This is a genomic window from Phocaeicola oris (assembly GCF_021295095.1).
Classification (GTDB): Bacteria; Bacteroidota; Bacteroidia; order Bacteroidales; family Bacteroidaceae; genus Phocaeicola; species Phocaeicola oris.
Map to the genome: position 1 here is coordinate 57,672 of NZ_JAJLQX010000003.1, position 57,671 is coordinate 115,342.

47 protein-coding genes and 1 pseudogene (2 of these 48 cut by a window edge) are annotated in these 57,671 nt (G+C 38.8%); 20 read left to right on the plus strand and 28 right to left on the minus strand.

The genetic code is table 11. The annotated features are described in order from the left end of the window. From LO761_RS02790 to LO761_RS02805, 4 genes are all read left to right on the plus strand, one after another. Positions 1-1,400, plus strand: partial view of a RagB/SusD family nutrient uptake outer membrane protein gene (locus tag LO761_RS02790; protein WP_272816800.1) — the 3' portion only. 82 nt of this gene lie to the left of the window's left edge; 1,400 of the gene's 1,482 nt are visible here — the last part of the coding sequence; its start codon lies beyond the left edge, outside the window; the stop codon is at positions 1,398-1,400. Between the two features lie 17 nt (positions 1,401-1,417). After that, complete coding sequence (locus LO761_RS02795) at positions 1,418-2,980, plus strand: sulfatase (protein WP_272816801.1); 1,563 nt, start codon at positions 1,418-1,420, stop codon at positions 2,978-2,980. A gap of 297 nt (positions 2,981-3,277) precedes the next feature. Beyond that, positions 3,278-3,874 (plus strand): RNA polymerase sigma factor, encoded by a 597-nt coding sequence (locus LO761_RS02800; protein ID WP_272816802.1) that lies wholly within the window; start codon positions 3,278-3,280, stop codon positions 3,872-3,874. A gap of 149 nt (positions 3,875-4,023) precedes the next feature. After that, the gene (locus LO761_RS02805; protein WP_272816803.1) at positions 4,024-4,890 is read left to right on the plus strand and encodes a FecR family protein; all 867 of its coding nucleotides are present in this window, start codon (positions 4,024-4,026) and stop codon (positions 4,888-4,890) included. Positions 4,891-5,131: 241 nt separating this feature from the next. Here the strand turns inward: LO761_RS02805 and rplT are convergent, their stop codons facing one another. The 7 genes from rplT to ruvX form a co-directional block, all read right to left on the minus strand. After that, positions 5,132-5,482, minus strand: coding sequence for a 50S ribosomal protein L20 (gene rplT / locus LO761_RS02810; RefSeq protein ID WP_272816804.1), 351 nt, complete (start codon positions 5,480-5,482; stop codon positions 5,132-5,134). A 101-nt stretch (positions 5,483-5,583) separates the two neighbouring features. Continuing rightward, a complete protein-coding gene (gene rpmI / locus LO761_RS02815; protein WP_272816805.1) occupies positions 5,584-5,781 on the minus strand; it encodes a 50S ribosomal protein L35 in 198 nt (65 codons plus the stop codon). Between the two features lie 67 nt (positions 5,782-5,848). Beyond that, on the minus strand, positions 5,849-6,526 hold the full coding sequence (gene infC, locus LO761_RS02820) for a translation initiation factor IF-3 (protein WP_272816806.1): 678 nt from the start codon (positions 6,524-6,526) through the stop codon (positions 5,849-5,851). A gap of 103 nt (positions 6,527-6,629) precedes the next feature. Beyond that, positions 6,630-8,576 carry a threonine--tRNA ligase gene (thrS, locus tag LO761_RS02825; protein ID WP_272816807.1) on the minus strand — a complete coding sequence of 649 codons (1,947 nt, stop codon included), beginning with the start codon at positions 8,574-8,576 and terminating at the stop codon, positions 6,630-6,632. Positions 8,577-8,677: 101 nt separating this feature from the next. Then, positions 8,678-10,696 (minus strand): tetratricopeptide repeat protein, encoded by a 2,019-nt coding sequence (locus tag LO761_RS02830; RefSeq protein ID WP_272816808.1) that lies wholly within the window; start codon positions 10,694-10,696, stop codon positions 8,678-8,680. Between the two features lie 22 nt (positions 10,697-10,718). Beyond that, the gene (gene def, locus LO761_RS02835; protein WP_272816809.1) at positions 10,719-11,276 is read right to left on the minus strand and encodes a peptide deformylase; all 558 of its coding nucleotides are present in this window, start codon (positions 11,274-11,276) and stop codon (positions 10,719-10,721) included. Then, positions 11,273-11,704 (minus strand): Holliday junction resolvase RuvX, encoded by a 432-nt coding sequence (ruvX, locus tag LO761_RS02840; protein WP_272816810.1) that lies wholly within the window; start codon positions 11,702-11,704, stop codon positions 11,273-11,275. Before ruvX ends, def begins: the two co-directional genes overlap by 4 nt. Before the next feature lie 214 nt (positions 11,705-11,918). Between ruvX and LO761_RS02845 the strand changes: the two genes are divergently transcribed. From LO761_RS02845 to LO761_RS02860, 4 genes are all read left to right on the plus strand, one after another. Next, positions 11,919-13,133, plus strand: coding sequence for a hypothetical protein (locus tag LO761_RS02845; protein ID WP_272816811.1), 1,215 nt, complete (start codon positions 11,919-11,921; stop codon positions 13,131-13,133). A 23-nt stretch (positions 13,134-13,156) separates the two neighbouring features. After that, positions 13,157-14,140, plus strand: a complete 984-nt coding sequence (locus LO761_RS02850) for a DUF3869 domain-containing protein (protein ID WP_272816812.1) — start codon at positions 13,157-13,159, stop codon at positions 14,138-14,140. Positions 14,141-14,191: 51 nt separating this feature from the next. Beyond that, positions 14,192-15,286 (plus strand): OmpA family protein, encoded by a 1,095-nt coding sequence (locus tag LO761_RS02855; protein ID WP_272816813.1) that lies wholly within the window; start codon positions 14,192-14,194, stop codon positions 15,284-15,286. Between the two features lie 62 nt (positions 15,287-15,348). Continuing rightward, on the plus strand, positions 15,349-15,522 hold the full coding sequence (locus LO761_RS02860; RefSeq protein ID WP_272816814.1) for a dehydrogenase: 174 nt from the start codon (positions 15,349-15,351) through the stop codon (positions 15,520-15,522). Between the two features lie 186 nt (positions 15,523-15,708). On the opposite strand, the gene LO761_RS02865 is transcribed toward LO761_RS02860, so the two are convergent. Next, positions 15,709-16,407 carry a hypothetical protein gene (locus tag LO761_RS02865; protein ID WP_272816815.1) on the minus strand — a complete coding sequence of 233 codons (699 nt, stop codon included), beginning with the start codon at positions 16,405-16,407 and terminating at the stop codon, positions 15,709-15,711. A gap of 122 nt (positions 16,408-16,529) precedes the next feature. On the opposite strand from LO761_RS02865, the gene LO761_RS02870 reads away from it, so the two are divergent. From LO761_RS02870 to LO761_RS02880, 3 genes are read left to right on the plus strand one after another with little or no spacing between them, the layout of a single operon-like run. Beyond that, the gene (locus LO761_RS02870) at positions 16,530-18,917 is read left to right on the plus strand and encodes an SLBB domain-containing protein (RefSeq protein ID WP_272816816.1); all 2,388 of its coding nucleotides are present in this window, start codon (positions 16,530-16,532) and stop codon (positions 18,915-18,917) included. A 5-nt stretch (positions 18,918-18,922) separates the two neighbouring features. After that, complete coding sequence (locus tag LO761_RS02875; RefSeq protein WP_272816817.1) at positions 18,923-20,044, plus strand: Wzz/FepE/Etk N-terminal domain-containing protein; 1,122 nt, start codon at positions 18,923-18,925, stop codon at positions 20,042-20,044. A 7-nt stretch (positions 20,045-20,051) separates the two neighbouring features. Then, positions 20,052-20,516, plus strand: a complete 465-nt coding sequence (locus tag LO761_RS02880; RefSeq protein WP_272816818.1) for a MaoC family dehydratase — start codon at positions 20,052-20,054, stop codon at positions 20,514-20,516. A gap of 46 nt (positions 20,517-20,562) precedes the next feature. Here the strand turns inward: LO761_RS02880 and LO761_RS02885 are convergent, their stop codons facing one another. Then, entirely contained in the window at positions 20,563-21,921 is a 1,359-nt protein-coding gene (locus LO761_RS02885; protein ID WP_272816819.1) for an MATE family efflux transporter, read from the minus strand. Positions 21,922-21,938: 17 nt separating this feature from the next. Then, positions 21,939-23,090 (minus strand): MraY family glycosyltransferase, encoded by a 1,152-nt coding sequence (locus LO761_RS02890; protein WP_272816820.1) that lies wholly within the window; start codon positions 23,088-23,090, stop codon positions 21,939-21,941. Positions 23,091-23,304: 214 nt separating this feature from the next. On the opposite strand from LO761_RS02890, the gene LO761_RS02895 reads away from it, so the two are divergent. After that, positions 23,305-23,826 carry a UpxY family transcription antiterminator gene (locus LO761_RS02895; RefSeq protein ID WP_272816821.1) on the plus strand — a complete coding sequence of 174 codons (522 nt, stop codon included), beginning with the start codon at positions 23,305-23,307 and terminating at the stop codon, positions 23,824-23,826. 268 nt (positions 23,827-24,094) lie between these two features. On the opposite strand, the gene LO761_RS02900 is transcribed toward LO761_RS02895, so the two are convergent. The 3 genes from LO761_RS02900 to LO761_RS02910 are packed head-to-tail and all read right to left on the minus strand — an operon-like array spanning position 24,095 to position 26,926. Beyond that, complete coding sequence (locus LO761_RS02900) at positions 24,095-25,666, minus strand: peptide chain release factor 3 (RefSeq protein WP_272816822.1); 1,572 nt, start codon at positions 25,664-25,666, stop codon at positions 24,095-24,097. 10 nt (positions 25,667-25,676) lie between these two features. Further along, the gene (locus LO761_RS02905; RefSeq protein WP_272816823.1) at positions 25,677-26,222 is read right to left on the minus strand and encodes a DUF4924 family protein; all 546 of its coding nucleotides are present in this window, start codon (positions 26,220-26,222) and stop codon (positions 25,677-25,679) included. Between the two features lie 38 nt (positions 26,223-26,260). Then, on the minus strand, positions 26,261-26,926 hold the full coding sequence (locus LO761_RS02910) for a LysE family translocator (RefSeq protein ID WP_272816824.1): 666 nt from the start codon (positions 26,924-26,926) through the stop codon (positions 26,261-26,263). 124 nt (positions 26,927-27,050) lie between these two features. On the opposite strand from LO761_RS02910, the gene purL reads away from it, so the two are divergent. The 4 genes from purL to LO761_RS02930 are packed head-to-tail and all read left to right on the plus strand — an operon-like array spanning position 27,051 to position 32,364. After that, a complete protein-coding gene (purL, locus tag LO761_RS02915; protein WP_272816825.1) occupies positions 27,051-30,749 on the plus strand; it encodes a phosphoribosylformylglycinamidine synthase in 3,699 nt (1,232 codons plus the stop codon). Between the two features lie 17 nt (positions 30,750-30,766). Further along, the gene (locus LO761_RS02920; protein WP_272816826.1) at positions 30,767-31,315 is read left to right on the plus strand and encodes a chromate transporter; all 549 of its coding nucleotides are present in this window, start codon (positions 30,767-30,769) and stop codon (positions 31,313-31,315) included. Next, positions 31,312-31,917 carry a chromate transporter gene (locus LO761_RS02925; protein WP_272816827.1) on the plus strand — a complete coding sequence of 202 codons (606 nt, stop codon included), beginning with the start codon at positions 31,312-31,314 and terminating at the stop codon, positions 31,915-31,917. Before LO761_RS02920 ends, LO761_RS02925 begins: the two co-directional genes overlap by 4 nt. 48 nt (positions 31,918-31,965) lie before the next feature. Then, on the plus strand, positions 31,966-32,364 hold the full coding sequence (locus LO761_RS02930; RefSeq protein WP_272816828.1) for a WbuC family cupin fold metalloprotein: 399 nt from the start codon (positions 31,966-31,968) through the stop codon (positions 32,362-32,364). 555 nt (positions 32,365-32,919) lie between these two features. On the opposite strand, the gene LO761_RS02935 is transcribed toward LO761_RS02930, so the two are convergent. The 6 genes and pseudogenes from LO761_RS02935 to nusB all read right to left on the minus strand — a co-directional run bounded on the left by LO761_RS02935 (position 32,920) and on the right by nusB (position 38,048). Next, on the minus strand, positions 32,920-34,122 hold the full coding sequence (locus LO761_RS02935) for a pyridoxal phosphate-dependent aminotransferase (RefSeq protein ID WP_272816829.1): 1,203 nt from the start codon (positions 34,120-34,122) through the stop codon (positions 32,920-32,922). A 505-nt stretch (positions 34,123-34,627) separates the two neighbouring features. Further along, positions 34,628-35,059 (minus strand): annotated as a pseudogene (locus LO761_RS02940) (DUF5606 family protein); the annotation flags it as partial. Between the two features lie 67 nt (positions 35,060-35,126). Continuing rightward, a complete protein-coding gene (gene coaE / locus LO761_RS02945; RefSeq protein ID WP_272816830.1) occupies positions 35,127-35,732 on the minus strand; it encodes a dephospho-CoA kinase in 606 nt (201 codons plus the stop codon). A 12-nt stretch (positions 35,733-35,744) separates the two neighbouring features. Then, positions 35,745-36,761, minus strand: a complete 1,017-nt coding sequence (locus LO761_RS02950) for a YbbR-like domain-containing protein (RefSeq protein ID WP_272816831.1) — start codon at positions 36,759-36,761, stop codon at positions 35,745-35,747. 11 nt (positions 36,762-36,772) lie between these two features. Then, on the minus strand, positions 36,773-37,096 hold the full coding sequence (yajC, locus tag LO761_RS02955; protein WP_272816832.1) for a preprotein translocase subunit YajC: 324 nt from the start codon (positions 37,094-37,096) through the stop codon (positions 36,773-36,775). A gap of 25 nt (positions 37,097-37,121) precedes the next feature. Beyond that, a complete protein-coding gene (nusB, locus tag LO761_RS02960; protein WP_272816833.1) occupies positions 37,122-38,048 on the minus strand; it encodes a transcription antitermination factor NusB in 927 nt (308 codons plus the stop codon). Between the two features lie 182 nt (positions 38,049-38,230). On the opposite strand from nusB, the gene cmk reads away from it, so the two are divergent. After that, positions 38,231-38,920, plus strand: a complete 690-nt coding sequence (gene cmk / locus LO761_RS02965) for a (d)CMP kinase (protein WP_272816834.1) — start codon at positions 38,231-38,233, stop codon at positions 38,918-38,920. After that, positions 38,917-39,786 (plus strand): 4-hydroxy-3-methylbut-2-enyl diphosphate reductase, encoded by an 870-nt coding sequence (locus tag LO761_RS02970; RefSeq protein WP_272816835.1) that lies wholly within the window; start codon positions 38,917-38,919, stop codon positions 39,784-39,786. Before cmk ends, LO761_RS02970 begins: the two co-directional genes overlap by 4 nt. Positions 39,787-39,873: 87 nt before the next feature. On the opposite strand, the gene meaB is transcribed toward LO761_RS02970, so the two are convergent. Both meaB and LO761_RS02980 read right to left on the minus strand, forming a co-directional pair. Further along, positions 39,874-40,971 (minus strand): methylmalonyl Co-A mutase-associated GTPase MeaB, encoded by a 1,098-nt coding sequence (gene meaB / locus LO761_RS02975; protein ID WP_272816836.1) that lies wholly within the window; start codon positions 40,969-40,971, stop codon positions 39,874-39,876. 3 nt (positions 40,972-40,974) lie between these two features. Continuing rightward, positions 40,975-42,057 carry a DUF1573 domain-containing protein gene (locus tag LO761_RS02980; RefSeq protein WP_272816837.1) on the minus strand — a complete coding sequence of 361 codons (1,083 nt, stop codon included), beginning with the start codon at positions 42,055-42,057 and terminating at the stop codon, positions 40,975-40,977. Positions 42,058-42,679: 622 nt separating this feature from the next. On the opposite strand from LO761_RS02980, the gene LO761_RS02985 reads away from it, so the two are divergent. After that, positions 42,680-48,349 (plus strand): alpha-2-macroglobulin family protein, encoded by a 5,670-nt coding sequence (locus LO761_RS02985; RefSeq protein ID WP_272816838.1) that lies wholly within the window; start codon positions 42,680-42,682, stop codon positions 48,347-48,349. Positions 48,350-48,357: 8 nt separating this feature from the next. Next, positions 48,358-48,918 carry an NUDIX hydrolase gene (locus LO761_RS02990; RefSeq protein ID WP_272816839.1) on the plus strand — a complete coding sequence of 187 codons (561 nt, stop codon included), beginning with the start codon at positions 48,358-48,360 and terminating at the stop codon, positions 48,916-48,918. On the opposite strand, the gene LO761_RS02995 is transcribed toward LO761_RS02990, so the two are convergent. The 7 genes from LO761_RS02995 to LO761_RS03025 form a co-directional block, all read right to left on the minus strand. Further along, positions 48,912-49,688: a cytochrome c biogenesis protein gene (locus LO761_RS02995; protein ID WP_272816840.1), complete on the minus strand. Its 777-nt coding sequence runs from the start codon at positions 49,686-49,688 to the stop codon at positions 48,912-48,914. The two genes, LO761_RS02990 and LO761_RS02995, sit on opposite strands and share 7 nt — an antisense overlap. Beyond that, positions 49,685-50,884 carry a cytochrome c biogenesis protein ResB gene (locus LO761_RS03000; RefSeq protein WP_272816841.1) on the minus strand — a complete coding sequence of 400 codons (1,200 nt, stop codon included), beginning with the start codon at positions 50,882-50,884 and terminating at the stop codon, positions 49,685-49,687. The genes LO761_RS02995 and LO761_RS03000 overlap by 4 nt, the downstream gene beginning before the upstream one ends. An 11-nt stretch (positions 50,885-50,895) precedes the next feature. Further along, positions 50,896-51,822, minus strand: coding sequence for a sugar phosphate isomerase/epimerase family protein (locus LO761_RS03005; RefSeq protein ID WP_272816842.1), 927 nt, complete (start codon positions 51,820-51,822; stop codon positions 50,896-50,898). A gap of 21 nt (positions 51,823-51,843) precedes the next feature. Then, on the minus strand, positions 51,844-53,220 hold the full coding sequence (locus tag LO761_RS03010; RefSeq protein ID WP_272816894.1) for a Gfo/Idh/MocA family protein: 1,377 nt from the start codon (positions 53,218-53,220) through the stop codon (positions 51,844-51,846). A gap of 29 nt (positions 53,221-53,249) precedes the next feature. Beyond that, on the minus strand, positions 53,250-54,782 hold the full coding sequence (locus LO761_RS03015) for an SUMF1/EgtB/PvdO family nonheme iron enzyme (RefSeq protein WP_272816843.1): 1,533 nt from the start codon (positions 54,780-54,782) through the stop codon (positions 53,250-53,252). A 96-nt stretch (positions 54,783-54,878) separates the two neighbouring features. Beyond that, positions 54,879-56,051: a Gfo/Idh/MocA family protein gene (locus LO761_RS03020; protein WP_272816844.1), complete on the minus strand. Its 1,173-nt coding sequence runs from the start codon at positions 56,049-56,051 to the stop codon at positions 54,879-54,881. 524 nt (positions 56,052-56,575) lie between these two features. Next, on the minus strand, positions 56,576-57,671 hold the 3' portion of the coding sequence (locus LO761_RS03025) for a UDP-N-acetylmuramoyl-tripeptide--D-alanyl-D-alanine ligase (RefSeq protein WP_272816845.1). It continues 203 nt past the right edge of the window; 1,096 of the gene's 1,299 nt are visible here — the last part of the coding sequence; the start codon falls outside the window, past its right edge — the gene reads right to left on this strand; its stop codon occupies positions 56,576-56,578.

Sequence of the window (57,671 nt, forward strand, 5' to 3'; positions counted from 1 at the left end):
AAGTGTACACAGAATATTCTCCGAAAGCTTTGCTTTCAACTCAAGAGGGTATAGATGCCTTGTTAGCCGGAGCTTATTCTCGCTCCAGAATTGTTCAATACGATAGTAGGAATTACACCTATCTCTTCAATGAGTTCCCTACGGACATTGCTTTTGAAAGTGGTGGAGGGCTTGAGAGGAATGCCGCTCCTTTCATTAATTTCACATGGTCTATTGATGACCAACTCCTCAACAGTTTTTGGGAAAAGATGTACACTGCTATTTCCAGTGCAAATTCGGTCATAAATGTTGTGGAAAATATTCCGAATATGTCAGAGCAAAAGATAAATTCAGCCCTTGGAGAGGCACGATTCATAAGAGCCTCATCCTATTATTTCCTATATAATCTTTTCGGAACCGTTCCGATCATAGAAATATCAAAGGATGCCAGTCCTGATGAAATAGAAGAAATCGGTTCATCTACACCGCGAGCTACAAAAGAACAAATGATCAAATATATAGTAGATGACCTCGTCTTCGCGTCAGAAAATCTGCCGGAGAAGGAGGATCCAATTGGAAAGGCCACAAAAGGGGCTGCTCTTGCCGTCTTGACCAAATTGTATATGCATGAGAGGGATTGGAACAATGTTGCACAGACTGCTAAAGAAATAATAGACCTAAATGTGTACACTCTCTATGGCGACTATGTGAAGATGTTTTCCATAGAAGGGGAGGACAACAAAGAGTTCATCTACCGCGCCCCATGCATAGCGCAGCCGGGGTATGCCAATAACTACATGGCTCATGCCTTTCCTCCTAATTACCCCATACAGAGCAATTGGTTGAACTTCGGAGCACAGTTTAGAACCTATACTGCCTTCTATGACACATTCGCAGAGAACGATATCAGGAGGAAATGCTTTGTCACTCATTATGTGGATCAATCCGGAACCGAAGTGGAATTGCTTCGTTCCAACGGAGTGGCACTCAACAATGCAAGAAGCTTCAAATATGTACCGGATCCGAATGCAGTTGGCGAAAAAATGGGTAATGACATTGTATATATAAGATATACCGACATTCTTCTATGCAGGGCGGAAGCTCTTAACGAGCTAAATGGTCCGAACGCAGAAAGTGCTCAACTAATAAATCAAATCAGAAACAGAGCGGGAATAGAAGCCATAAACTTATCGGACTACCCAACAAAGGAAGGTCTGCGCGATCTTATCTTGGAAGAGAGGGGACGAGAGTTCTTTTCTGAAGGATTGAGACGTGAAGACTTAATCCGCCATCATAAATTTATTTCGAATGCAATCGCCCGTGGAAAGAAAGCTCAGGACTATCAGGAACTTTACCCTATTCCGCTAAGGCAGTTGGAAGCCAACCATAACTTGAAACAAAATCCGGGCTATTCTAATTAACTAAAACAAATACGATCATGACATTCTCAAGACCAAACAACTTTTTGCTTTTATCCTGCGGATTGATCCTCCATGGATCGATAGCATCGGCCGGCAACACAGCATCAGGAAAGGACGTACGCCCCAACATTGTTCTTTTCATGGTGGATGACATGGGGTGGCAGGACACCTCTGTCCCGTTTTGGACGCAGCGTACGCGTCTTAACGACATATACGAAACGCCAAACATGGAACGGTTGGCCGCACAAGGAATGATGTTTACTCAAGCTTACGCCTGTCCTATCAGCTCACCAACCCGATGTAGCTTGATGACAGGTTCCAACGCGGCACGTCATCGAGTAACGAATTGGACGTTAGAAAAAGGTGTGTCAACCGACGATCCGGATAAGGACTGCCTCACACCGGACTGGAACTACAATGGGATCAGCCAAGTGGCGGGTACGGACCACACCTATGTTGGCAAATCATTCGTAGATCTGTTCCGTGAGAATGGCTATCACACCATCCATTGTGGAAAGGCTCATTGGGGAGCGATCGGCACACCGGGGGAGAACCCGACACACTTTGGGTTTGAAGTAAACATCGCTGGACATGCGGGTGGCGCGCCTGCCACATACCTCAGCGAACGTAACTTTGGCAATGTCACAGACGGAAAGCCATCGTCCAAGTTTGCTGTCCCCGGATTAGAGAAGTACTGGGGAAGCGGTGTGTTCCTGACCGACGCCCTGACACAGGAGGCGATTTCCGCGCTACGAAAAGCTAAGGAATATCATCAGCCTTTCTACCTCTATATGTCGCAATATGCTATACACATCCCAATTGACCGAGATATGCGTTTCTTCAATAAATACATCCTCAAAGGTCTGTCAGAGAAGGAAGCGGCCTATGCGTCGCTAATCGAGGGAATGGACTGCAGTCTTGGCAAGATTATGGACTGGCTGGATGAAAACGGCGAGACGGAAAACACTATCTTCATCTTTATGAGTGACAACGGTGGATATGCTACCGGAACACAATGGCGCGACGAACCATTGTTCACGCAAAATGCACCGTTGAAGTGCGGTAAGGGATCGCTCTATGAGGGTGGAATACGCGAGCCGATGATCGTGAGATGGCCGGGGAAAGTCGTGGCAGGAAGCAGATGCGACCATTACCTGATGATAGAGGACTTCTATCCTACACTATTGGAAATGGCAGGTATTCATAATTACAAAGTGCCGCAGACCATCGATGGGCGCAGTTTCATGCCTATGCTACTCGGAACGGGCGACACATCGAAAGAGCGAATGTTGATTTGGAACTACCCCAACGTATGGGGGAATGATGGGCCGGGCATCAGCCTGAACTGTGCCATAAGAAAGGACGACTGGAAATTAATATATGACTACAAAACAGGGCAGAAAGAACTCTACAATATCCCAAAAGACATAGGCGAACAAATTAACCTTGCTCCAAGCCATCCAGAAATAGTCCGAAATCTGTCCAGCGAATTAGGTCGGTCACTAAGGAGTATGCATGCTCAACGGCCGACGTTTAAGGAAACTGGACTAAAATGCCCTTGGCCAGACGAAGTGAAATAAACATGTTTTATTGATTTTCATTTATGATAAGTTCAAGTGATTTCGATGATATTAATAAGTCTTATTGTGTGTAATCAATATCCTTTCTACGCTAATATGAGTACACATAAATTATAAAACACGACATCGTGTTTTAAACACAATGCAATTAACGTTCTTTTGTGGAACTCTTGTACTACTATTGAAGTACACGATGAGGAACATAAAAGTTATTGTGAAGACATTAAAATTTATTTTTTATCGAAATCACTTGAAATAATACTATCTTTATCTCATGAAGTTTGATTTATATGATATATGGTAGAAGAAAGTAAGCTTATAGTCGCTTTAAAAAGTGGTTCTACGCAGGCATTAAGTAAGATTTACCAACTCTATGCCAAGCGGCTTTATTCTTTTTGTCTACAATATTCCAAATCGAGTCAGGATGCGGAAGAAATCGTTGAAGATGTCTTCATACGACTATGGAATATCCGTTCTTCTATTCGTCAAGAAGAAACATTATGCAAACTGCTCTTTATAATGTCTCGTAGATTACTTATTAATGCCTATCGTCGTAGGGTAAATGAGCCAATCTATGCAGACTATGTGGAGGCATACAATATTGTTGACGAAGCTCATAACGAAAGATGGATAGAATTCGAAGAATTTAAAAAGCGATTAGATATAACAATAAGAAAACTACCAAAAACTCAACAACAAGTTATCAAATTATCTCGGCTTCAAGGAATGTCAATCCGTGAAATAGCAGTTTACATGCGACTGAGTGAACAGACTGTAAAAAATCAGTTGTCACAAGGATTGCATACATTACGCACAAGGCTTATAGGTCTGTATGGATTATCGGGAGTATTTTATTTTTGTATAAAAACATCACTACTAACTTTCTTATACTGATAAGTATAAAATGTTATCTGAATAAATTACATCAAAGAAAGATGGATATTTTAGAATCTAAATTTAAAAAAGAGCGATTAACTCCATCAGAGTTAGAAGCTCTACGTCAGCACGTAAACAAACAGACAGATCTCGACATAGAACATACCATGTATCAAGCATGGATGGAATATGACTTCAATATCACAGATGTAGATGACGAATGCATATCATCAATATGGCAACGCATCTTATCACGAATCGCTCATCCAAACATAACTACTGCAATGAAATGTATAGTTGGATTAGCTGCCGCATCAATAATATTACTTATTGGATTTTCCATTTACTATCACTCGGAACTTCAACGCATAAAAAAGGAACAGATAATAGCTTACACACGAATGGGTGAGAGAGCAACTACCATATTGCCAGACGGAACAGAAGTAACATTATATAATAATTCCAAACTAATCCATACAATTGGAGATTACAATGAGTCTGAGCGACACATTGAGTTTTCTGGTATTGGTTACTTTGCCGTGACCAAGGACAACCATCGCCCTTTTCTAATAGACACTTATGGATTAAAGGTAAAAGTCACCGGAACCAAATTTATGCTAAAGTCATGCAAGAATCGGGAATATGGTGAGTTGCTATTAACGCAGGGAAGCGTAGAATTAGAATCTGCTCTAACGCATCAGAAAGTGAAAGTGAAGCCAGGACAGCGTGCATTATTAGAATACCGTACAGGTCTTTTTCAAGTAATGAGTGACGCAGACACTGAAAATATAGATTCTTGGCAAAGTGGAATGCTTTCCTTTACTCAAAAAACTTTATCTACCGTTTTAAGCACTACAGAAGATTATTATGGTGTAAAAATTATACTGGAAGACAGTTCATTACTCAGTGATCGTTTCACAGGTACACTCCCTACCAATGACTTGAGCCAATCGCTACGTATCATTAGCGAGGCCTACGGACTACGTTTCGTAATAAACGGTCAAAATGTAACATTACAGAAAAAACATAAGTAACACTTACGTGTTTTGTTTGAATTCGCTATATCTTGAACATTTCTGTTAGTCCGAATTCGGTTAAAGTAAAAAACTTGGAAAAGCAGGATCTTTATCAGCAAGATAAGATGGTAAAATAATTTAAGCCTTCATTTATTATTCTGATAAATTTATCAAAGCTACGAACAACATTAATATAAGAAAGAGCCGGTTAATTTTAACCGACTCTTTCTTATATTGCTTAAAAATCAAATCTCTATATTTAAGCAGCCTTAGCTTTTTCAACGATAGCTTTGAAAGCTTCCGGATGATTAACTGCTAAGTCAGCCAATACCTTACGGTTGATTTCAATACCTGCTTTATGCAAGCAACCCATTAGCTTACTGTAAGAGAAGCCTTCGAGACGAGCAGCTGCATTGATACGTTGAATCCATAAAGCACGGAAATTACGCTTCTTTGTTTTACGGTCACGGTAAGCATAAGTCAAACCTTTTTCCCATGTATTCTTGGCTACAGTCCATACATTCTTTCTCGCGCCAAAGTAACCTCTGGTAAGACTTAAAATTTTCTTTCTTCTTGCTCTTGAAGCAACATTGTTTACTGATCTTGGCATAGTTTTAAAAATCTTTTTTGAATGTTAGCGTCACTATTCGTGAACTTGAGGCTATACACTCGGTTAATACTCTAATTTTTTAAGTTTACGCTCTCCTTAAATTAACGCAAGCAAAGTAACTCTTTAACCTGCTGATTGTTGGTTCTGTCAACAATAGCAAAGTGCTGGAGATTTCTTTTTTGCTTTTTAGTCTTCTTCGTCAGAATATGACTATGATAAGCGTGCTTTCTCTTGATTTTACCCGTTCCGGTAAGAATAAATCTTTTTTTGGCACCGGAGTTAGTTTTGATCTTTGGCATCTTTTTAAATTTTAAATTATTAGTATTTAAATGATAACGTACTATACCTGCACGTCACTCACTCTTTTTATATCTCCTCTTCGGTCTGTCCTTGCAACTTTATAGCATCTTCCGGTTTCAGTGCATCAGCTAATGTTGTCCCTTTATGTTGCATAACAGAAGAGACAACTTCCTTTCCCTTTGATTGTTGTTGTGGTTTTGTTACCACTTTCTTCTTTGTAACTCCAGGTTTAGGAGCCAGCTGAATGGTCATTCGTTTACCTTCGAGCACAGGCATCTGTTCAACCTTTGCATAGTCTTCCAAATCATTCGCAAAACGAAGCAATAAGACTTCGCCTTGTTCTTTGAAAAGAATGGACCGACCACGGAAGAACACATAAGCCTTAACCTTATTCCCATCTTCAAGGAATTCAATAGCATGCTTCAACTTAAAGTTATAATCGTTATCACCTGTTTGAGGTCCAAAACGAATTTCCTTCACTTCTACTTTCACCTGCTTGGCTTTCTGTTCCTTCTGACGTTTCTTCAACTGATAAAGGAATTTAGAATAATCTATTAATCGACAAACCGGCGGAGTGGCATTCGGTGAAATCTCAACCAAATCAACTTCCTTTTCCTGAGCCATCTGAATGGCTTTATAGGTAGGGACCACTATTGATTCTATATCATCACCTACTATACGGACTTCACGGACATGTATCTGCTCATTAACACGATATTGCCCCTTAACACTATCATTCTTCATGAATTTTCTTACCTGTTTGTTTCTTATTTTTTTAATTCCTCTATTATTTAATACGTTAGAAGGACCTCCACATAGAGCCCTTATACAAAATTCGGTTGCAAAGTTACCACTTATTTATCATTTCTGAAACTTCTTCAGCAATTTTTTTACCAAAATCTTCAACTTTCATGGCTCCCTTATCACCTTCTCCCTGCTTACGAACAGAAACTTCGCCATTGGCAACTTCCTTTTCTCCGACAATCAACATGAATGGAATGCGTTTCATTTCATTGTCACGAATCTTTCGGCCAATCTTTTCGTTACGGTCATCAACCACAGCGCGAACATCATACTTAGCCAAAATATTCTTCACTTCATTGGCATAGTCATTAAACTTCTCACTAATAGGAAGAATAGCACATTGATCAGGAGTAAGCCACAAAGGGAACTTACCTTCAGTATGCTCTATCAATACAGCTACAAAACGTTCCATAGAGCCAAAAGGTGCACGGTGAACCATAACCGGACGATGCTTCTGATTATCAGCACCGGTATATTCCAACTGAAAACGCTCTGGCAAATTATAATCTACCTGAATAGTTCCCAACTGCCAACGTCGGCCAATAGCATCTTTTACCATGAAATCTAATTTTGGACCATAAAAAGCAGCCTCACCGTATTCTATTTTAGCTTTCAAACCTTTCTCTTGACAAGCTTCAATAATAGCTGCCTCTGCCTTATCCCATATTTCATCACTGCCCATATATTTCTCATGATCGTTAGGGTCGCGTAAAGAAATCTGAGCTTCAAACTCCGTAAAATTCATAGCACGAAAAACAATGGAAATAATATCCATCACACGAAGAAACTCATCCTTTACCTGATCGGGACGGCAAAATATATGTGCATCATCTTGAGTAAAACTACGCACCCGAGTCAGGCCATGAAGCTCCCCACTCTGCTCGTAACGGCAAACCGTTCCGAACTCAGCAATACGCAAAGGCAAATCCTTATATGAACGCGGAGTATTCTTATAGATCATGCAATGATGAGGACAGTTCATTGGTTTCAAGAAATACTCCTCGCCTTCTTCCGGAGTATGTATTGGTTGGAATGAGTCCTTTCCGTAATGCGCATAATGACCTGAAGTAACATACAAAAGTTTGTTACCTATTGGCGGACAAATAACCTCTTTATAGTCGTAACGAGACTGAATACGACGCAAAAATTCTTGCAGACGCAAACGAAGCCCCGCACCTTTCGGTAACCAGATAGGAAGTCCCTTACCAACTACATCACTAAACATGAAGAGTTCCATTTCCTTCCCTATCTTCCGATGATCACGCTTCTTAGCCTCTTCAAGCATAACAAGGTAATCATCTAACAATTTCTTCTTCGGGAATGTGATACCGTATATTCGAGTCATCTGTTCGCGAGCAGCATCACCACGCCAAAAAGCAGCCGATACACTTGTCAACTTGATAGCTTTAATAATTCCTGTATTTAAAAGATGAGGTCCTCTACACAAATCTGTAAAGTTACCTTGTGTATAGGTAGAAATGGTTCCATCCTCCAAATCTTGATCTATATGTTCACACTTATAGGTTTGTCCGGCTGCATTAAATTCCTTCAATGCATCTGTTTTAGAAACATTACGACGAACCAGCGGTTCCTTTTTAGCGGCCAACTCCTGCATTTTCTTTTCAATAACAGGAAGATCTCCTTCTTTGATTACCTCACCATTGACAGGCATCACATCGTAGAAAAAACCATTTTCAATAGCCGGTCCAAAACCAAATTGAATACCAGGATATAAATCTTGCAATGCCTCAGCAAGTAAGTGAGCACTTGTATGCCAGAATGTGTGCTTACCTTCTTCATCGTCCCATTTATACAAAACAAACTTCGCGTCTGTTGTTATAGGGTAATTAAGATCTACCGTTTCACCATTCACACCACAAGATAAAACTTCTTTGGCTAATTGCGGACTCAGACTTTCTGCAATCTGCAGGCCAGTTACTCCTTCGTTATACTCACGAATGGAGCCATCAGGAAATGTAATTTTTATCATAACTATATATACTTTTACGAACTATCATACAACAATAGTTCCTACATAAGCCGCAAATTTAGATATTTCTTTTAAAATCTTAACTAAATTATCCGGAAAATCTACTCTTTCACATCAGTAAAACGTTTAATGATATTATAAGCAGAATATAAGCCTAACTCACCAGCTTTACTTAAATCCTCAATTCCCTGCCGATTATTACCTAAATAGATATTTGTCAGTCCACGATTAAAATAGGCATCTGCAAACTTTGAATCTAATTCCAAACACTGATCATAATCCACCAAAGCAGCATGATAATCTTTCATCATACTTTCCACATTCCCTCTATTATAATAGGCATAAACAAAATCAGGAGCCAATTCTATAACTTTATCCAAATCTTTCTTTACGCTATCATAATCTATTGCCTTGACTGCAAGCTTCTCCACTCCATCATCTCCACTCATGCGCTGATATTCCAATTGTTTATAACGAATCAAAGAACGCATAAAATAGGCTGGAAAGAAGTCTGACGATTGTTCTATCACATTATTTAAATCCTTTAATGCATTATCAAAATCTTGAACCAGATAGAAATCCATAGCTCGGGCAAATTTCTTATTTACATCATCGGGATGTGCCACAATCTGAGCAGACATCTCATCAATAGACGTAAAATGTTTTTTAGCCTCCTCTTCTGTTAAGGCAGCCTCATTATTGGTAATCAGCAACCGGTCTGGGAGAACTTTAGAGTTATTCATCTGCTCGATAAACTTATAATAATTAACTTGCGACTTTACATCACTCGACTTCTCATAATAAGTAAGAGCATACATCGGTTCCGGCTTGATGGCTACATTCTTATCCTGCACTCGTCCACGATAATCATTCTTATATTTTGTTGTCTCCTCATCACTATCTGCCACCACCAACTTATGGTAATTATTCATATTTTTATCCGAACGTTTGCGGGTTTGTTCCCTATCATCTTCTTCATTCTCATCGGCAGTATCGTTAACCATACTCTTACGAAGGCCATTCTGCCTATCAAGTTGAGCACGAAGTACTTTCAACTCATCCTGTTCTGCTCCTTTCAAATCACCGATTTTTCTCCGAGCTGCAGCACGCTGCTGATAACCAACTAAAAAGTTCGGATATTTATTAATAACAGTAGTATAATCCCGAATAGCACCCTTATAATCCCCTGTTTGATCTAAGAGTAAACCACGATTAAAGGTAGCCATCATATCTGCAGGATCAATGTTTAGCACAAAATTAAAATCCTCAATTGCTCGATTATCATCTCCAACTTGAGCACGGAGCAATCCTCTATTGTAATGACCAATAAAGTTATTCGGATCAACACGTAATCCCAAATCGTAATCATCCATAGCTCCTCGAAGATTCTTCTGGTGAAAACGTGCAAGTGCTCGATTTATATATGGAGTGGCATCTTTAGTAGATAAATGTATAGCCTGATCCAAATCACCTTCAGCTTCTTGCCATTTTTCTTGTCGCAAGTGCAACAAAGCTAACGTATTCCATGCATCCGGATCATACTTATCCAAATCGAGAGAACGTCTAATATCTTTCTCTGCGGTAATTGTGTCTTTCTGCTGTAAATCAATCTCACTGCGAATCAAGTATGCCTTCGTATATTTTGGAGAAATTGTCAGTAAAGTATCTAAATCTGCCTTTGCCCCTTCATAATCATTCAAACGCAACCGACACAAAGCCATATTATGCCAAAGAACTATATTCTCCGGATCAAGCTTCAATGCAGTCTGATAATCCATGACAGCACCTTTATAATTATCCTGACGAATACGAGACAGTCCACGCACCTGATAGGCACTTACAACAAACGGATTCCTATCAATGGCCTCCGAGCAATCCTTCTCAGCCCCTTGATAATCATCCAAGTTAAACTTAGCCAATCCACGGAAAAAGAATGGGTCAGCCAAATATGGTTTTGCGTTTATTACTTGATTAAAATACTGTATAGACAGTACATAGTCCTCAAAATACAAAGCATTACGAGCGATTGACATCACACGCTCCGTATTTATCTGAGCTTTTCCGAGACTCGGAATAAATAAAACTATATATATAATAAGGTATAGGAAACGCTTAACCATAATATATAAGGTATAAACTCCTTTATTTTTTCACTTGTTTCATCTTATACGAGCTTCTGGCTTTTCCATTAAGCATCACATTCAATTTTCCACGAATAAGCTGCTTCCGGAAAGGAGACAAGTGATCAATGAACATTTTTCCATCCAAATGATCAAATTCATGTTGCATTACTCTGGCAACATATCCTTCAGTCCACTCATCATGTTCCTGAAAATTCTCATCCAGATATCTAACATGGACTCTTGCGGCTCGTTTCACATTCTCGTGAATACCAGGCAAGCTCAAACATCCCTCCTCCATATCTACCATCTCTCCTCCCGTTTCTATAATATGAGGATTTATAAATGTATGGATATATCCTTTCAGTTCAGGCATATCATCACTAATAATATCAAGATTAATAATCACGACCCGAATATTAAGTCCAATCTGAGGAGCTGCTAACCCTACACCATCTGCTCTTGCCAATGTTTCATACATATTGACAATCAAACTTTTCAACTCAGGATAATCAGGTGTAATATCTTCGGCAACTTCACGCAAAACCGGTTGCCCATATACATAAATAGGTAATATCATCTTTTTATATCTTTATTTCGTTTACTTTCCATGTACGACTGTAGAATAATAGTTGCGCTAATCTCATCTACCAATGCCTTGTTCTGACGATCTTTCTTTTTTAAGCCTCCATCAATCATAGCCTGATGAGCCAATACAGATGTGAATCGCTCATCATAAAGTTCAACAGGAATCGATGGCAATACTTTTTTTAATCTGTTCATAAAAGGAATTATTCGCCTCATATTCTCACTATCCTCGTTATTCATCTGTTTGGGATATCCAAGAACAATCCGTTCAACATCTTCACTTTGCACATATTGTTGTACATAAGTCATCAAATCTGAAGTAGCCACCGTCCCTATTCCATTAGCGATTAATTGTAATGGATCTGTCACGGCAACACCGGTTCTCTTTTTTCCATAATCTAATGCTAAGATTCTGCTCATATTTGGAACAAAAATACAACATTTATCTTTCTTAAGCCTACTTTTTATGAACTAATTGTTGTTTTTCTGCTTTTTTTTAATAAAATCTTCAGTTTTAAATAAAATTTATTTGGATATAAAAAAAATAGTATCTACATTTGTAACGTAATTTAGCGTGGCGTAATGTCTATGCTAAGTTGCAAAATCGGAAGGTTAAAAACATTGCTTTAGAGGCATGCAGACAAGACATTGGGTAGTTATATTAAGTGCTTGGGTATTTTTATTATGTCCTCATGGAGTAAAGGGACAAACTTCCGGTAATGCGATCGTTGACAAACTTGTTATAATGGGTTATGAGAATGTTCGGTGGATTGAAACTCCGGCTGAACGTATCTACACAATTGAAAGCACTGAGGAAAAACGCATCGGAAAAGGTATTGCAACTGCTTTGAAAGCTATTCAAAATGGAGGATTACCTTCTGATAAGTTATGTAGAGTCATTGTAACGGATAATAATATTCCACAAGTCGAACTGACGTATTACTCTAAAAGCGAGAACGATACTACAAACATTCGACCTGGGGATTGGGACGTTTCCTATGATGTAACAGACAGTTGGAACAAAGTAAAACATGTAAAGAAGAAAAATAGTTCCCTATTTAAAGTTGATGTAGTTATTTATCCGCAGCTTTCATATATGAACATGATTATTACTCAAATCTATCAATGGCTTTTCGATTTAAGCCCGGCTGTAGAAGTTTCACTTTGGCCGGGGGGCAAACTGACAGGCATGTTGAAGATTCCGGTATATAATGACGGATATGGAATATTGGAGGATAAAGTTCATCCGGGACATTTGACTATTTCCCAACGATTTTGCTTACCATATAATATAAAAGGAAAAGTAACTGTTGGCTATTTCAACAACGATCGTTGGGGAGGAGATTTACAGCTTTTCTATCCATTTCCTGATCAACGATTCTCCGCTACGGCAAGAATCAGTTATGTTGGTATAGGATATTGGTATGGTTTTAGGTTACATTACGATAATAAAATGACGACGACTTGGTCGATAGGTGGCAACTTTTATTGGCCGAAGTATAATACGCAATTCAGCTTAAGAGCCCAACAATTCTTTCTGAAAGAGAAAGGCGTAGTATTTGAAATGATTCGCCATTTCCGTTATGCATCGGTTGGCTTTTACGCAGAAAAAGCAGAACATGCAAAAATGAATGGTGGATTCCGCTTTCAGATTTTGTTACCCGCTTACAAAATGAAAAGACGTGGCTACATTCCGAGAGTGAATATTTCGAATAATATGGGACTTATTTATAATGCAAACAACGAACGAAAGTATTATAAAGAGTTTAAAGCTGAGGTTAGTGATAATATAATGGAACGCAATCGCTATAACCCCTATTTTATTAAATCAGAGTTAGAAAATTATTAAATTATTAATTATTATTTTACAAAATGATGAAAAACAAGCTTTTTAGCAGTTTAAGTATTAAATTGGTACTTGCTGCAGTAGCGTTAACAACATTAACGTTTACATCTTGTTCAAAAGAAGACTTTGACACTAAAGTCATCTACAATCCTGCTCAGGTTATTATAACCCCACAGGTGATGGCCATTGATATGGCTAATGGAACGGTATCAGATGTTACAAAAGATGCTACTTTTACATGGGAGGGAATTACTGCATCTGGTAATACTGCTACAATTGCCGGAACAACAGACAATCCGTCAATTTCTGCTGCAACTGTTACGATTAAAGCCGCATACAAAGAAAAAACCGGTTCTGTAACAATACAAACACCTGCTTTATTAACAGGTATCGTTACTATGAACCCGACTATCTTTGTCATCGAAAAAGGACCGGTAAATCCGGAATGTAACTGTTACAACTCATTTGAACTGAGAAAACAATCAGATCCAATGCTCGGTAACAAAATTTACATGACTCCAACTACTCATGCATATACTCACAATGGCAAACAATACATTGAAAACCCAAGTGAGTACTTCATGACAGTGACAGTTAAGGCTCCTATCAATAAGAAACGTACTCTCATCGGTACTCCGGTTATCCTTGATTTGGAACATGAGGCAGAATTAAAAGCCATCATCGACAATCTTGCAAAAGGTATGACTTATGATAACACTGAGATGAAAGAGTACACCTTTAAATCAAGTGCTTATAGCTTATTCACAGCTTATGTTCAACCAACAGTTGTAACATACACATACGCAGTTGTAAGAATATGTAAAGATGGTACTAAGACAGATGTTGCTACATTCGATATGCAAGACCAGTCTTATCATACAGTTGTTCCTGAAGAAATAGGACATCCTTCACACGCTGGTCACTACCATGCAGGACACGGACATGACGCAGGTCATGGACACGGACACGGAAGCGGTAACGCTGGTGGTGGTATTATCAATGCAGACTAATCTGTATAGTATTGAATAAGTTAACATTAAAATTGATAAATACGTAAGATTATGAAATTTAAAACAATAGCTCTTTCATTGCTTTTTGCAAGCGCATGCGTTACTATAAACGCACAGAGCACAAAGGAAAATTACTATACTCCAAAATGGAGCGATAATATTTTCATCAGCGTTGGTGGCGGCGTATATTCTATTTACAATAATGGTTTTGTAAAAGGAAACCCTCATTTCAACCTGTCTTTAGGTAAATATATTACTCCTACTTGGGGTGTTCGCGCACAAGTTAATGGTATTTGGACAAGTCTTTGTCAAGACAATCTCCATGACCATGCTCACAAATACTTTGGCGGTAACATTGATGGTTTATTGAACTTGTCAACATTGTTCGCAGGTGTTAATACCGATCGTGTATTCGAGGTATTTGCTTTCTTAGGTCCACAGATCAACCTCTCTAAGTCAACTAATGGTACGTTGGTTATCGACAACCAAAAGAATACTCATTATTTCTTGGCTGAAGGTGGTAAAGAAAAAAGTCATGCACGTATCGGAGCTTCTGCCGGTTTGGGGTTGAAATTCAACTTAAACAAATCATTTGCTTTAGATGTTGAAGCTCGTGGCGCAATCGCTCCATCTAACTTCGGAAATAAGAGCGAATATCGTAAGAGCGAAGGTACTGGTGCTGTAACAGTTGGCTTTACTTACATCTTCGGCGGTAAGAAATTCAATAAGGTTTCCGACCGTGTTGTTGAGAAAGAAGTTATTAAGGAAGTTGTTAGAGAAGTTCCAAAAGAAGTTATCAAGGAAGTCGTTAAGAATACAAGTGAAGGCGCTATTGCCAGTGCAGTATTCTTCAAGATTAACCGTGCTAATTTGAGTGATCAGGCTAAGGTTAACATCAAATTGATTGCTGAAGCTATGAAAGAAATGCCGGATGCTTCATTCACTATCAATGGTTATGCTGATAAGGCTACAGGTACTCCTGATATCAACCAGCGTTTGTCTGAGAAACGTGCTCAAGCTGTTTACGACGCATTGGTTGCTGAAGGTGTAAATCCTAACCAGTTGACTAAGATTGCTAATGGTGGAACAGAGAACATGTTCGGTAAGAACTTCTTGAACCGTGTAGTTATCATGAGAAATAAATAATAGAAAATAACTTATTACAAAAAGGATGCATCATGTTGGTGCATCCTTTTTTATTTAAAACTATGGCAGACAATTTTTTAGAACAAAAAAGAGAAGAGTACGAAAAGCGTAAAGCAGCATGGCTTAAAAGCAAGAAATTTAAGAAATACACTCACAGTGTAAAAACTGATATCAAAGAAGAAGCTGATGATTTTGAAAACCAAACTTCGAATCAGGAAAATGAAGATGACAGTTAGAAACTGCTCAGCTATTAACGTCATAAGGAATTCTAACGAAATCATCAAAAGATTTTGTTAACTCATGCGTATCACTTAGACAACTCATCAGCATCAATTAGACAACTCATCAGCATCAATTGAACAACTCATCAGCATCATTTGAGCATTTGATGCCCAACACTTTATTCAATTATACGCATGAGTTCATAAACTGTTAACCAACAAATTAATAAGAGAAAAATACACTTGTTCGTTTGATAAATGATATGCCCTATCATCGTCACCACAAAGATCAACACCAAGAAATGGTCGATGAATTTCAAGAAGATAAGACAAATCAGAATAAAGTTGATCGAACGAAAACGTACCTTGGTCCCAATTGGATATAAAATATTTTTTATCCAGAATATCCAAATCAACAGAAATATAAATAGGAAAATCAAGCGGAATGAGAGATAAATCTTTCACAAGAACTATTCTATCCTTATATTCATTTAAAAAACTTAATTTTCCAGACGACGGCCCCACCATATAAACCTTCTGTAAATAAGGATGAGATCCTAACATGTGCCTAACCCAACTGCCACACGAAAGCATTGATGGAATTCGAGACTTTTGAGTATCCGGATGATGATCAAAAAGCAACAGACTAAATTTTTCAGAAATACTCCTACACCATAAATCTGTCAAATAATGATAATTACCATTATCCAGAAGATGAACCGCTCTTCTCGGTAATGATTTAATCCGTTCGATAATATTTTTTTGTGCTCTGCCACTACAATAACCATCTACTTCCATTATATCGGTCAAATTGAGCCATATAAAATCCGAAGCATGAAGAAACTCGTAATCCTCATACATGTGACTTATATTCATAACAATAACAGATATTTGACTCATAGTTCTACATTTTCAATATTTCCAGCACTTTTTTAATAAACAGGACTGATTAATTCCAAATTATAATTAACTTTGCACATGCTATACACTATCACCAAACAAATTTAAATAAAAAATAGTTTATGCGTAAATTCTTAACTCTATTAATCCTATTAGTGACATTATCAGGAACTGCTGCATACGCGCAGCAAATGTCAGATAAAGAAGTAATAGAATATTTAAAGCAAGCACAAGCTGCAGGTAAAACTCAACGGCAAATGACAACAGAATTGATGCGTCGTGGTGTTACCCGTCAACAAGTTGAACGAATTCGAGATCAATATTTAAAGGAACAAGCAGATAAACAAAATCAAACCATATCTGCTCCAAACGATACAATAAGGAGGACTCGTACCGATGTTCAAGAGACAGGAGAAGTTATTAACGAGCGTACTACACCCATGCCCGTAGCAACTCCGACAATTCCGATTTTCGGACATAATCTGTTTACAAATGCCAATCTCTCATTCGAGCCTAACGCAAATTTAGCAACTCCTACAAATTATGTTTTAGGTCCGGGAGATGAAGTAATCATAGATGTGTGGGGAGCTTCAGAAAATACCATTCGCCAGACCATCTCTCCCGACGGCAATATACAAATCAGTGGCTTGGGTCCTATTTCCTTAAGCGGAATGACCATACAGGCGGCCGATCGTTTTTTACGCAATGAACTTTCAAAAATATATTCAGGTCCGGATACACAAGTCAAACTGACCTTAGGAAACATTCGCTCTATACAAATTAATATTATGGGCGAAGTTACTGTTCCGGGAACATATACTTTATCTGCTTTTTCATCAGTCTTTCACGCATTATATAGAGCCGGAGGTGTAAACGACATCGGTAGTTTGCGTAGTATTAAAGTTGTCCGCAACGGGCGAACGATCGCTGATTTAGATGTTTACAGTTTTATAATGAAAGGTAAGATGAATGATGACGTTCGCCTTTTAGAAGGTGATGTAATCATTGTTGAGCCTTATAAATCGTTGGTATCTATAGAAGGAAAGGTTAAACGACCAATGTATTATGAGCTGAAATCGGATGAAACTTTTAAAACATTACTTGATTATGCCGGTGGTTTTACCGGAGACGCATATAAACAATCGGTAAGATTAATCCGTAAAACAGGACGCGAGCACCAGATATTCAATATTGACGAAGTTGATTACTCCGTATTCCGCATGGAAGATGGTGATGAAATTTCTGTAGACTCTGTCCTCAATCGCTACGAAAACCGAATAGAAATTCGAGGAGCCGTTTTCCGCGAAGGCATATATCAACTGGATGGCCAAACAAATACCGTTAAAGCATTAATAAAAAAAGCAGACGGCTTAAGAGAAAACGCATTCTTAAATCGTGCGATACTTACACGTGAAAAGGATAATTTGGATCATGAAATAATTTCAATTGATTTGAATGCTCTCTTAAATGGTTCCGTGCCGGATATCCCTTTAAAAAAGAACGATGTTTTGTACATCCCAAGTATTCAAGGGCTAAAGGAAATGGAGACAGTAACCATCCACGGAGAGGTTAATATTCCCGGCACATACGCATACGCAGAAAATATGACGGTAGAAGATTTGATTATAGTTTCAGGCGGATTGTTAGAGGATGCTTCTACCGTGAAGGTCGATATTACCCGCAGAATAAAAGACCCAAGCAGTACATTATACTCTAAGGAAGTTGGCAAGACATATACTATTGACATAACAGATAACTTTAAGGTTGGTGATGAAACTTTCCATTTGGAACCATACGATGAAGTATATATCAGAAAGAGTCCCGCATACAGAGCACAGCAGAATGTAACTATCGGAGGTGAAGTTTTATTCGGAGGCAACTATGCGCTTCAGAGTAAGAATGAACGTATTTCATCTTTAATTCAAAGATCCGGCGGATTAACTCCGGAAGCATATATCAAAGGTGCCCGATTAATCAGGACAAGAACCGAAGAAGAGAAGATGAGAGAGATGGATATGCTCAAAATGGCAAGAAGAGCTACCGGTAATGATTCTATTGACGTTAGTATATTAAATGTTTCCAACACATATCCTGTAGGAATAGATTTGGAACAAGCTTTGAGAAATCCAAATTCAGACTATGACTTAGTACTACGCGATGGTGACGTCGTATATATCCCGGAATATATCAATACGATAAAAATCAGTGGGGCTGTGATGTATCCAAATACTGTTTTATATCAAAAAGATGAAAATTTAAAGTATTACATCAATCAAGCAGGAGGTTTTGGAAGCAATGCTCGGAAACATAAAGTTTACGTAGTTAATTTAAATGGTAAGGCTTCGAAACTGAGATTACATAGCAGAAAACAAATTGAACCCGGAAGTGAAATCATCGTTCCGGAAAAAGATAAGAGTAATAGAGCAAGTTTACCCGAGATGATAAGTATTGGAACAATGACAGCATCTATGGCAGCAGTTATAGCATCCATTATCCGTCTCTTTAAATAATGATTATGATTGACGAAAAGAAACAAAATACGGAAGAAGTCGATCTGGTTAATGAACAAGAGATTGACTTGATGGAAATAGCAAGAAAAATCTGGAGTAAACGAAAGTTTATATATAAGGTATGTGGCATCGCTTTACTTGCGGGTTTAGTGGTTGCCTTTAGCATTCCAAAGGAATACACTACCGCCGTAAAACTCTCCTCCGAAAGAACAAACAGTCGATCAGGCGGAAATCTAAGTTCCTTGGCAGCTATGGCAGGAATTAATCTTAGCTCATCCAACTCAGATGCGCTGTCCGACCAAATTTATCCGGATGTCATGGCTTCTACTCCTTTCTTAAAAGAACTTTTTAAAGTTCAAGTAAAAAATAAGAAAGGCAACACAACCTTATATAATTATCTCCTAAATGATTATAGATTACCTTGGTGGAGTTCAATCTTTAAAGGTGTGTTCTCTATACCATCTAAAATAATCGGCTTATTTAAAAACAAAGAAAAGGATAGCAATGAAATCGATCCCGAGTATCTGTCTAAAGATGACAGAAGAGTCATTAGTGCGCTATCAGAGAATTTAAATTTATCTGTAGACCAAAAAACCGGTGTAATGGATTTGGCTGTCACTATGCAAGACCCGAATATCTGCGCACAAGTAACTGATACAGTAATAGCTAATTTACAGAAGTATATTACAACTTATAGAACTAATAAAGCTCGTAAAGACTTGGCATACTCTCAGAAATTATATGAAGAGGCAAAATCTGCTTACACTAAAGCTCAGAACGAGTACGCAAACTTTACAGACGCAAATCAGAATCTGATATTACATAGTTACAGAGCAGAACAGGAACGGTTGCAAAACGAGATGAATTTAGCATATCAAACTTATTCCCAAACATCTCAACAATTACAAGCAGCTAAGGCAAAAGTACAAGAAAACACTCCGGCATTTGCTGTTATTCAGCCTTCAATAGTGCCAATGCGTGCATCCAAACCAAGAAAAATGATTATCCTTATTGGATTTCTATTCTTAGGATTTGTTGGAGCATGTGCATGGGTTTACTTTGAAGACCAAATAAAGGAATGGAAAAAGCAAATTACTGATCAGGAAACAATAGTTGAACAAAAATAAAAGCATAATGGAAAAATGTATTGTAAATAACTACGACGAATTTGCTTCATGGTTAGGCAAAGTAATCGGTGTTTCAGATTATATCCAGATTACTCAAGACAGAATAAATAAGTTTGCTGACGCAACAAATGATCATCAATGGATACATGTCGATATAGACCGTGCAAAAACAGAATCACCTTATAAAAGTACAATCGCACATGGTTATCTGACTTTATCCATGCTTCCACACCTATGGAATCAAATTATTGAAGTTCATAACTTAAAGATGATGGTAAACTATGGTATGGATAAGATGAAATTTGGCCAGCCTGTGCTCTCCGGACAAAGCATTCGTCTTACCGCTTCTCTCCAAGATATTCAGAATCTTCGAGGTATAACTAAAGCAGAAATAAAATTCACACTTGATATCAAGGAACAAAATAAGAAAGCATTAGAAGGTGTCGCAACTTTCTTATACTATTTTAGTTAAATCTATCATGAAAGAGAAGGTGTGTTGAAAAGCACACCTTCCTTTTTTATACAATAACCATTCTGTTATTAACAACCTTAATCCTTTTATAAACCCATATAAAGGCAGGAACCAAAAACGCGACGGCAAACACCCAAGCCGTAGGATCACCGAAACAAACAGCCATATATCCGAAAGAAGGAACAGCAAACAAACTGACTAATACACGAGCTATCATCTCAGACACTCCGGACAACATGGATAATCCGGTATAACCCACTCCCTGAATCGTATAGCGTAAGATACATAGTGTACCTAAAACAGGATAGAAAGATACTGATATATGTAAGAATAAAGCTGTATCTCTAATGATTTCTGTTTCCGAGGAATCAATAAACATGAGTGCGAAGAATTCTGAACCAATCCAAAGAACAATTCCTATTACAATACTATACATAATCATCATCAACCAAGCAGACTTTACACCTTGCCAAACTCTTTTCGGCTTCCCTGCTCCATAATTCTGCCCGGCGAAAGTGGCCATTGCAATACCTAAGGTTTCAAGCGGGCACATACAAAACATTTTAATGCGCATAGCCGCGGTAAAGGCAGCAACACAAGCAGTGCCTAACGCGTTATTAGCACTCTGAAGCATTATACTTCCGATAGCAGTTATACTAAACTGCAACCCCATAGGAACTCCTATATATAATAAGGTATTAGCATATCTTTGTTTATACTTCCTTTCATCAGCCGTACTCCGTAATATATAGAAATGTCTCTGCATATAGAAGAAACAAAGAATGGCAGAAACACCTTGCGCAATCAAGGTAGCTATTGCAGCTCCCGCTACTCCCCAGCCCATTATCAGTATACAAAATAAATCTAATACAATATTTAATATCGTACTGAATAAAAGGAACCAAAATGGAGTCTTACTATCTCCCAATGCTCTAATGATACTCGAAAGCAAATTATATAAGAAAGTACAAGGAATGCCGATAAAAGTGATTAACAAATAAATATAAGCACCATCGAAAATCATTTCAGGAGTTCGCATCCACTGTAGAATACTCTCGCATAATAAAGCAGTGGCTATCATTAGTGCTATACTCATCCCCATCGATAATTTGATTCCTGTCCAAATCATTCTACGCATCGTTGAGTAATCTCTGGCACCGAATTTCTGAGCAACAGGAATGCCAAATCCTCCACAACATCCATTGCAAAATCCTAAGATAAGAAAAATAACGGAAGAACTTGCTCCAACAGAAGCTAAAGCATTTATACCTAAAAACTTACCAACTATAGCCGCGTCAACCAACGAATAAGTCTGCTGCAGTAAATTTCCACCCAATAAAGGTAGAGCAAAATGGAAAATCTGAGGAAGAGTAGCTCCCTCTGTCATCTCATTGGTAGTACTCATTAAAAAGGTTTATTGAATTATTCTTCGGACTGTGTTTTCTTTAGAACATTGTACTCATGAATCCTCTTATTCAAATACTTGATAAAAAGCAACCATGCTATCATATTCAAAATAAGCAATAAAGTCACTTGAATAAAACAAGAAAGGATCATATTAGCAATTATCAAGAAGAAAGAAATACACAAAATAGAAATCATAGCTTTACGCTGCTTCATCCCCATTGCTAACAGTTTATGATGCAAATGATTCTTGTCCGGTAAAAAAGGACTACATCCACGACGAATGCGATGAAAAAACACTCTGACAACATCAAAACATGGAACAATCAACGGAGCAAAAGCTAATACAAAATAATTATATGACACCAACGTCTCATTTGGCGTATGAAAATTTAATTCAATACTAAGATAACTTAAAATCAAGCCCAAAGTTAAAGATCCGGTATCTCCCATGAATATTTTCCTTCCATGCTCGACGCTACCAAACACATTATAATAATAGAACGGAATAATTGTTCCCAAAGCCGCAAATGAAATCAACGCATAGATGAACTTTTCATCCAACATAAAAATCACCCCATAATATATAAAAGCAACGCCACTTAATCCGGAAGCAAGTCCATCAATACCATCCATTAAATTAATAGCATTAGTTATAAAAACTATCACCAATATTGTTAACAAATAGCCTAAATACCAAGGAAGTTGATGAATACCAAATAATCCATGCAAATCGTTAATCCAAACATTCCCCAAAATAAGAAGAATGGAACAAAGGATTTGAATATAAAACTTATTCCGATAACGAACGCCAACCAAATCATCCATTGTACCAATAAGAAAGATAAGCATCATGGCACAAGTAGCAAATGTCAAAGTCCGAGACTCTGCGACTAAATGAATTATCAATTCATCTTTCGAGAATATTAAAGCTATGCCAATAGCAAACGCAACTGTAAACAAAATACATGGAGCAAAGGCAAAACCTCCTAAACGAGGTATATGAGCATTATGAATCTTTCTTTTATCAGGTTCATCAAATAATCTTTTTCTAAACGATATCAATAATATCTTTGGTGTTATAAGTCCATTGAAAAACGAACTTAACATAACCACAAAAAACATTATACACCACCAAAATAATATATCTGATGAGAATAAATCGAACATACGAAGTTCTTTTAGTAAACAGCTAATTATTATCCTATAAAATAAATTCAAAAAATGAGTTTACTTTATTAAGTAACAAAGGTATAGTAAAAATTAAAATAACAAAATTTTTAGCAACATTATTTTTCCTAATACATATTCTTAATTCTTACTTTATAAGCCATATCTATTCCTAACAATTTTATATCTTTGCTTTTACGAACAAAAGAATATTATGATTGATGAACATAAACGATATTGGTATGTAGCATACACACTTTCCAGACATGAGAAGAAAGTGGCAGAGAAGCTGAAACTAATGGGAATAGATTGTTACCTCCCTATTCAGGAGGAAATACAACAATATCAGAACCGAAAAAAGAAAATACAACGGGTCGTACTCCCTATGACCATATTTATTCATGGAACGAGCAAAGAACGGCTCGAAGCCTTGCAACTGCCGTCTATTACACATTACTTGATGGAGATAGGCAAACATAAAGCAGCCACAGTACCCGATGATCAGATGGAAAGATTTCGCTTTATGCTCGATTATTCAGATGCTACTGTTGAAATAGAAAATGCTTCTTTACAACCCGGAATGCAGGTTAGGGTCATAAAAGGTCCCCTGACCGGATTAGAAGGTGAGTTAATCAACATAAACAAAACTTCGAAAGTAATTGTAAGAATTGATTTATTAGGAGCCATAAGTACGGAGATTCCGATAAGCTTTGTTGAGTCTATTCATAATATATAATATCAAAAAGGTCGTACAGCATATTCAAACAACCTTTTTACTTTTTCGTCAAACTTACTAAATTTATCTCATAAAGAGATTACAAAAACTGATGCGGATGAGTTGTTCAATTGATGCGGATGAGTTGAACGATTCATGCGGATGAGTTGTCCAATTGATGCGGATGAGTTGATCGGTTCATGCGGATGAGTTGGACGATTCATGCGTATGAGTTTGGCAACTCATACGTATCACTTCAGACATTTGTTTGGACGCGTTCTCTCAATGATCAAAATTCACTACTGAAATGGAACTTTACATGCTTAAAATCATTTTGAGCCATTTGCAATACATAATTGCTGTCAGCTAAAAAGACATCACGTCCTTCACGGTCTTTAGCCATAAACTGATACTTTCTTTTCTTAAAACTATCTAATTCCTCTGCATCATCGCTCTCTATCCAACAAGCCTTATATAAGCTTACAGGTTCCCAACGACACTTTGCCCCGTATTCATTTTCTAATCTGTATTGAATAACTTCAAACTGCAATTGGCCGACTGTTCCTATTAATTTCCTACCATTAAACTGATTAACAAACAACTGAGCCACACCTTCATCCATCAATTGATCAATGCCTTTTCCCAACTGTTTTTGCTTCATCGGATCAGCATTTTCTATATACTTGAACATCAACGGAGAAAAACTCGGCAAGCCTTTGAAATGCAACTCCTCTCCTTCTGTCAACGTATCTCCGATTTTAAATGTACCGTTATCAGGTAAACCAACGATGTCTCCTGCCCAAGCCTCGTCAACTGTTTGCTTTCTTTGAGCCATAAACTGCGCCGGAGAAGAGAAACGCATCGTTTTTTTACTTCTTACATGATAATAAGGCGCATTACGCACAAATTTTCCGGAACAGACCTTACAAAAAGCAATACACGAACGATGATTAGGGTCTATATTCGCGGTAATTTTAAAAATAAAACCGGTAAATTTAAGCTCTTCCGGTTGCACTACCCGTTCCTCCGCTTTCATGGCACGAGGACTTGGAGCAATCTCAACAAAACAATCAAGTAATTCTTGAACGCCAAAGTTATTCAATGCAGATCCAAAGAATACAGGAGCCAAATCGCCTTTTAAATATTCGTTGACATCAAATGCCGGATAAACCCCATCTATCAATTCCAAATCAGAACGAAGCTTCTGTGCTAAAGGTTTTCCGATATGCTTATCCAAATCATCAGAATGAATATCAACAGCCACCCTCTCTGTTACAACTTGTTTCGATGGTTGAAATAAATTCAAGCTATCTCCATATATATTATATACCCCTTTAAACCGTGGTCCGGACTCTATCGGCCACGTTAACGGACGGACAAAAATAAGTAATTGTTCTTCCAATTCATCCAACAAATCAAACGGATCCTTTCCTTCACGATCCATTTTATTCACAAAGATAATAACAGGAGTCTTCCTCATTCGGCAGACTTCCATAAGCTTGAGTGTCTGAGTCTCAACACCTTTCGCTGCGTCAATGACTATAATAACACTATCAACTGCAGTAAGTGTACGATAAGTATCTTCTGCGAAGTCTTGATGCCCCGGAGTATCCAATATATTAATTTTATAATCTCTATAATCAAACTCCATTACAGAAGTAGTAACAGAAATGCCACGCTGCTTTTCTATATCCATCCAATCGGAAGTAGCTGTCTTCCGTATTTTATGACTCTTTACCGCGCCGGCAACCTGAATTTGTCCACCGAACAATAGAAATTTCTCTGTAAGAGATGTTTTACCTGCATCAGGATGCGCCACAATCGCAAAAGTCCTTCTTCTTTCAATTTCTTGATTTAACATAGTTGTTTTATTAATCAAAATCCAATTCGCCAGCTTTATCCTTATTATAATAGTCGGACAACATAGCTAACATATTACTAATCGCTTCTTGTGCCTTTTTCGTCTCCTCACTGATTTCCTTTTTTTGCAATTTCAGCATCAGTATTCCATATAACGCGTCAAAACAAGTTTCTAACTCAGGTTCATCACGATGAGCCCCTTTTGTTCGTAACTCCACGATAAAAGGCAATACCTTATAATAGGCAGCATCATAATAAGGAAATTTCGGGGAATGCAAAAGACGTAAATGTAAGTCCGTCAATAGGGTTATCACATTTTTATTAATCTGTAAATGTCCAACTTCAGTCACTCCTTCCCTACGCATCATCTCTATCAGCTCTTCATATCGCTTAGCAAGTTCCTTTTTTTTATCTTCATCCGCCGGATAAAGATTGACTATATTTTTTTTAATGTTATCTATATCACATTTATTGGCACGTATCAAGTCCTCTACTTGCCACATGTACAACAGATATTCTGCTATATTCTTTTCTTTTAATTGCTGAGAAATAAACATATATAAAAGTATTGAGAATCAGAAATAAGATAATACCGTCAGTAAATGGTTGCTCCAACAAATGTCAATACCATTCCGACAACAGCAATAACAATGACTACTGTACCAATAATTTGGTTCATTATCCAGATACCTCGCAAATTAAACTGCGAACGGATTTTATTTACTCCGGTCGTCAATCCTAACCACCAAAGCAATGCGCCCGATACAATGGCAAGATAGCCTATCAGCTGTATATACCAAGGTATATCAGGATTAACAAATGAGAATCGGGCAAACAAACCGATAAACAAGAAAATAATTAAAGGATTTGACAGAGTGACTAAGAAAGCTGTGAAGAAGTTATGAAAATAAGTTCCTTTAGGATGCTTTTTTGTAGGATCGTAACGACGGATATTTTTTACGGGATTGCTCCGAAAGGTATAAACACCAAAGACTAAAAGCATCGCACTGCCTAATAGCTGTAATAAGAACTGATTTTTAGTTATGAATTCATCCATGAAACTCATGCCATAGCCGGTTAGCAAGGCATAACATATATCACTTAATGCCGCTCCCAAACCTGTAACAAAACCGAACCATCGTCCTTTATTAAGTGTACGCTGAAGGCACAAAACTCCTACCGGCCCCATCGGAGCAGATGCCACAATACCGATTACAAGTCCTTTAATTAATTCTAATATGACAAGTCCTATCAGATTCATGTTTGCAAAGATAGCTACTTTTTTGCTAATGCGCTTATATTTGCTTTCGTTTTTCTTTTAAAGATTAGTGCTTTTATATAACTTTGCGAAGAAATAAGAATATAAAAATATAACATATAGCGCTATGATTCAATTTTTCAAAACACCTTCCAAAAGTGTTATAGCAACGGAAATAAATCATATTCCGTCTGCTGAGGAAATTCAAAAGTTATGCTGGCTTTATGGAGATGCCTCTGTTGAGACAGAAGATGACTTAAAAAGCTACTTCATCGGTCCACGTCGTGAAATGATTACTCCATGGAGTACGAATGCTGTGGAGATTACTCAGAATATGGGAATGAAAGGAATTTGCCGTATCGAGGAATATTTTCCTGTTAAAGACGAAAACGCTGACTATGACGTAATGCTGCAACGTATGTATAAAGGTCTGGATCAACAGATTTTCACTACTGACAGAAAGCCGGAACCTATTATATATATAGACAATTTGGAAGAATATAATGAAAAAGAAGGATTAGCACTCTCAGATGACGAAATTCAATATCTCCATAAAGTGTCTAACGACTTGGGACGTAAACTGACTGACTCTGAAGTATTCGGTTTTGCCCAAATCAACTCAGAACACTGCCGCCATAAAATCTTCGGTGGAATATTTATCATTGATGGAGAAGAAAAAGAATCTTCATTATTCCAACTGATTAAGAAAACCACAAAAGAGAATCCAAACAGCATTATTTCTGCCTACAAAGATAATGTTGCATTTGCTGAAGGACCGGTTGTTGAACAATTCGCTCCGGCCGACCAAAGCACTTCCGATTATTTTATTATCAGAAATATAAAGACAGTCATTTCTTTAAAAGCCGAAACACACAACTTCCCTACCACAGTAGAGCCGTTCAACGGTGCATCTACCGGCACCGGAGGTGAAATTCGTGACCGTATGGGCGGTGGTAAAGGCTCATGGCCTATTGCAGGTACGGCTGTTTATATGACTTCTTATCCGCGCACAGATGAAGGTCGCGAATGGGAAAAGATTCTTCCAGTCCGCAAATGGTTATACCAAACTCCGGAACAAATTCTTATCAAAGCATCCAATGGTGCTTCCGATTTTGGAAATAAGTTCGGCCAGCCATTGATCTGCGGTTCGCTACTTACCTTCGAACATGAAGAAAATGGAGAGAAATATGGTTACGATAAAGTAATCATGGAAGCGGGAGGCGTTGGATATGGTACTGAACGAGACTGTATAAAAGGTTCTCCTGAAAAAGGAAATAAAATTATTGTAATGGGCGGTGATAATTACCGCATTGGTTTAGGCGGTGGATCTGTTTCGTCTGTTGATACCGGCCGTTACACATCCGGCGTAGAACTTAACGCAGTACAACGTGCCAACGCAGAAATGCAGAAACGCGTATATAATGTCGTTCGTGCATTGGTTGAGGAAGAAAATAACCCGATCATCTCTATTCATGACCATGGCGCTGCCGGACATGTCAACTGCCTTTCAGAATTGGTTGAAGACTGCGGTGGTTATGTTAAAATGGATCAGTTACCTATTGGAGATAAAACACTTTCGGACAAAGAAATCATTGCAAACGAATCCCAAGAACGTATGGGGTTACTTATTAATGAGGGACAGATTGATCACGTTAAGAAAATAGCCGACCGTGAACGTGCGCCAATGTACGAAGTTGGTGAAGCAACCGGCGATGCCAGATTCGCGTTTGTCAAACCGGATGGTACTCGTCCGTTCGATCTATCTGTCAGTCAAATGTTCGGATCTTCCCCTAAAACATATATGATTGACAAAACCAAAGAACGTCATTATGAGAATGTAAAATACGATACCGCAAAACTTGATGAATATATCAATAAAGTATTGCAATTAGAAGCTGTAGCATGTAAGGATTGGTTGACAAATAAGGTGGATCGTTCTGTAACCGGAAAAGTAGCCCGTCAACAATGCGTAGGCGAACTTCAGTTACCTTTAAGCGACTGCGGTGTTGTCGCGCTCGACTATCGTGGCGTTAAGGGTATAGCTACATCTCTTGGCCACGCGCCACAGGCAGGATTAGCTAATCCTTCCGCAGGATCTGTTCTTTCTGTTGCCGAGGCTTTGACGAATATTGTTTGGGCTCCAATGTCCAACGGATTAAAAACAATTTCTTTATCTGCCAATTGGATGTGGCCGTGCCGTGCTCAAGAAGGCGAGGACGCTCGTCTTTATCAGGCTGTTCAAGCTTTATCCGATTTCTGTTGTGCTTTACATATCAATGTTCCTACCGGTAAGGATTCGCTTTCTATGACGGAGAAATATCCTGATGGCGAAAAGATTCTAAGCCCGGGTACAGTCATCGTTACTGCAGGAGGTGAAGTTTCCGATGTTAAAAAAGTCATTTCCCCTGTCATGGTCAACAATCCGCATACCACATTCTATCATATCGACTTCAGTTTTGATAAGTTACGTTTAGGAGGTTCCGCTTTTGCTCAATCGTTAAATAGAATTGGTGATGATGTTCCTACTGTCACTGATCCTGAATACTTTGCTAATACATTCAATGCTGTTCAAAATTTGGTTGACAAGGAGTTGATTCTTGCCGGACATGATATTTCTGCCGGTGGCTTAATCACCACTCTCCTTGAAATGTGTTTTGCAAATGTCAATGGTGGAATGGAAATCAATCTGGATAAATTTAAGGAAGATGACATGATTAAGCTGTTATTTGCTGAGAATCCAGGTATTGTAATTCAGATTGATGATAAACATAAAGCTCAGGTTAAGAAAATATTAGAGGATGCCGGAGTAGGTTACGTTAAGATTGGCGTTCCAACTGAAGAGCGTCATATTCTTGTTACTAAAAACGATATTACTCATCAGTTCGGAATTGATTATTTACGCGACGTATGGTACTCTTCTTCTTATTTGCTTGACAACAAACAAAGCATGAGCGGATGTGCTAAACTCCGCTTCGAGAATTATAAAAAGCAACCAATAGAATACACCATCAATCCGACATTCTCAGGTAAACTTGCGCAGTTCGGACTTAATCCTGATCGCCGTACCAAGAGTGGCATCCATGCTGCCATTATTCGTGAGAAAGGAACGAATGGTGAGCGTGAAATGGCGTACATGCTCTGGCTGGCAGGATTTGACGTGAAAGATGTAACGATGACCGACTTGATTTCGGGTCGTGAAACATTAGACGACATCAACTTCATTGTTTATTGCGGTGGATTCTCCAACTCCGATGTCCTTGGTTCTGCCAAGGGTTGGGCCGGAGCTTTCCTCTACAATCCTAAAGCAAAAGCCGCATTGGATAAGTTCTATGCACGAAAGGATACGCTTTCTTTAGGCGTCTGCAACGGTTGTCAGCTGATGATTGAACTTAATCTTATCAATCCGGAATTAAAAAAGCGTGCTAAAATGCTCCATAACACATCTCATAAATTTGAGTCAGGTTTCCTCGGAGTTACCATCCCAACCAATCGCAGTGTACTGTTTGGGTCATTAAGCGGAAACAGATTAGGCATCTGGGTAGCTCATGGTGAAGGCAAGTTCTCCTTACCTTATCCGGAAGACAAATATAATGTAGTTCTAAAATATTCATACGATACTTATCCGGCTAATCCAAACGATTCAGACTACAGTGTAGCCGGAATAGCCAGTGCCGACGGACGTCATTTAGCCATGATGCCTCACTTGGAGCGTGCTTACTTCCCATGGCAGTGTGCTTATTATCCGACCGACCGTTTAAAAGATGAAATCACTCCGTGGATGGAAGCATTTGTTAATGCTCGAAAATGGGTAGAAAAGAATAAATAATAATTGGGATACATTGTATGTCATTTTATCTTCAAGCATTCATAACCTTCTTCAAGATTGGTTTGTTCACCATAGGAGGAGGTTATGCTATGATTCCGCTCATCCAATCGGAAATTGTTGAGAAGAAAAAGTGGATATCTCAGAATGATTTCATTGATCTCATGGCTATTTCACAATCCATTCCGGGAATATTTGCCGTCAACATAGCTATATTTATCGGATATAAGCTGCGTAAGTTAAAGGGAGCTCTTGCCATGGCTACCGGCACTATCTTACCATCGTTTATCATCATTCTGACTATTGCTTTATTCTTTCAGCAATTTAAAGATTATGAAGTGGTACAACGAATATTTAAAGGCATCCGCCCGGGAGTTGTTGCTTTAATTGCAGTTCCTACATTCAATATGGCTAAAAGCGCAAAAATTAATAAATACAATGTTTGGATACCGGTCGTATCTGCTCTATTGATTTGGCTGTTAGGTTTCTCTCCGGTATATGTCATTATCATTGCCGGTATGGGAGGTTTCCTCTATGGTAAATATAAACATAAAAATAGCGCGTCATGATATATCTTCTGTTATTCTATACTTTCTTTAAGATAGGGCTGTTCGGATTTGGAGGAGGATACGCGATGCTTTCTTTAATTCAAGGTGAAGTAGTGACAAAATATCACTGGCTGAGTCCGAGTGAGTTCACGGATATTGTAGCCATCAGCCAGATGACTCCCGGACCAATAGGTATCAACTCTGCTACCTATGTAGGATACACATCATTAATTAACGCAGGATACGGACATATACTTGGCATACTTGGCTCTATTACCTCAACCATAGCAGTAGTGCTACCTTCGTTTATTCTGATGTTGATAATTAGTAAGTTTTTCATAAAATATCAAAAGCATCCATATATTGAAGCTGTATTCAGTGGACTCCGTCCTGCCGTAGTAGGACTGATTGCCGCGGCTGCCTTGGTATTAATGGACGCAGAGAACTTCGGACATTTTACGAATGCTTTCCCTAACGGTCTCGCCAACTTCTATCAAACAAATTATCAATTTATTTGGAGTGTCCTCATTTTCATTGCTGCTTTTATAGGTACGCGTTGGTTGAAAGTCAATCCAATTCTGATGATGGTACTATGTGGTGTCGCGGGATTCATCCTCTATTAGTTTAAAGTAGATGGAATAGTATAAGAATAACCCTCTTGTCTTTTTATTATGACTAAAATTATAGATAATACATTACTGGATAAAGTATCGGCAGAGGCAAAAGAAAGTCCCCGCTTACGAATGAATTACAATTTTCATACCTCACTCGACGCGAAAGCACAATGCTTGCTAAACGCTGTGGAGCCGGGGACAAAAGTTGTCATTCATCGACACATGCATACCGATGAAACATTTGTGATACTGCGTGGCCGACTGAACGCATTTATCTACAATAACGATAAATCGATTCAAATTAAAAAAGAAATCAATCCTCTAAAAGGAGTGTATGGTTATAATATCCCGAAAGGTGTATGGCATACCATTGAAGTTTTAGAACCCAACACCGTTCTGATGGAAGTGAAAGACGGACCATACACACCTATCACACCCGATGACATATTAATGTGAGTTCAACGAATCTAAAATAATACGAACTGCGCCTGATTCTTTTTAAACAGACACACCAATCTTTTTAAAAATCAATAGTATACAACTACTACTCCGATACGTAGGAACAAAAAAATTGAACCATATAAGTTGCCGTATTCATCAGAAGATTTTTTTCGTTTCACTTATGTGATACTTTCGTTTCACTGCAGTGAGACAATTGTTTCACCTATGTGAGTCACTTGTTTCACCTATGTGAAACAAGTAGATTATACGTATGAGTTGATTGATTCATACAGTTCTTTTTGCTAATCTCTTTATGACAATTTTAAAGAACCTGACAAAAAGAGAAAAACATCGTTTTAAACATACTATAAGGTCGTATTCCATCTTTGTAGGTTTCTACATGGGCATCCTGTTATTTCATCGAATTATATTAGAAGAAATATAGATTGAATTTTATTCATATACGATAAAAGGTATTTTTATCCTTGTGTAAAAAACAGAAGGCCTAAAGTGCAATCACTCTAAGCCTCCATCATTTATTAGTTTTTCAACTTAAACGCTCAACTATTTCTAATCATTTACCCTGCAGGGATAAGCTTCAAGCGCTTTCTTCAAAATAAAGAGCGCACGTTCCAAATCTTCTTTTTTCAAAACATAAGCCAAACGAACTTCATTATATCCTATCCCCTGAGTGGTATAAAATCCTGAAGCCGGAGCCATCATCACCGTCTCCCCCTCATAATTAAACTCTTCCAAACACCAACGACAAAACTTCTCGCTATCATCAACAGGCAATTTTGCCACGGTATAGAATGCCCCCATCGGGATAGGAGAATAAACGCCCGGAATAAGGTTCAAGCCGTCAATCAAACATTTACGACGTTCCACATACTCATCGTATACATTTCGATAGTACTCCTCCGGAGCATCCAAAGACGCTTCGGCAATAATCTGCCCAATCAACGGAGGAGACAAACGAGCCTGACAGAACTTCATCACGGCTTTGCGAACTTCTTCATTCTTTGTAATCAACGCGCCAACCCGGATGCCACACTCACTATAACGTTTTGAAACGGAATCAATTAGAATTACGTTCTGCTGGATACCTTCTAAATGGCAGGCGCTGATATAAGGAGAACCGGTGTAAATATATTCACGGTAAACCTCATCGGAGAAGAGATACAAATCATACTTCTTAACCAAGTCCCGAATTTGATTCATCTCCCTACGGGTATATAAATAGCCCGTTGGATTATTCGGATTACAAATCATAATCGCTCTGGTACGGTCGTTAATCAGCTCTTCAAACTTTTCTACTTTAGGTAAACAAAATCCTTCGTCAATAGTCGTAGTGATGGTACGAATCTGCGCTCCGGCAGAAATAGCAAACGCCATATAATTAGCATAAGCCGGTTCCGGAACAATAATCTCATCCCCCGGATTCAAACAAGAAAGGAAAGCAAAAAGCACTGCTTCACTACCTCCTGAGGTAATGATAATATCGTCCGCGTCAACGTTAATATTATACTTTTTATAATAACCGACAAGTTTCTCACGATAATTGCGATAACCTTGTGAAGGAGAATATTCAAGGATAGTACGATCGACATGCTTCAAAGCATCCAACCCCACCTGAGGAGTAGGCAAATCGGGCTGACCAATATTGAGGTGATAGACTTTAATACCTCGTTCCGTTGCAGCGGACGCTAAAGGCGCGAGCTTCCGAATTGGAGACTCCGGCATTTCAATTCCGCGTTCTGATATTTTAGGCATTTGTTCTAAAGTAAATTGCTTGCAAATTTACATTTAATATTTAATATCAAAGAACAAATGCAAAGAATTTTAATAATTAAATAGAATTTGTATTACAAAATACCATATTTGAAATTCTTTTGTAAAAAACAAAAATACCGTACCCATCATCAAGCAAAGTGGTATGTATCACTTTCTCCATTGATATAGATCAAATATACTGTTCAACTTATCATTCACAGTCTTTATCTTTTTAACTTTCATCTGTCATCCATATATGTACACATCCGTATATAAAAAAACACCTGTGGAAGTTGATTTCCACAGGTGTTTACAATATATAAAATCATTATTATTTTGCTTTTCTCTGAACAGCCGTATTACGAGTCGCTTTCGCCGGTTTTGCAGCTTCTTTCGCAACCTTCTTAGCCGAATTCTTCACTGCATTCTTCTCCAGAGCTTTCTGTGTAGTAGATTTCTTAGCAGACACTTCTTTTTCTACTTTCTTATCTTCCTCCACTTTTTCCTCAACAACTGCTTCTTCTGCTTTTTCCTCCTCCGATTCTTCTTTAAACTCGGTGATACCATTGTTGATCAAAATGTTATACCAAGTGATCAATTTTTTAATATCATTTGCGTGAACACGATCCTGATCATAATTAGGAAGTATCTGCGCAAAGTAATCAAACAATTCATTAGTAGAAGCTTTCTTTAGGTCAATCGGACAAACAGCTCCTTTTTCCTTAGTCTTCATAGACTCAAAAATATCAGGTAATGGAACATCTTCTGAATCGGTAAACATAGCAATATCTGCCAAAGAAGTGATACGGTCGTGTGCATAAGCCGGCATTCTTTTCTTCGCTGCATCAACCGACTCAACTATCAACATATTCTTGCCAGAAGAAATCAGTTTATATAATCCGGATTTCCCTGAGATGGATAAAATAGTCTTTAACATGATAATTTCATATTTAATTATAAATTCAAGAGACAAATGTACAACTCATGAACGAAACGCACAAATTTTACACTTGCTTTTTAAGACGAATTAAATGGTCAACTAATTGTTCCAGTTGCTCCATCAATGGAGAAGACTCGTCGTTCATAATAACATAATCTGATTTGCCTAACTTTTCTTCATCACTCATCTGCTGACTCATTCGCGCCTCAACTTGTTCTTTAGTTACATGATCGCGTTCCATAGCTCGTTTCAGCCGAAGTTCTTTCGGAGCGTAAACCATCACAACAACATCGACTGTATCTTCAAATTTCGCTTCAAATAAAATAGCCGACTCAAGACCGACAATCACCTTTCCTGCTTCCAATTGTTCTTTAGCCCAATACATAAAGTCTTCACGCACTCGTGGATGAACTATTTCATTTATCTGCTTTACATGCTCAGGCGAAGAGAACAAATAGTTTGCCAAAAAAGGTTTATTTAACGAGCCATCAGTATTATAAACATCCATACCAATGAGTTCTGTCAAATCTTGATGAATTCTTTCACAAGAAATCATCAATCGTTTGGCTTCATCATCAGCATTATAAACAGGAATCCCTAATGTTATCAGCTTATTACAGACATACGACTTCCCACTGCCAATGCCACCGGTAATAGCTACTTTTATCATAAGACAAATTGATTAATCCTCATCCGCAGTAGTTTGTTGCTCAATAATATAGTCAACTTCCAAAGGAGAAATTCTCGGATGGTTCACTATACTTGGACTTGCTTTCAAATGTGGCATGCATTTTGAGTTCTTACTATTCAAAAGTTCCTCATAAGAGACCGCGATAAAGAAATCATCCGAAGTAACAGTCTTGAAATGACTTAAACCCACTTGGAAAGTAACCTTCACTTTTGATGGGAAAGTGCGGAGCACCTTATCAGGTGGAAAATTCATACCATGAACCGGCACTTCTAACGTCTTTTCCGAGTAGACATCAACCATAATTGTCACATCATTATAATCCGGAACGAACTTCGCGCCCCTTACCTCCTGTAACGGAATACGTTGAGCAGTAGTGTCTTTCAGTTCATCAAACTTTGTCAACTGTGAATAAGCAGCAGTAATAGTATCAAGAATTTCTATCGGCGCATATACCATAACGGAATCCGGTTCACAGTTTAAGCCGGAAATATAATATTTCGGATCCACCTGAATACTCCCTTGAAACTTCACAGGAACTTTTTTACCTTCTCCACGCGTATATATGAAAAAGATAGAATCGGGGTGCAAAGAAATCATCTGAGTAGATTGACTCAGCTGGTTTCTTATTTTCTGTACGACCGTCGATTTGGGAACCGTCACTTCAGTCCCCAATTCTACATAGTCGTTAAAATCGAGTGTTATGGGAATGGAAGCATGCCTCATCCAGTATTTTGCCAACACAGTGCCCCGGTCTTTCAATCGAATTCTCATATCGGTCGGCAGTTCTGCTGTCATAACCACATTATCCGGCACATTCCTCATATTCAGTTTAATATTAAAATCACTTTCATAATCATCATTCAGAACAGTCATCAGCCAAAAGCAGAAAGAGATAAAAACAAAAAACAAAAAAATCAGGAACTCCTTTGTTGAAGCACTCAACAGGAAGCTTCTGATCTTTTTGATCACCTTCTTATATTGTTCGCTAACACTCACTTTGTCGAACATATAAAAACCGGTTATTTCGTTAGCTGCTGCTCATTTGAGGAAGCCGCATTAGCATAAATAGAATTACGATCTATTTTGATACGAACAGCAGATGCTATCTCAAGGATAACATAGTTATCATTCAATTCTTTTATCTTTCCATAGATACCACCGGAAGTAATCACTTCCTGTCCTACTTCTAAATTCTTGCGAAAATTAGCAATTTCCTTTTGCTTCTTATTCTGCGGACGAATCATGAAGAAATACATGATGGCAAAGATAGCCAGCATCATGATAAGGAACGACATATCCATTCCACCGCCGGCAGCTTGTAATGTTACATATAACAAATTCATACATTATTAAATTAAGAGGTTATTATTAATTCTTTAGCAACTTTTTTTGCGATCGAAGCATCTTAACAATACCGTCGAGTGTACCATTAATGAATCCGCCACTCTTTGGTGTGCTATAAGCCTTTGCCAGATCAACATATTCATTCAATGAAACGTTCACCGGAATATTCGGGAATGTCAGAATCTCAGCCAAAGCAATCTGCATGATGAGCGTGTCAATCAATGCTACACGTTTCAGTTCCCAATTACGTGTACCTTCACTAATCAGATGACGATAATAGTCACCATTCAAAATAGAACGACGAAATAGCAAACTTGCATATTCTTTATCCTCATCATCTTTAAACTCCGGAAGAAGTTCCTGCTTAGCACCATTCTTCTCGTCAAAAAACTTGATAGTCTTCAAAACGAATGTATCAACAATCTCTTTATCACCATTCCAATAAAGACTCTGATCCTCAAGCACATTATCCAGATCTAAATCGGTCATAATAATCGTTTTGTAAATCTTACGCCAAAATTCACGATCGTCAGCATAAGTAGAAGTCTCCTGCTCCATATAAGCCTTATATATATCAGAACTCACAATCTTCTGAAACAATCCTTTAATATACTCCGGCTCGTTATCCCAAGTTTTTTTCTGATTCCCCTTAAAATAAAGAAGTTGTTCATTTACCTCAAGCTGGGCAATAAATCTATTATCAACAAACTTCGTATTCGGATTCTCATCTTCCGGAGACGGTGCCAATTTGCGTTTTGACTTGGTTAACTTGTTAGCCGCGTAATTTGTCACTTCAACCATCAACATTAATAGATAGTTATATAAGTCATACGCCTTGGAGATACTAAAAAACAACTCTTTCTCTGCTGTCTCCAGATTTTTGCCGCCGTTCTGATAAAACGCATAAATTATCTGAACAATTTTAATACGGATAAGAACTCTATTAATCATAAAATCACATTAATCATTGTTGTGGAGGTGCAAAATTAAGTATTTTTCTTGATATACGCCAAAAGAAATATTATTTTTTATCTAAATTTGAAAGTATCTGATAAAGTTATTTTTTCCTCCTCTATCCTTTTCATAGTTAAGTTTTATTTATCTTTGTCTTCTATTATATACTCATTATTTATATGAAAAAAATAATTATTGCTATCGATGGCTACTCTTCATGTGGTAAAAGCACTATGGCAAAAGAATTAGCTCGTCAAATCGGATATATCTACATTGACAGTGGAGCTATGTACCGTTCCGTTACTCTCTTTTGTTTGGAAAATAATTTATGCAATGGAAAAGAGATTAACACTACAGCATTACAGCAAGCACTTCCTTCTTTGGAAATTTCATTCAAACTTGATCCAGAAACACAGAAGCCTGTTACCTATTTAAATGGTACAAATGTAGAAAACAAAATTCGCTCACTTGAAGTTTCAAATCATGTGAGTCCTGTGGCAGCTTTACCTTTTGTTCGCGAAGCTTTGGTTAAACAGCAACAAGCTATGGGAAAAAGCAAGGGAATAGTTATGGATGGACGGGATATTCAGACTGTTGTATTTCCAAATGCAGAATTAAAAATATTTGTTACAGCTTCCGCTGAAGTTCGTGCCGAACGCCGTTTTAAAGAACTTCAAGAAAAAGGACAGCCTGCTACTTACGAAACGGTATTGAAGAATGTAAAAGACCGCGATTATATTGATGAGCACCGCAAGGTGAGTCCGCTACGTAAAGCTGATGACGCTATTATATTAGATAACAGCAATCTGACCATAGATGAGCAAAACGCATGGCTGCTGGAACAATATCATAAAATTGTTGACGAATGATTCATGTGGAAATTGATGAATGCTCAGGCTTCTGCTTTGGAGTAACAAGGGCTATCAAGTTGGCCGAAGAAGAATTGGCCAAAGGTACTACGCTTTATTGTTTGGGCGACATCGTTCATAACGGATTGGAATGTGAACGTTTGGAAAAGCTCGGACTCATCACTATCAATCATGAAGAACTGGCTAAGTTGCATAATGCCAAAGTATTATTCCGTGCTCATGGGGAGCCTCCCGAAACCTATCAAATAGCAAAACAAAACGGCATTCAATTGATTGATGCCACTTGTCCTGTTGTTTTACAACTCCAGAAAAGAATTAAATCAGAATACGACAAATCTGTTCCCACAGACAAACAGATAGTTATCTATGGGAAAAACGGACATGCCGAAGTATTAGGGCTGGTTGGGCAAACTCAAGGAAAAGCCATCGTGTTGGAACATCCCGAAGAAGTTACACAACTCAACTTTAATAAAGATATTCGACTCTATTCCCAAACGACTAAGTCGTTGGAAGATTATTGGGAAATCATCCGATATATAGAAAAACATATTTCCCCCAACGCCACCTTTGAATACCATGACACTATTTGTCGTCAGGTAGCAAACCGGATGCCGCATCTGCAAAAATTCGCAAAAGAGCATGAACTGATTATCTTTGTCAGTGGTAAAAAAAGCTCAAACGGACGTATCCTTTTCGAAGAGTGTCATAAGGTAAACCCGAATACCTACCTTATCTCCGAACCGGAAGAAATCTATTCTGAATTGCTCGACGGGGTTCAAACTGTAGGGATATGTGGTGCCACTTCCACCCCCACATGGTTAATGGAGAACTGTAAGCGTCGTATTCTTGAACTCTATCATCAATAACAGATTATGTCATGCGAATGATCAAGATAAATCATCAGTATGACATAACAAACTAATCGGTATAAAGACATTCTCCTACAAGATAGGTTAGACTTTCATACTATTAAAGTACTCATCAAGCAACTTCTGCGCGGCTACAAAAGAAGTAACTTTTCCACTCTGAACACCCTTTTCCGCATTTTCCAACATACTTATTATATGTTCATCCTGATAGAAACTATTCTTGAGATGTTCATTAATGGTTTCATACATCCAATACTTTGCCTGCTCGTTTCGACGGTACTCAAAATACCCATTCTCCTTAACAAAAGCAATATACTGGTCAATCATATCCCATATTTCTTTGATTCCCAAGCCATAAAAACCGGAATAGGTCAAGACCTTTGGAGCCCAACCTGAATCGGGGAGCGGAAAGAAATGCAAAGCATTACGGAAATTAGTAGCTGCCATTTTAGCCTTATCTACATTGCTGCCATCGCATTTATTAATAACAATACCATCGGCCATCTCCATGATGCCTCGTTTGATTCCCTGCAGTTCATCACCGGTACCGGCCAATTGAATCAGCAGGAAGAAATCGACCATACTATGGCATGCCGTTTCGCTTTGCCCGACGCCTACTGTCTCAACAAAAATTTTGTTGAAACCGGCTGCCTCACAAAGTATAATTGTCTCACGAGTTTTCCGCGCAACACCTCCCAAAGAGCCTGCTGATGGGCTGGGACGAATAAAAGCCTTCGGATGTTGAGCAAGATGCTCCATACGAGTTTTATCTCCCAAGATACTACCATGCGAACGTTCACTGCTTGGATCTATAGCCAGAACAGCCAACTTTCCTCCTTTATTTAATTCATGAATTCCAAACACATCGATTGAAGTACTTTTCCCGGCTCCCGGCACACCGCTAATCCCCACACGAACTGAATTGCCCGAATAAGGAAGGCATTTCTCTATCACCTCTTGAGCGATAACCTGATGTTCCGGACGTAAGCTCTCAACCAATGTAACAGCCTGACTCAGAATAGTTACATTACCCTTCAAAATTCCATCTACATAATCACCGGGCGTCAACTTACGACGAGCTCTGCGGAAGTTTTTCAAATAGGGACTTACAATATCCGGCTGTTTGACACCATCGTTTACTTTTAATCCTTTGAATTGTGCATCGTTTTCAGGGTGTTTCATTTCTTATTTATTTAATGAGACTTTTACTTTTATAACTATCTTCGGTTGTTTCGGATCATTGGTAATCATCAGCACACGGGGAACATTTTTAATTCTACGCAAATGATTACCATACACCGTGATTTTCAGTTTCTGACGCTTTCCCGGCGCAATAACACGCTTCTTCAACTGTACACCAAGAGCAGAATTAAATACCTGCAGATACTGTATTTCAAGTTTTGACTTACCCGTATTGGTAATAATCACTTCTCCTTTTTTCGTTTCATCAACATGGATAGTTCCGAAGTCAAGTTCCTTTTTCGAAAGAGAAATAACAGGTGGATTCTGCTGCTCTTCCATACTGATATGAGAAAAGTCCGGCAAATTAACTACCGAAACAGGAATCTCATTTTCCTCACTGACCACATCACCAGGGAAACGGGATAGGTAAACATTGGCTGTCGTTAAGCCCAACTTAGGCAACTCATCAGAATTCAGCGTGACCAGAATTTCCCCTACATGATTCTTATCTATTCTCTCCGGAACAACAACAGCTGAAAGATACGGAGGAAGATGCATTAACACCGGTGTATAAGTATCATCAGAACCATTCATCACTTTGATTTTTACAGTTGGTTTATCCCCCTTATTCACATCATCAAATTCAATGGAAGTATGATCAAGACGAAGAAATCCAATCTGGTTCTCAAAATTCGAAGTATCTTCTATCAACTCTGTCGAGACTTGCCCTCGAAAAGACAGATAAAGAGGATCTTCATCGGCATTAGTATAAAGCGCAACCGATTTATCAAAATGCCCGAGCATCTTCGCGTCATAAGTCACTCGTATATCCGTAAACTTTTTCGGATCTATAGGATTCTTTGACCATTCTGCCACCGTACACGCGCAAGATGCTTTTACCTTATTAATAACCAACGGTTTATTACCTGTATTTGTAATCCTATAAGAGACAACCGTAGGAGTTTTCCAAAGGATTACTCCCAAAACCTGATCCGGAGAGTCTACCTTAACTGCCGGTTGCGCAAAAGTTGGAATAGTCAAAACGGCTGATAATATCAATAAATATATAATATGCTTCTCTCTCATGGCGAATACTGTTCATCTGGCAGAATTAATTTGTTATGCAAAGATAAGTAAAAAACAACCCAATCCTTATTATTTTCCGACTTATTTATTTTTCGTTTTGATTCTATAGAAGATATTATAATGTGAATTCGAGGAAATAACAAAGAGGCTACGCAGAAACCAACGAAAGCAAAATATGGTCTAATAGCATATTGGTGAGGTGTTTTTTCCTTTTTATTTGGTTTTTTAATATTATCATAAAGAGATTAGTAAAAGAGAACCGTATGAATCACTCAACTCATGCATATAATCTACTTGTTTCACATAGGTGAAACGAATGTATCACATCTGTGAAACGAAAAATTCTTTTAATGAATACGACAACTTATATGGCTCAAATTCTTTGTTCCTACGTATTGGGATAGTAGCCGCGTACCATTGATTTCTTCAAAGATTTGCGTGCCTGTTTAAGAAGAAGCAAAGATACACGGCTTACATTATTTTGAATTCGTCGAACTCGCGTTATTATGATAAAAAAGTCCTCACGATAGTCCTTCTCATTTCATGCACTTTCTACAATTTTAACTAATTGCCGCGCAGTTTTCCCAAAATATTTCGTTTCTTTATAAAAAATATATCAGAAATGAGAAAACAGACAGCATCTATTATCATTATACTTATGAGTTTATTGAGTTTAAGTATGCATGCGCAAACTTACGATACAATGTGGAAAAGAGTGGAAGCTCTGCAAAAGAAAGATTTACCGGAATCGGTTATCAGAGAAACACAAAAAATCTACAACAAAGCAGAGAAAGAACAGAATGTTCCCCAAATGATGAAAGCATTCCTTACTGCTGCACAAAGCCGTGCTGAAATATCGGAAGACAGTCTGAAAGTAGATAAGAAAAAACTATTAAACTGGGCAGAAAAAAACACCAATATAGCCGACCGATCAGTTCTTTATATTATCTGGAGCGAACTATCTATGAATGAAAACATAAAAGATTCATTCGATAAGCTGATGTTTCCGTTAAAGCACAAAGACGAACTAAAGCAAATAAATGCAGCAACATATAAACCGTTAGAAGAAGATGGCAAGACAAGTGCTTATTTTTTCGGGAATAATTTATATGATTTATTGGCCCGTCAAGCAATCGGTCTTTTAAAAGATGCTCAATGGCAATCTGTCAATGGAGGAAATCAAACAGAACAATTACCCAAGAATATCCATTCTGTCAAAGACTTCATGTCAACAGATATACCAATGCAAAGCGATGGTGATGTAAAAGCCGGAATACTTCATATATATCAGTCATTGCTCAACTTATATAATAATGAGAACGACCGGTCGGCTTGGTTACTCACTGCTTTGGAAACGCAAGAGTATCTATGCAGTGAATATTCCTCCTTTATGACTAAAGAGCAGATTTACGCGCAGTATAAAGATTGGATTAAAGAGTATAGCTCCATTGCAACGGTTCCCGAAGTTTATATTGCCTATTGCTCTAATAGACAATTTCGAGAAGAATCGCCGGTAGCATGTCTGGCTTTAGCCAGAGAAGGCATACAAAAGTATCCGGATTATATGAATATCAATCAATTGAAGAACGTAGAAAAAGATATTCTAAACCCGAATCTTTCAATTCATGTAGACGTACCTTATCCCGAAGAGATTCAGAAATTAAATATCGAATATAAGAATCTGACCGGCGCGACCATGCTAACTTACCGGATTAATCTAATGCCGGACTCTCCTATTCTATGGAAACAAGAGAAAGAGATACTGCGTTTTGCCAAGTTGGAAAAGAAAGAGCATATCACTTTAGAGTCCACCAATGACTATAAGCCACATACTGCAACCTTCGACTATCAGATGCCGAAGTGTGGCATTTACTACCTGAAAGTTATTCCGGATGGAAATAAAAAGATGGAAATAGATGGTACATTGATCTACGTCAGCAGCCTTCGAATTATTTTCCGTCCATTGCCTGACAAGGAGGAAGAACTGGTTGTGGTTGATGCCAAGTCGGGCCATCCGGTTAAAGATGCCATCATTTCAACTTACAAGCATCAATACGAAGAAGGATTCATTCATATAAAAGATTATCAAACAGATATAAACGGATCAGCTCGTATCTCCGGATTTGACAACCGGCTTCTTTTCTATGCACATCGAAAGAATGACGAATGGATGAAAATCAATTCCGAGTGGATCGGCCGATTTAATCTGCCGGAAACCAATGCTCGCAGAAACGCTCTGCAACTTTTCATTGATCGTTCTCTTTATCGTCCGGGACAAACAGTCTACGTGTCGGGAGTGTTTTATACGCAGTTGAAAGATGAGACTTCAGTCTTGCCCGACGAGACTATCACCTTGACATTACGCGACGCAAATTACAAAGAGATTGGAAAGAAGGAAGTCAAGACAAATGAATTTGGCAGCTTCAATCATCAGTTTGTATTGCCCGAAGGCGGACTCAATGGACATTTCTCTATTCAGGCAACAACGGATAATGCTAAGGGATCCGTTTCGTTCAATGTAGAAGAGTACAAACGTCCGACATTTGAAGTGACTTTTGAAAAAATTCAATCACAGTTTCAAGCAAATGATTCCATTCTGATAAACGGCTTAGCGAAAACATATACCGGAGTACCTGTGACTCACGCAAAAGTTCATTATAAAATAGAACGCAGGAAACCATATTTCCGATTCTGGAACTCTTACGGAGAAACAGCTTCCTGGGAAGGAAATACCGACACCGACGACAATGGCCAATTTTCCATCCCCGTAAAACTTCAAGTCAGTGATAGCAAAACAAATTATTTTTATGATGACTTCCATATCATCGCTGATGTAACCTCGAACGGAGGAGAAACTCAGCAGGGGAATACGCATATCCCTGTCGGGAGTACTTCAATGGTAATTGACATCGACGGTATAAAAGAAGAAATGTACAAAGAAAAGCTTCCGAAGAACATGGCTTTCTCAGCAAAAAATCTGATGGATGAACAAGTGGACGCGAACATTCATTATAAATTGATTCAATTAGAGAAGCAAGAAAATAAGAAAGAGCCTTACAAAGAAGTAAAAGTGATTCTTCAGGGAGAATATGCTGCCAACAAACCTTTCGACTTAGAAAATTTGCCATCAATCTCCAGTGGTATGTACCGCGTCAGCATTTTTGCCAAGGATGATAAAAACAGAGATTGTAAAGCGGAAAAAGACTTCCTGATATTGTCTTTGAAGGATAAAAAGTTACCGATAGAACGGACTGATTGGTTCTATATAGATGGCAAAGAGTTTGGCACACCGAATCCTACGGTATATATAGGAACTACCGAAAAGGATGTCTACTTGCTATATGATGTCTTTTCCAGAAACAAACATTTAGAGTCCAAACGAATAAATATTTCTGATGAGATCATTCAATTCACCTACCCATATAGTGAAGAGTATGGTGATGGCATATTGGTTTCTTGGGCTTTTGTCAAGAATGACAGATTATACAACCATCAGTCAGCCATTGTCCGTCCGAGACCGGATAAGGAGCTTCATTTGAAGTGGACTTCTTTTCGCGATAAACTTACTCCGGGACAAAAAGAAGAGTGGCGTTTAACAATTGTCAGACCAAATGGTAAAGCCGCTAATGCAGAGCTGTTAGCTATGATGTATGACGCGTCATTAGATCAGATGAAATCATATAATCTTAGCTTCTATCCGGGATTCAACAGACCGATTCCACAGACTTCCTGGCAACTGAAGAATACGGAAGGAGGCTCTATGTATGTTTCATTCCCATATACTACATTAAACTATCCGGGACTGGATTACTCGCGCCTGAATATATTTATGCACATGTACTTCGAGCCATACAATTTAATCGACAGACTGAACAAACCTATGACCCATAGGGCGGATGTCGTTTTTCTTACCGGAGCATCCATGAAGACAGCGGCTTCAAGAGCTGTTGAAGAATCGGAAGAAGCCGTACAGACTAATGATGAAGCTGCAGGAGAACAGAATTCACCGGTTCAAGTCCGTGAGAACTTCCAAGAGACAGCATTCTTTTATCCGCAACTCAGAACCAATGAAAAAGGAGAGGTAAGCATTGTCTTCATATTACCTGAAAGCCTAACGAAATGGAATTTTGTGGGATTTGCCCATACAAAGGAGGTGGATTACGGATTCCTTCGCTCATCGGTTACAGCAAATAAGGACTTTATGATTCAGGCAAATATGCCTCGGTTCGTCAGAAGTGGAGATGAAGTGCATGTAGTGTCTCAATTGATCAATCTGACTAACGAGGTCGTGAAAGGTGATGTAAAAATGGAACTCTTCAATCCGCAAACAGATAAAGTATTCTATTCCGATCATCAATCGTTTAGTGTGGACGGTAACAAAAACGCTCCGATAGACTTCTCTTTTAAAGTCACAGACGAATATCCTATAATGGCTATCCGTTTTATTGCCGATGGTGGAAAGTTCAGTGATGGTGAACAACATTACCTTCCGGTTCTTACCGATAAAGAATGGGTAACAGAAACCGTTCCTTTATATATCAATGGCGCAGGAAAAAAGACTTTCTCACTCGATACCCTGTTCAATCGGCACAGCAACACGGCTACGGGAAAGAAGTTAACGGTGGAACTGACAGCCAATCCTGCTTGGTATGCCGTTCAAGCATTGCCGGCATTAAGTAATCCGGAGAACGAGAGCGTTATTTCTTGGGCTGTGACTTACTATTCAAATGCTATCGCAAAATATATTTCCGATACACATCCTCGCATTCGACAAGTGATAGAAAGTTGGAAAGCACAAGGTGGAAACAAGGAGAGCTTTATGAGCCAATTACAAAAGAATCAAGAACTGAAAAATATGATGCTTGAAGAGACTCCTTGGATAATGGAAGCGGAAAGTGAAGCCGAACAACGAAACCGAATCGCTACTTTGTTTGACATAAATACCATGAGCAACCGACTCTTAACAGGTGAACAAAAACTACAACAATTGCAAAAGCCGGATGGAGGATGGAGCTGGTTTGAAGGAATGGCGGGTAACAGGTACATTACAACGGAAGTAATGAAAATACTCATGCGGTTACAAGATATGACCCATACTACCTATACCGGTTCGATGAAGCTGGTTACTGATAAGGCAATGAAGTATTTGAAAGAGCAAGCAACAAAAGAATACCAAGAGATGTTAACATGGGATAAAAAGCATCCGAAGTCGGACAACATGCCTTCCGAATCGGTCATCAGCTATTTATATATCCAGCGTTTATATGATAAAACAGCTCACGCTACTTCGGATAAAATGACAAAGTATTTCTTAGACAAGATAGCATCCCATCCGACTATGTTCACTATTTACGGTAAAGCAATCGGATCGGTAGTACTGTACGACTACGGGCGGACAGATAAGGCAAAGGAATTTCTACAATCGTTGATGGAATATTCCGTCTCTACCGACGAGATGGGACGATACTATGATGCCCGAAAAGCCGATTATTCTTGGTACAGTTATCGCATCCCTACCGAGGTGGCAGCGATTGAGGCTGTCAATCGGATAACTAAAGACCAACACGTAATAGACGATATGCAGCGTTGGTTACTCAAACAGAAACAAACCCAATATTGGGCAACACCTCTTGCATCGGCCGATGCCATCTATGCCTTATTGAATATCGGTGAACATGATTTATTGGCTCATCCGGAAGGTGTAAAGATAAAAATAGGGGAATCCATCATTCAAGCACCCAAAGAAAATGTACTGGGTTATGTTAAGGAAAGGATTCCGGAAAAAGATAAGGGCGCAACGTCTGTTACGATAGAAAAAGAATCGGATGGAACTTCTTGGGGAGCGGTTTACGCACAGTATTTTGAAGATATGGATAAGGTGCAATCGCAAGGGAATGCACTGACTATTCGACGAGAACTGCTGAAAGGTAAGGATATCATCCATTCAAATGAGCTACTTCATGTAAGAGATAAAGTAACTATCCGCCTGACGGTATCAGCTGATAGGGACATGGATTTTGTACAGATAAAAGACCAGCGCGCAGCTTGCATGGAGCCTTTGGATGTTATATCGGGGTATCGTTGGAATAATGGCTTAGGAGTTTATCAAAGTACAAAAGATTCATCGACCATGTTCTATGCCGATAAGATGAGAAAAGGAACCTATCAATTGGAATATCAAGTCTATATTACTCGTACGGGTAAATATCTGTCAGGCATTGCTACCGTTCAGTCGGCTTATGCTCCGGAATTTGCCGGTCACGGAACGGGTATGACGTTAATAATAAAATAAACGAAAAGATGAGCAAACGGGACATGAAATGGGAAACGCTGGAAAGCAAATACCTGATTAAACGGCCTTGGCTGACGGCACGCAGAGACAAGGTGAAGTTGCCGACAGGAGCTGTCAACAATGAATATTATGTATTAGAATATCCCGATTGGGTCAATGTGATTGCCATAACCAAAGAAGGGAAGTTCGTCTTTGTCCGCCAATACCGATACGCGCTTGACTGTACCTCGTATGAGATATGTGCCGGTGTAATGGAAAAAGATGAGCAACCACTTGAAGCTATTCAACGAGAGTTACAAGAAGAAACCGGATATGCAGGAGGCGAATGGAAAGAATGGATGAATATTTCTGCCAATGCCAGTGCAAATACTAACTTGACGCACTGCTTCTTAGCTATCGGCGTGGAGAAAATATCCGGTCAGCATCTGGATGCGACAGAAGATATAGAGGTCTGTCTGTTTTCTAAGGAAGAAGTACTACAGATGTTAAAGAACGATGAAATAAAACAAGCTCTGATGGCTGCTCCGCTATGGAGATATTTTGCTGAGAATAAGCATTTCCATCAATAGGTATGAATACTGGAACCTTGTGCAGAAGGAAGATAATTGATTCCGTACCAGCACATTTGCAATAAGATAAAAGAAAACAGAATCAACGCGAAAGCATAATCGTTATGTACCCGAGGACGCAGATGGAGATACAACAAGTAACTGAACCATGTAGCCGCAGCCCATGTCTCCTTTGGATCCCACGACCAGTAATCCCCCCAAGCTTGCTTAGCCCAAAGTGCCCCCATCACTATACCCAGTGTAAGGAATGCCCATCCGATACGGACAAGATTATCGCAAATGCTCATTTCTTTTGTCGTAACAACCTGCCTTGACGGACGTAACCACAGATAAAGCGCAAAAACGGCAACAGCACCTAACAGTGCGTACGCCATCATATAGACAATAACATGCGGAACAAACCAGGCACTTTGCAAGGCAGGTATTAAACTCTGATCGTGTATCTCGGGCTTAAATATATTAATACACATAAAAACGACAGCCAGAACCGTGCTAAATGTCAACATCCATGGATACTTCCAACGGGCATAGACCAATATTCCTGCCATAGAGAGGAACAACGAGTACCATAAACGAGTTTCACCTAACGTTCTCATCGGCGGACGTTGTAAAGAAATCCACATGCCGATGATATATATAAGGAATACAGCCGATCCCATACACGAGATGATCAAAGCTGCCGTCCGCCTCTGTTTGAAAGCGAATATTGATCCGATTGTCCAACTAATGGCAGCAATCAACGCATAGTATATTAAGTGTTCCCAATTCATAACTTCCCCTTCTTTCCGCCTCCTGCAGTAATAAACATTAAAACTCCGGTCAATAGCAACATCCATAAAGCAATGTGTACCACTCCGTACCAACTGTCATGCACACATTCCAAGGTACTGCTTGTACTCCATCTGCCTCGTTCAGTATCATATCCCACTTGATATATCATCCATGCTCCTATCTTTGCGGGATGATTAACTTCTATTTTATAATGATGCTTCTGAGCATTTGAATGGAATAAAGTTACATCCGATTCATAATGCTTTGCAATAAGTGGAGGCATAAACAAAGCATATTGTTTATTGAGCATGATGTATTCCGATCGGAAAATGAAACTTCCACATGTAATCCATCCGGAAACTTGTTCTTTATTCAGTATATTAGTCGCCCGAATAAATAAAGCAGGAGCTGCGCCCACATGTTCCAATTTCCGAAATCCTATACTATCGGGAATAGCCATATCATAATATTCTTCCACTTTGATACTCCATTCTCCCAACTGCTTTATCTCTCCTTTTTTATTAAAGGTCACGTACTCTACCGATGAAACTCCGCTAATGGTATCTACCATATATATTCTTGGATCATATTCTTCCATTGAGAAGTTATTAAGAGTCAGTGTAAAAGGGAGTTGATATGGTTTTCCATCAGATATACCCATATTGGTCGGTTCATTTCGTTCCAAGGGAATGTGAACTCTGATTTTATCTCCGCTACCGAATATTCCGGCAACGAGAACAATGAAAATAAAGAGATGAGAAAGTACGGAAACCATATTCCTTTTACGAATATGGTAAATATCGTCTATAGTTGTAAGGCCTACGGTTGAAGTGAAATAGATCAGTAACAGATTAAATTCCCAAGAAGAAGTCATTCGGGTAAATCCCAAAGTGCTGAGCAGACCTGTCGACTGATCATCCTGACGAGTTAGTCCGAATATAATAGTTATAATCACCATCGATGTCAGTGAGGCAATGCAAGCATGATGATCATAAAGACGATACAGACAAGGATGTTTGTCTGTTAAATAATTAGTTAAAAATAATAGGTAGATATAGATGGCAGCTATAATTATTCCCCAAGGGAAGTGGAGAAACGAATTGTCCAAGTCGCCGAAGATGAGTTGAAAAATTGTGCCTACCAGAAATAGGCAGGCACAATTTATAAATGATTTTTTATATCCCTGTTGGGTCATAAAAAATTTGCTTAAGCTTTTTCCCACTGAGCTCTTAACAGCTCAACAGCTGCAGGAACAGTCACATTCTTATCACCGGTAGAGCCACACTCAAAGCTGACATACTTTGAATATCCCATCTCTTTCAATGCACGGAATCCGTCGATATAGTTATCTTTATCTCCGTCTTCGCCCGGCATTTTACGAGTTCCACGGCTTGCCATGTGGACATGCTGTAAGTATTTTGTCCCGGCTGACCAGAATGCTCCATAGTCGGATGTCTCTTCTTGCATGTGCCAGAAATCGCCCATACATTTTACACCTTCGCTTTGTGAATCACGAGCGATAGCTGCAGCGTCTCCAACTAAGCGCATGTAAAATGCTTCTTTACGGTTTAATGGCTCAAGGATAACGGTTGTTCCACATTTAACAGCATATTCTCCTAATTCATGGAGTTGTTCGCATAGGTAATCACGTGTTTCCAGTGTATGAGGTTTACATGGTTTCTGACTATTGAAAGCAGGAACCATAATAACGCCTGTAGAACCAAGTTCTCCGGCAGCGGCAACAATCTCTCGCATAGTAGAATCAAACTGAGCTTTTACTTTCGGATCTTCTGCAAGAATGAAGCCTTCAAAGCCGGCACAGATAGCTGAGACTTTTATGTTACGGTTCTTCAATGCATCTTGAATTTCCTTAACTCTTCCGGCTAAGCCACGTCCCCCCGGTTCGAAACCTACGATACCCAACTTCTCCATATAGTCGAGTTTCTGGTTCAATTCCTCAAATGGAGTGATGCCTTCCTGAAAAGAAAGGTTCAGTTCAACAGACGTTTTCTTCTCTTCCGGCTGCTCTTCCTTTTTTTCTGCAGGTTTGGCACAAGATGGCAAACCTGTAGAAGCAGCAGCGATAGTTGCGATACCGGCCAATGAACTTTGTAAAAATTGTTTTCTATTCATAATAGTGTATTTTATGATACATTACTTTTTATCTGCTTCAGCAACACCCGGAACAGGAACAGTATACTTAGACATATCCATAGGTCCAAGTTCGAGTTTCTCTGGCATGTAATCCAGCTCAGATGCAGTAATATCATCCCAAGTAACTGTCTTGCCGGTATAAGCTGCTTCACGCCCCATAACACCTGCTAAGCTTGAAATACCTGTCTCTTCTGATTCATCATGAGCTTCCCCTTTACGAATGTGGTTAACCCAATCGACATGCTCCAATACATAAGGATTCTGCTGTTTGAATTGAGCCTTAGATGCTTCTTCATCAAATTTCCAGATGGTATTTCCTGCCAAGTCTTTGATTTCATGCGTAGCACTGTTCCAAGAGCCCTTTGTTCCTTGAATGAACTCGCTGACATTTGTGTCACAACCATCAATCTGACGGCACATACTGTGCAAATGAATTCCATTCTCGAATTCAAAGTCAACACTGAAGTTATCATACTGATCTCCGGTTACACGACGCTGGCGACTACCAACAGCAGTAGCTTTTACCGGATGCATACCTGTCATCCAAAGGAATATATCAATGTTATGAACGTGTTGTTCTACGATATGATCGCCGGACAGCCATTTCCAGTTAACCCAATCACGAATCATCCATTCCATATCGCTCCATCCCGGCTGACGAGTACGATACCAAAGCATACCTTGATTCCAGTAAACATTTCCACCGGTAATTTGACCGATAATACCTTCCTGAATCTTCTGGAATGCTTCAACGTATGGACGTTGATGATGACGTTGTGTACCGGTTACAACACACAAACCTTTAGCAACGGCCTGCTTTGAGGCTGCCATAATTGTACGATATCCCTTCGGATCAGCTGCGATAGGCTTCTCCAAGAATGCATGAACACCTTTCTCAACAGCATATTGGAAGTGAACCGGACGGAATACAGGAGGAGTCGTCAAGATTACCATATCAACACCTGAATCAATCACCTTCTGATAAGCATCGAATCCAACGAAGCAAGCTTCATCAGGAACGTTCTGGCTATGCTTCTCTGATAACATCTTCTTAACATTTTCTACACGATCAGAGAAAACATCGCCTAAAGCTGTAACTTTAATACCGTCAGCAGCTTCTAACACATTTTCTACTGCGCCGGAACCACGGCCACCACAACCAACTAAACCAACTTTCAGTTCTTTGCCATCAATAGCTTTGTCCGGCAATTCAGGAATGTAATATTCACCCGGCTGTTTCAACGGTGTGTTTTCAGAACCTTTCTCCTTGCCTGCGCAAGATGAGAGAATTGATGATGAGCCAATCATACCAGATGCTCCCAGCATTGCTGAATATGAAAAAAAAGCTCTACGACTAATTTTGTTCTTTCCCATGATATTTTAATTTGAGGGTTTATATTTAAAAATTATTTAGCATTCACTCCTTCAGGTACATCACAAACCACACGGAATCCGATGCCTTTAATATCAGAATACCACCAAATACTCTTTGGATTCTGTGGATCGGTCTTTAACCATGCGTCATTCTCTGTATGCCCGCGTGTAGCACAACGCAAATCTGATGCATCATCCTTGTAACTTCCACCACGAACAACGTATTCATCTCCCTTTGTACAAACAGGATCTTTTTGTCCATCTTTCCAATTTTTATACGCCTCAGGATCGTACTTATCAGCACAATATTCCATGACATTACCCAACATATTCTTCAATCCATATTGGTTTGGACGAACCTTAGAAGGCTCCTGTGTCCTTTCCGTACTGTTGTTAGCATAGATAATATAACCATTGATATTCGTTGTGTCAACTCCGAAAATCTTATTCCAGAACCCTCCATTCGTAAACTTCTTGGGATTACCTTCAAAGAAGTATGGAGTCTCTGTGCCACCACGCACTGCATATTCCCATTCTGCTTCGGTCGGTAAGCGATATTTCTTACCCGTCTTTAACGACAACCACTGGCAAAATGTCTCTGCGGCATAATGAGTCATCGTAATAGCCGGGCGATCTCCCATACCCCAACCTTGATCCGGGAATCCGAATGGAGGAGTAGGCCCCGAAACGGCATCCACGTCTTCGCGTGAATTATTAGCATAAACTTGCTCCGGTGTAGTACGACCTTCTGACATCGTTTCATTATAAAATGCCCAATACTGATCCCACGTAACTTCTACTTCAGCCATAAAGAATGGAGAAATGGAAATCTTATGCTGCGGAGCTTCGTCCTCTTTATGGAATGGTTCTTTATCGGAACTACCCATTGTAAATGTTCCACCCGGAATAGCCTTCATTTCTATCGATGCCGATGTACCCGGAACAGTTTCTTTAAAACTCTTGAATTCGGTTACCACCGCAGCTTCTTCATATTTTATGCCACTATTTGTAACAGCTTTACCTTCCATCTTGCCATGCTTGTAATTTGGCATGTAATGTCCGGCATCCAAGTGGCAACTGATACACTGTAAATCTAACTTCTTCTCATTCTCCTCATAATACAGATGTGCTTTAATACCATCATCCGAAATACCCTTAGGAAAAAGATTGGTATGGCATTTTACGCATGATTCGTTATAAACGATTTTCTGAGCATAGTCCAATTCACCTTTTCTATCCCAATTGATATCCTCCTTGTTCTTTGTCATATACGACCAGATATCTTTCATCCCCATTTTTGCTTTAGCAGTAAAATGTTTGAAAGTTCCACGGGGTGGAAGATGACAAGCCGCGCAATCTGTTACGATACCTAACTTACTATTATTATTATGAATGGACTTTTTCCATGCTTGGTCTGCCTCATCATGGAAGTGACATATCATACACGATTCATTCGTAGAAGTCGCCTCCCACATCCAATCAAAAGCAATCATTGCAGCTATACCCACAACAAGTCCGCCAAGACCTATAAGTAAAAACTTCTTTTTACTACCTGATTTAGACATAATCTATAAAATGTTACCACTATGTAGCACTTGTTTTTCAAAATGACAAATTTAGTATTTTTTTATCTTTCAACAAATAGAATGAATTATTTTTTGCTATTTCTCCACCCACTTTTGCCACTTTTCGTCATTATTGTAACCTGCACGTACCATTGTCTCTATAAATTGCATACCTCGGACACCATCTTCCACAGTTGGAAAATCAAGCATCTCCTCTGTAGGAGTTTCTCCATTAGCCTTAGCACGCAGAGTCAACGCAAAGTTTTGATATATATTAGCAAATGCTTCAATGAACCCTTCCGGATGTCCTCCCGGAGTACGAGTATTCCATTTGGTAAAGTCAGACAAATAAGCGTATCCGTTTCCAACACGAACTTCCTCTGTCGGACGATCCAACCATTTCATATATAATATATTAGGTTCCATTTGTCTCCATTCCATACCGGCCGTTTCACCATATACGCGAAGACGGATATTATTTGCTTCACCGGTAGCAACCTGTGTAACTTGCAACAAACCGGGGAACCCTTGATCAAAATGCATAAACGCAACGGCATCATCATCCAAAGGACGACCATCCGCAATATGTCTTAGCTCTGCACAAACTTCCGTAACTTTTGCTCCGGTCACATATTCTGCCAGGTGCCAAGCATGGGTACCAATATCACCTACACAACCGCCTTTGCCGGCAGCCTTTGGATCATTACGCCAGACTGCATTGTTACCTCCTTTTAGCTCAATACGTTTAGTCAGCCAACCTTGTGAATATTCCACAAACAAACGTCGTACTTTTCCTATAGCACCGTTCGCTATGCGCTTCTTCATCTCTTTTACGGCAGGATAGCCACTGTATACATGAGTCAAAGCTAAAGTTAAACCGGTTTCTTTAACCTTTTCACGGAGTAGTAAAGCCTCCTCTAAAGAATAAGTCATAGGCTTATCAATAACTACATTAAAGCCTGCGTCAAGTGCTGCCAAAGCCGGTTCACAATGGAACTTATTGGGAGTGACAATTGTTACAAAATCTATTCTTTGATCCTTGGGCAATTTAGATTCTTTCTCAATCATTTCTTGCCAAGTTAGATAAATACGACTATTGGGGATAAAATAGGAACGACCGGAACTTAAAGAGATGTCCGGATTAATACTAAAGCAACCACATACAAGCTCAATTTGATTTTCCATCAAGGCAGCACGACGGTGAATAGCTCCAATAAAAGCATCACTCCCCCCTCCTATCATACCCATTCTTATTTTTCTGTTTTCCATTTCATTTAAAGATTAACGAAATTAATATTTGGGCTAAAGGTATGAATATTTTTTTTAAATCTCCTATTTTTAGCCGTGTTATTTCAAAAATTTCAAAATCGAATGGAACATTAAAAAGGAAAACAGAATAGAATATTGTCAGAAAAATGAGTTATGTATCAGTTCTTCTTTTTAGATGGACACACAACTTTTTGAAATGAACCATATAAGTTACCATATTCATCAGAAGAATTTTATCGTTTCACATTAGTGAAACAAGTGAATCACATCAGTGAAACAAGTGAATCACTCATGTGAAACAAACAAATTATATGTATGAATTGAGCAATTCATACGCGTCACTTTTTCTAATCATCTTGAAGACAAATTAAATACACAAGATAGGTTCACAAGTTCATGAGTTTACTTAGACTTGTTTTTCAAAACGGACTTATGCCACCAGCAAAACTACACTATCTGAAACGATATAAAAGTTCTCACATAAGTGTGTAAAAAATGGTTCTTCCCTGTTTTCTGATATCTTACTATAAAAGGTTTTTCAATTGAGCTAAATTCATACTGTTCGATCCTTTAATCAAAATATACTTGCCCTGCAGAATATCTTTAGTAAGAACGGTCTTGAATTCCTCCACATCTTTATAATGTTCAAAATTATTCTCACTTTTTCCAAACTCATTGCCAATCAAAATAACCTTCTTAAACTTACAAGTTTTCAAATAGTCAACAATCTTCTGATGCTCCGCCATACTCTTCTCCCCCAGCTCTTTCATGTCACCTAAAATAACCATTTTCTCAGGAACATCCATAGCAGAAAAATTATCCAAAGCAGCCATCATACTCGTCGGATTAGCGTTATAGGCATCCACAATAAGGTGATTGTTAGCCGTCTCTACCAATTGGGAACGATTGTTCTGTGGAACATATTCTTCCAAAGCCTCGCAAATAGCCGTCTCACTAATGCTAAAGAAACGGCCGATGGTAATAGCTGCCAAAGCATTCTTCATATTATACGCCCCAACCAAATGAGTATGAACAGTATGTACATGTCCGTTATGCGACCAGTCGAATGAAAGGAAGGGATTACATGGTCCCAATTTTCCCCAAATATATAACTCTTCAGCACTACCCGTACCATAAGTAACACGAGTCAGCCCATGAGAGATAGCATCTAAATCCTTATTATCTTTATCAATGAAAACAATATGTTTTCCTCCATAACGAAGATAATCGTACAGCTCACCTTTAGCATGAAGCACACCTTCGAATGAGCCGAAACCCTGCAAGTGAGCGATACCGACATTGGTGATAAGTCCGTAATCGGGCTCAGCAATACGAACCAATTCCTGAATATCCCCCGGATGATTGGCTCCCATCTCCACTACACCAAGTTCGTGTTCTTCTGTCAACTGAAGCAGTGTCAAAGGTACACCGATAGCATTATTTAAATTTCCTTCCGTAGCTAACACCTCATAACGCTTACGAAGCACGGCGGAAACCAATTCCTTTGTTGTTGTTTTTCCATTGGTTCCTGTAATTGCAACAATTCGAGTACCCATCTTTTTACGATGATAGTTGGCTAATTCTTGCAATGCCTTCAAACTGTCTTCTACTAAAATTATA

What these genes read in the sequence shown, in the direction of transcription:
- LO761_RS02935 (WP_272816829.1), bottom strand. Translation starts at nt 34,122, where the DNA reads ATGCCTAAAATATCAGAACGCGGAATTGAAATGCCGGAGTCTCCAATT.
- LO761_RS02995 (WP_272816840.1), bottom strand. Translation starts at nt 49,688, where the DNA reads ATGAATTGGGAACACTTAATATACTATGCGTTGATTGCTGCCATTAGT.
- def (WP_272816809.1), bottom strand. Translation starts at nt 11,276, where the DNA reads ATGATATTACCTATTTATGTATATGGGCAACCGGTTTTGCGTGAAGTT.
- LO761_RS02985 (WP_272816838.1), top strand. Translation starts at nt 42,680, where the DNA reads ATGAGAAAACAGACAGCATCTATTATCATTATACTTATGAGTTTATTG.
- LO761_RS02850 (WP_272816812.1), top strand. Translation starts at nt 13,157, where the DNA reads ATGATGAAAAACAAGCTTTTTAGCAGTTTAAGTATTAAATTGGTACTT.
- LO761_RS02930 (WP_272816828.1), top strand. Translation starts at nt 31,966, where the DNA reads ATGACTAAAATTATAGATAATACATTACTGGATAAAGTATCGGCAGAG.
- cmk (WP_272816834.1), top strand. Translation starts at nt 38,231, where the DNA reads ATGAAAAAAATAATTATTGCTATCGATGGCTACTCTTCATGTGGTAAA.
- LO761_RS02845 (WP_272816811.1), top strand. Translation starts at nt 11,919, where the DNA reads ATGCAGACAAGACATTGGGTAGTTATATTAAGTGCTTGGGTATTTTTA.
- LO761_RS02925 (WP_272816827.1), top strand. Translation starts at nt 31,312, where the DNA reads ATGATATATCTTCTGTTATTCTATACTTTCTTTAAGATAGGGCTGTTC.
- ruvX (WP_272816810.1), bottom strand. Translation starts at nt 11,704, where the DNA reads ATGAGCAGAATCTTAGCATTAGATTATGGAAAAAAGAGAACCGGTGTT.
- LO761_RS02865 (WP_272816815.1), bottom strand. Translation starts at nt 16,407, where the DNA reads ATGAGTCAAATATCTGTTATTGTTATGAATATAAGTCACATGTATGAG.
- purL (WP_272816825.1), top strand. Translation starts at nt 27,051, where the DNA reads ATGATTCAATTTTTCAAAACACCTTCCAAAAGTGTTATAGCAACGGAA.
- LO761_RS02800 (WP_272816802.1), top strand. Translation starts at nt 3,278, where the DNA reads ATGGTAGAAGAAAGTAAGCTTATAGTCGCTTTAAAAAGTGGTTCTACG.
- LO761_RS02890 (WP_272816820.1), bottom strand. Translation starts at nt 23,090, where the DNA reads ATGTTCGATTTATTCTCATCAGATATATTATTTTGGTGGTGTATAATG.
- LO761_RS02895 (WP_272816821.1), top strand. Translation starts at nt 23,305, where the DNA reads ATGATTGATGAACATAAACGATATTGGTATGTAGCATACACACTTTCC.
- LO761_RS02910 (WP_272816824.1), bottom strand. Translation starts at nt 26,926, where the DNA reads ATGAATCTGATAGGACTTGTCATATTAGAATTAATTAAAGGACTTGTA.
- LO761_RS02860 (WP_272816814.1), top strand. Translation starts at nt 15,349, where the DNA reads ATGGCAGACAATTTTTTAGAACAAAAAAGAGAAGAGTACGAAAAGCGT.
- LO761_RS02805 (WP_272816803.1), top strand. Translation starts at nt 4,024, where the DNA reads ATGTATCAAGCATGGATGGAATATGACTTCAATATCACAGATGTAGAT.
- LO761_RS02830 (WP_272816808.1), bottom strand. Translation starts at nt 10,696, where the DNA reads ATGGTTAAGCGTTTCCTATACCTTATTATATATATAGTTTTATTTATT.
- LO761_RS02880 (WP_272816818.1), top strand. Translation starts at nt 20,052, where the DNA reads ATGGAAAAATGTATTGTAAATAACTACGACGAATTTGCTTCATGGTTA.
- rplT (WP_272816804.1), bottom strand. Translation starts at nt 5,482, where the DNA reads ATGCCAAGATCAGTAAACAATGTTGCTTCAAGAGCAAGAAGAAAGAAA.
- thrS (WP_272816807.1), bottom strand. Translation starts at nt 8,576, where the DNA reads ATGATAAAAATTACATTTCCTGATGGCTCCATTCGTGAGTATAACGAA.
- meaB (WP_272816836.1), bottom strand. Translation starts at nt 40,971, where the DNA reads ATGAAACACCCTGAAAACGATGCACAATTCAAAGGATTAAAAGTAAAC.
- LO761_RS02970 (WP_272816835.1), top strand. Translation starts at nt 38,917, where the DNA reads ATGATTCATGTGGAAATTGATGAATGCTCAGGCTTCTGCTTTGGAGTA.
- LO761_RS03015 (WP_272816843.1), bottom strand. Translation starts at nt 54,782, where the DNA reads ATGTCTAAATCAGGTAGTAAAAAGAAGTTTTTACTTATAGGTCTTGGC.
- LO761_RS02905 (WP_272816823.1), bottom strand. Translation starts at nt 26,222, where the DNA reads ATGTTTATTTCTCAGCAATTAAAAGAAAAGAATATAGCAGAATATCTG.
- rpmI (WP_272816805.1), bottom strand. Translation starts at nt 5,781, where the DNA reads ATGCCAAAGATCAAAACTAACTCCGGTGCCAAAAAAAGATTTATTCTT.
- LO761_RS02795 (WP_272816801.1), top strand. Translation starts at nt 1,418, where the DNA reads ATGACATTCTCAAGACCAAACAACTTTTTGCTTTTATCCTGCGGATTG.
- LO761_RS03005 (WP_272816842.1), bottom strand. Translation starts at nt 51,822, where the DNA reads ATGAATAGAAAACAATTTTTACAAAGTTCATTGGCCGGTATCGCAACT.
- LO761_RS03000 (WP_272816841.1), bottom strand. Translation starts at nt 50,884, where the DNA reads ATGACCCAACAGGGATATAAAAAATCATTTATAAATTGTGCCTGCCTA.
- LO761_RS02920 (WP_272816826.1), top strand. Translation starts at nt 30,767, where the DNA reads ATGTCATTTTATCTTCAAGCATTCATAACCTTCTTCAAGATTGGTTTG.
- LO761_RS02990 (WP_272816839.1), top strand. Translation starts at nt 48,358, where the DNA reads ATGAGCAAACGGGACATGAAATGGGAAACGCTGGAAAGCAAATACCTG.
- LO761_RS02855 (WP_272816813.1), top strand. Translation starts at nt 14,192, where the DNA reads ATGAAATTTAAAACAATAGCTCTTTCATTGCTTTTTGCAAGCGCATGC.
- coaE (WP_272816830.1), bottom strand. Translation starts at nt 35,732, where the DNA reads ATGATAAAAGTAGCTATTACCGGTGGCATTGGCAGTGGGAAGTCGTAT.
- LO761_RS02900 (WP_272816822.1), bottom strand. Translation starts at nt 25,666, where the DNA reads ATGTTAAATCAAGAAATTGAAAGAAGAAGGACTTTTGCGATTGTGGCG.
- LO761_RS02870 (WP_272816816.1), top strand. Translation starts at nt 16,530, where the DNA reads ATGCGTAAATTCTTAACTCTATTAATCCTATTAGTGACATTATCAGGA.
- LO761_RS02950 (WP_272816831.1), bottom strand. Translation starts at nt 36,761, where the DNA reads ATGTTCGACAAAGTGAGTGTTAGCGAACAATATAAGAAGGTGATCAAA.
- LO761_RS03020 (WP_272816844.1), bottom strand. Translation starts at nt 56,051, where the DNA reads ATGGAAAACAGAAAAATAAGAATGGGTATGATAGGAGGGGGGAGTGAT.
- infC (WP_272816806.1), bottom strand. Translation starts at nt 6,526, where the DNA reads ATGAAGAATGATAGTGTTAAGGGGCAATATCGTGTTAATGAGCAGATA.
- LO761_RS02980 (WP_272816837.1), bottom strand. Translation starts at nt 42,057, where the DNA reads ATGAGAGAGAAGCATATTATATATTTATTGATATTATCAGCCGTTTTG.
- LO761_RS02885 (WP_272816819.1), bottom strand. Translation starts at nt 21,921, where the DNA reads ATGAGTACTACCAATGAGATGACAGAGGGAGCTACTCTTCCTCAGATT.
- nusB (WP_272816833.1), bottom strand. Translation starts at nt 38,048, where the DNA reads ATGATTAATAGAGTTCTTATCCGTATTAAAATTGTTCAGATAATTTAT.
- yajC (WP_272816832.1), bottom strand. Translation starts at nt 37,096, where the DNA reads ATGAATTTGTTATATGTAACATTACAAGCTGCCGGCGGTGGAATGGAT.
- LO761_RS02875 (WP_272816817.1), top strand. Translation starts at nt 18,923, where the DNA reads ATGATTGACGAAAAGAAACAAAATACGGAAGAAGTCGATCTGGTTAAT.